53 protein-coding genes, 1 pseudogene and 1 riboswitch (2 of these 55 cut by a window edge) are annotated in these 57,671 nt (G+C 52.1%); of the genes and pseudogenes, 34 read left to right on the top strand and 20 right to left on the bottom strand.

The features are described from left to right. The 4 genes from polB to araB form a co-directional block, all read right to left on the bottom strand. Positions 1-2,347, bottom strand: partial view of a DNA polymerase II gene (polB, locus tag ACJHX4_RS11160; protein ID WP_000035602.1) — the 5' portion only. Its footprint begins 5 nt before the window's first position; only the first 2,347 of its 2,352 coding nucleotides appear in the window; its start codon is at positions 2,345-2,347; its stop codon lies beyond the left edge, outside the window. 74 nt (positions 2,348-2,421) lie between these two features. Further along, entirely contained in the window at positions 2,422-3,117 is a 696-nt protein-coding gene (gene araD, locus ACJHX4_RS11155) for an L-ribulose-5-phosphate 4-epimerase (protein ID WP_000888692.1), read from the bottom strand. Between the two features lie 114 nt (positions 3,118-3,231). Continuing rightward, positions 3,232-4,734 (bottom strand): L-arabinose isomerase, encoded by a 1,503-nt coding sequence (gene araA / locus ACJHX4_RS11150; protein WP_000151734.1) that lies wholly within the window; start codon positions 4,732-4,734, stop codon positions 3,232-3,234. A gap of 10 nt (positions 4,735-4,744) precedes the next feature. Further along, positions 4,745-6,445 (bottom strand): ribulokinase, encoded by a 1,701-nt coding sequence (gene araB / locus ACJHX4_RS11145; RefSeq protein ID WP_000951881.1) that lies wholly within the window; start codon positions 6,443-6,445, stop codon positions 4,745-4,747. 338 nt (positions 6,446-6,783) lie between these two features. Here araB and araC point away from each other — a divergent pair, with 338 nt between their 5' ends. From araC to ACJHX4_RS11110, 7 genes are all read left to right on the top strand, one after another. Then, positions 6,784-7,629: an arabinose operon transcriptional regulator AraC gene (gene araC, locus ACJHX4_RS11140; RefSeq protein WP_001295762.1), complete on the top strand. Its 846-nt coding sequence runs from the start codon at positions 6,784-6,786 to the stop codon at positions 7,627-7,629. A gap of 223 nt (positions 7,630-7,852) precedes the next feature. After that, on the top strand, positions 7,853-9,085 hold the full coding sequence (locus ACJHX4_RS11135; protein WP_001531372.1) for a PfkB family carbohydrate kinase: 1,233 nt from the start codon (positions 7,853-7,855) through the stop codon (positions 9,083-9,085). A 25-nt stretch (positions 9,086-9,110) separates the two neighbouring features. After that, on the top strand, positions 9,111-10,034 hold the full coding sequence (locus tag ACJHX4_RS11130; RefSeq protein ID WP_000848327.1) for a dihydrodipicolinate synthase family protein: 924 nt from the start codon (positions 9,111-9,113) through the stop codon (positions 10,032-10,034). Between the two features lie 54 nt (positions 10,035-10,088). Further along, a complete protein-coding gene (locus ACJHX4_RS11125; protein WP_000831650.1) occupies positions 10,089-11,042 on the top strand; it encodes a tripartite tricarboxylate transporter substrate binding protein in 954 nt (317 codons plus the stop codon). Positions 11,043-11,090: 48 nt separating this feature from the next. Continuing rightward, the gene (locus ACJHX4_RS11120) at positions 11,091-11,528 is read left to right on the top strand and encodes a tripartite tricarboxylate transporter TctB family protein (protein WP_001220296.1); all 438 of its coding nucleotides are present in this window, start codon (positions 11,091-11,093) and stop codon (positions 11,526-11,528) included. A 9-nt stretch (positions 11,529-11,537) separates the two neighbouring features. Further along, positions 11,538-13,025 carry a tripartite tricarboxylate transporter permease gene (locus ACJHX4_RS11115; protein ID WP_000353207.1) on the top strand — a complete coding sequence of 496 codons (1,488 nt, stop codon included), beginning with the start codon at positions 11,538-11,540 and terminating at the stop codon, positions 13,023-13,025. A gap of 183 nt (positions 13,026-13,208) precedes the next feature. Beyond that, positions 13,209-13,973: a DedA family protein gene (locus ACJHX4_RS11110; protein ID WP_001148411.1), complete on the top strand. Its 765-nt coding sequence runs from the start codon at positions 13,209-13,211 to the stop codon at positions 13,971-13,973. Positions 13,974-14,086: 113 nt separating this feature from the next. Here the strand turns inward: ACJHX4_RS11110 and thiQ are convergent, their stop codons facing one another. The 4 genes from thiQ to sgrR form a co-directional block, all read right to left on the bottom strand. After that, a complete protein-coding gene (gene thiQ, locus ACJHX4_RS11105) occupies positions 14,087-14,785 on the bottom strand; it encodes a thiamine ABC transporter ATP-binding protein ThiQ (RefSeq protein WP_000916271.1) in 699 nt (232 codons plus the stop codon). Further along, positions 14,769-16,379, bottom strand: a complete 1,611-nt coding sequence (gene thiP / locus ACJHX4_RS11100; protein WP_000235625.1) for a thiamine/thiamine pyrophosphate ABC transporter permease ThiP — start codon at positions 16,377-16,379, stop codon at positions 14,769-14,771. Before thiP ends, thiQ begins: the two co-directional genes overlap by 17 nt. After that, a complete protein-coding gene (gene thiB, locus ACJHX4_RS11095) occupies positions 16,355-17,338 on the bottom strand; it encodes a thiamine ABC transporter substrate binding subunit (RefSeq protein WP_001295765.1) in 984 nt (327 codons plus the stop codon). The genes thiP and thiB overlap by 25 nt, the downstream gene beginning before the upstream one ends. A gap of 30 nt (positions 17,339-17,368) precedes the next feature. Next, positions 17,369-17,468: riboswitch (TPP riboswitch) on the bottom strand. A gap of 33 nt (positions 17,469-17,501) precedes the next feature. Next, complete coding sequence (gene sgrR / locus ACJHX4_RS11090; protein WP_001295766.1) at positions 17,502-19,157, bottom strand: DNA-binding transcriptional regulator SgrR; 1,656 nt, start codon at positions 19,155-19,157, stop codon at positions 17,502-17,504. An 88-nt stretch (positions 19,158-19,245) separates the two neighbouring features. Here sgrR and sgrT point away from each other — a divergent pair, with 88 nt between their 5' ends. Then, positions 19,246-19,377: a glucose uptake inhibitor SgrT gene (gene sgrT / locus ACJHX4_RS11085; protein ID WP_001248768.1), complete on the top strand. Its 132-nt coding sequence runs from the start codon at positions 19,246-19,248 to the stop codon at positions 19,375-19,377. Between the two features lie 106 nt (positions 19,378-19,483). Here the strand turns inward: sgrT and leuD are convergent, their stop codons facing one another. The 5 genes from leuD to leuL all read right to left on the bottom strand — a co-directional run bounded on the left by leuD (position 19,484) and on the right by leuL (position 24,343). Beyond that, positions 19,484-20,089, bottom strand: coding sequence for a 3-isopropylmalate dehydratase small subunit (gene leuD, locus ACJHX4_RS11080; protein WP_000818231.1), 606 nt, complete (start codon positions 20,087-20,089; stop codon positions 19,484-19,486). A gap of 10 nt (positions 20,090-20,099) precedes the next feature. Continuing rightward, complete coding sequence (gene leuC, locus ACJHX4_RS11075) at positions 20,100-21,500, bottom strand: 3-isopropylmalate dehydratase large subunit (RefSeq protein ID WP_001140652.1); 1,401 nt, start codon at positions 21,498-21,500, stop codon at positions 20,100-20,102. A 2-nt stretch (positions 21,501-21,502) separates the two neighbouring features. Beyond that, positions 21,503-22,594, bottom strand: coding sequence for a 3-isopropylmalate dehydrogenase (leuB, locus tag ACJHX4_RS11070; RefSeq protein ID WP_000042356.1), 1,092 nt, complete (start codon positions 22,592-22,594; stop codon positions 21,503-21,505). After that, positions 22,594-24,165, bottom strand: a complete 1,572-nt coding sequence (gene leuA, locus ACJHX4_RS11065) for a 2-isopropylmalate synthase (protein ID WP_000082839.1) — start codon at positions 24,163-24,165, stop codon at positions 22,594-22,596. Before leuA ends, leuB begins: the two co-directional genes overlap by 1 nt. Before the next feature lie 91 nt (positions 24,166-24,256). Beyond that, complete coding sequence (gene leuL / locus ACJHX4_RS11060; protein ID WP_001300467.1) at positions 24,257-24,343, bottom strand: leu operon leader peptide; 87 nt, start codon at positions 24,341-24,343, stop codon at positions 24,257-24,259. Between the two features lie 657 nt (positions 24,344-25,000). Between leuL and leuO the strand changes: the two genes are divergently transcribed. Then, the gene (leuO, locus tag ACJHX4_RS11055; RefSeq protein WP_001295767.1) at positions 25,001-25,945 is read left to right on the top strand and encodes a transcriptional regulator LeuO; all 945 of its coding nucleotides are present in this window, start codon (positions 25,001-25,003) and stop codon (positions 25,943-25,945) included. Positions 25,946-26,105: 160 nt separating this feature from the next. On the opposite strand, the pseudogene ACJHX4_RS11050 reads toward leuO, so the two are convergent. After that, positions 26,106-26,144, bottom strand: a pseudogene (locus ACJHX4_RS11050) (hypothetical protein). 118 nt (positions 26,145-26,262) lie between these two features. On the opposite strand from ACJHX4_RS11050, the gene ilvI reads away from it, so the two are divergent. The 23 genes from ilvI to mutT all read left to right on the top strand — a co-directional run bounded on the left by ilvI (position 26,263) and on the right by mutT (position 52,074). Continuing rightward, positions 26,263-27,987, top strand: a complete 1,725-nt coding sequence (ilvI, locus tag ACJHX4_RS11045; RefSeq protein ID WP_000425639.1) for an acetolactate synthase 3 large subunit — start codon at positions 26,263-26,265, stop codon at positions 27,985-27,987. A 2-nt stretch (positions 27,988-27,989) separates the two neighbouring features. Further along, entirely contained in the window at positions 27,990-28,481 is a 492-nt protein-coding gene (ilvN, locus tag ACJHX4_RS11040; RefSeq protein ID WP_001252744.1) for an acetolactate synthase small subunit, read from the top strand. Positions 28,482-28,492: 11 nt separating this feature from the next. Next, entirely contained in the window at positions 28,493-28,579 is an 87-nt protein-coding gene (locus ACJHX4_RS11035) for a fruR/shl operon leader peptide (RefSeq protein WP_001303787.1), read from the top strand. A gap of 81 nt (positions 28,580-28,660) precedes the next feature. Then, positions 28,661-29,665 carry a catabolite repressor/activator gene (gene cra / locus ACJHX4_RS11030; protein ID WP_000762401.1) on the top strand — a complete coding sequence of 335 codons (1,005 nt, stop codon included), beginning with the start codon at positions 28,661-28,663 and terminating at the stop codon, positions 29,663-29,665. 601 nt (positions 29,666-30,266) lie between these two features. Next, a complete protein-coding gene (gene mraZ / locus ACJHX4_RS11025) occupies positions 30,267-30,725 on the top strand; it encodes a division/cell wall cluster transcriptional repressor MraZ (protein ID WP_001295770.1) in 459 nt (152 codons plus the stop codon). 1 nt (position 30,726) lies between these two features. Continuing rightward, the gene (gene rsmH, locus ACJHX4_RS11020) at positions 30,727-31,668 is read left to right on the top strand and encodes a 16S rRNA (cytosine(1402)-N(4))-methyltransferase RsmH (protein WP_000970479.1); all 942 of its coding nucleotides are present in this window, start codon (positions 30,727-30,729) and stop codon (positions 31,666-31,668) included. Continuing rightward, on the top strand, positions 31,665-32,030 hold the full coding sequence (ftsL, locus tag ACJHX4_RS11015; protein ID WP_000625658.1) for a cell division protein FtsL: 366 nt from the start codon (positions 31,665-31,667) through the stop codon (positions 32,028-32,030). Before rsmH ends, ftsL begins: the two co-directional genes overlap by 4 nt. Before the next feature lie 15 nt (positions 32,031-32,045). Then, positions 32,046-33,812, top strand: a complete 1,767-nt coding sequence (gene ftsI / locus ACJHX4_RS11010; RefSeq protein ID WP_000642208.1) for a peptidoglycan glycosyltransferase FtsI — start codon at positions 32,046-32,048, stop codon at positions 33,810-33,812. Then, complete coding sequence (gene murE / locus ACJHX4_RS11005; protein WP_000775098.1) at positions 33,799-35,286, top strand: UDP-N-acetylmuramoyl-L-alanyl-D-glutamate--2,6-diaminopimelate ligase; 1,488 nt, start codon at positions 33,799-33,801, stop codon at positions 35,284-35,286. Before ftsI ends, murE begins: the two co-directional genes overlap by 14 nt. Then, a complete protein-coding gene (gene murF, locus ACJHX4_RS11000) occupies positions 35,283-36,641 on the top strand; it encodes a UDP-N-acetylmuramoyl-tripeptide--D-alanyl-D-alanine ligase (protein WP_000626694.1) in 1,359 nt (452 codons plus the stop codon). The genes murE and murF overlap by 4 nt, the downstream gene beginning before the upstream one ends. Beyond that, positions 36,635-37,717, top strand: coding sequence for a phospho-N-acetylmuramoyl-pentapeptide-transferase (mraY, locus tag ACJHX4_RS10995; RefSeq protein ID WP_000964131.1), 1,083 nt, complete (start codon positions 36,635-36,637; stop codon positions 37,715-37,717). The genes murF and mraY overlap by 7 nt, the downstream gene beginning before the upstream one ends. A gap of 2 nt (positions 37,718-37,719) precedes the next feature. Next, entirely contained in the window at positions 37,720-39,036 is a 1,317-nt protein-coding gene (murD, locus tag ACJHX4_RS10990) for a UDP-N-acetylmuramoyl-L-alanine--D-glutamate ligase (RefSeq protein WP_000796460.1), read from the top strand. Further along, a complete protein-coding gene (gene ftsW / locus ACJHX4_RS10985; protein ID WP_001295532.1) occupies positions 39,036-40,280 on the top strand; it encodes a cell division protein FtsW in 1,245 nt (414 codons plus the stop codon). Before murD ends, ftsW begins: the two co-directional genes overlap by 1 nt. After that, positions 40,277-41,344 (top strand): undecaprenyldiphospho-muramoylpentapeptide beta-N-acetylglucosaminyltransferase, encoded by a 1,068-nt coding sequence (murG, locus tag ACJHX4_RS10980; protein WP_000016567.1) that lies wholly within the window; start codon positions 40,277-40,279, stop codon positions 41,342-41,344. Before ftsW ends, murG begins: the two co-directional genes overlap by 4 nt. A gap of 53 nt (positions 41,345-41,397) precedes the next feature. Further along, on the top strand, positions 41,398-42,873 hold the full coding sequence (gene murC / locus ACJHX4_RS10975; protein ID WP_001096048.1) for a UDP-N-acetylmuramate--L-alanine ligase: 1,476 nt from the start codon (positions 41,398-41,400) through the stop codon (positions 42,871-42,873). Next, positions 42,866-43,786, top strand: coding sequence for a D-alanine--D-alanine ligase (gene ddlB / locus ACJHX4_RS10970; protein ID WP_000130072.1), 921 nt, complete (start codon positions 42,866-42,868; stop codon positions 43,784-43,786). The genes murC and ddlB overlap by 8 nt, the downstream gene beginning before the upstream one ends. Position 43,787: 1 nt before the next feature. Then, the gene (ftsQ, locus tag ACJHX4_RS10965; protein WP_000075744.1) at positions 43,788-44,618 is read left to right on the top strand and encodes a cell division protein FtsQ; all 831 of its coding nucleotides are present in this window, start codon (positions 43,788-43,790) and stop codon (positions 44,616-44,618) included. Further along, a complete protein-coding gene (gene ftsA / locus ACJHX4_RS10960; RefSeq protein WP_000588474.1) occupies positions 44,615-45,877 on the top strand; it encodes a cell division protein FtsA in 1,263 nt (420 codons plus the stop codon). Before ftsQ ends, ftsA begins: the two co-directional genes overlap by 4 nt. 60 nt (positions 45,878-45,937) lie before the next feature. Beyond that, entirely contained in the window at positions 45,938-47,089 is a 1,152-nt protein-coding gene (gene ftsZ, locus ACJHX4_RS10955) for a cell division protein FtsZ (RefSeq protein ID WP_000462776.1), read from the top strand. 100 nt (positions 47,090-47,189) lie between these two features. Then, complete coding sequence (lpxC, locus tag ACJHX4_RS10950; protein WP_000595482.1) at positions 47,190-48,107, top strand: UDP-3-O-acyl-N-acetylglucosamine deacetylase; 918 nt, start codon at positions 47,190-47,192, stop codon at positions 48,105-48,107. A gap of 229 nt (positions 48,108-48,336) precedes the next feature. Beyond that, entirely contained in the window at positions 48,337-48,849 is a 513-nt protein-coding gene (gene secM, locus ACJHX4_RS10945; protein WP_000014326.1) for a secA translation cis-regulator SecM, read from the top strand. A gap of 61 nt (positions 48,850-48,910) precedes the next feature. Beyond that, on the top strand, positions 48,911-51,616 hold the full coding sequence (gene secA, locus ACJHX4_RS10940; RefSeq protein ID WP_000905766.1) for a preprotein translocase subunit SecA: 2,706 nt from the start codon (positions 48,911-48,913) through the stop codon (positions 51,614-51,616). 59 nt (positions 51,617-51,675) lie between these two features. Continuing rightward, positions 51,676-52,074 carry an 8-oxo-dGTP diphosphatase MutT gene (mutT, locus tag ACJHX4_RS10935; protein WP_000736048.1) on the top strand — a complete coding sequence of 133 codons (399 nt, stop codon included), beginning with the start codon at positions 51,676-51,678 and terminating at the stop codon, positions 52,072-52,074. Positions 52,075-52,161: 87 nt separating this feature from the next. On the opposite strand, the gene yacG is transcribed toward mutT, so the two are convergent. The 3 genes from yacG to coaE are packed head-to-tail and all read right to left on the bottom strand — an operon-like array spanning position 52,162 to position 53,732. Continuing rightward, positions 52,162-52,359 (bottom strand): DNA gyrase inhibitor YacG, encoded by a 198-nt coding sequence (gene yacG / locus ACJHX4_RS10930; protein ID WP_000005042.1) that lies wholly within the window; start codon positions 52,357-52,359, stop codon positions 52,162-52,164. Positions 52,360-52,368: 9 nt separating this feature from the next. Next, a complete protein-coding gene (gene zapD / locus ACJHX4_RS10925) occupies positions 52,369-53,112 on the bottom strand; it encodes a cell division protein ZapD (protein WP_001194731.1) in 744 nt (247 codons plus the stop codon). Further along, positions 53,112-53,732, bottom strand: a complete 621-nt coding sequence (gene coaE / locus ACJHX4_RS10920) for a dephospho-CoA kinase (protein WP_001269520.1) — start codon at positions 53,730-53,732, stop codon at positions 53,112-53,114. The genes zapD and coaE overlap by 1 nt, the downstream gene beginning before the upstream one ends. Before the next feature lie 24 nt (positions 53,733-53,756). Here coaE and ACJHX4_RS10915 point away from each other — a divergent pair, with 24 nt between their 5' ends. Together ACJHX4_RS10915 and guaC are read left to right on the top strand one after the other, a co-directional pair. Continuing rightward, a complete protein-coding gene (locus tag ACJHX4_RS10915) occupies positions 53,757-53,801 on the top strand; it encodes a protein YacM (RefSeq protein WP_120795372.1) in 45 nt (14 codons plus the stop codon). 155 nt (positions 53,802-53,956) lie between these two features. After that, on the top strand, positions 53,957-55,000 hold the full coding sequence (gene guaC, locus ACJHX4_RS10910) for a GMP reductase (RefSeq protein WP_001217320.1): 1,044 nt from the start codon (positions 53,957-53,959) through the stop codon (positions 54,998-55,000). A gap of 34 nt (positions 55,001-55,034) precedes the next feature. Here the strand turns inward: guaC and hofC are convergent, their stop codons facing one another. The 3 genes in view from hofC to ppdD are tightly spaced (at most 9 nt apart) and all read right to left on the bottom strand, a layout consistent with a single transcriptional unit that may run on beyond the window. Then, a complete protein-coding gene (hofC, locus tag ACJHX4_RS10905; RefSeq protein WP_000157289.1) occupies positions 55,035-56,237 on the bottom strand; it encodes a protein transport protein HofC in 1,203 nt (400 codons plus the stop codon). After that, positions 56,227-57,612: a type II secretion system protein GspE gene (gspE, locus tag ACJHX4_RS10900; protein WP_001025180.1), complete on the bottom strand. Its 1,386-nt coding sequence runs from the start codon at positions 57,610-57,612 to the stop codon at positions 56,227-56,229. The genes hofC and gspE overlap by 11 nt, the downstream gene beginning before the upstream one ends. A gap of 9 nt (positions 57,613-57,621) precedes the next feature. Continuing rightward, positions 57,622-57,671 carry the 3' portion of a prepilin peptidase-dependent pilin gene (gene ppdD / locus ACJHX4_RS10895; RefSeq protein ID WP_000360914.1) on the bottom strand. Its footprint extends 391 nt past the window's final position, so 50 of the gene's 441 nt are visible here — the last part of the coding sequence; its start codon lies beyond the right edge, outside the window; it ends in the stop codon at positions 57,622-57,624.

Here is a 57,671-nt window from a genome sequence, read left to right as displayed (position 1 = left end):
ATAGCCCAAGTTGCCCGGTCATAAGTGTAGCAAAATTATCCTCAATAAAAGGGAGTATTCCCTCCGCTACGGGTTGTAGCTGGCGGGTCAGATAGTGTTCGTAATCCAGTGGTGAACGTTGGTAGTCCAGCGGCTCCGGGCCGTTGGTGGTCCATACGTACTTAATGGTGCCGCGGTTCTGATATTGCAAGGGGCGACCGCGCTTATGGTTTTCTTCATCGGCAAGGCGAGCGGCGCGTACATGAGGCGGCACATTACGCTGATATTCGCTCAGCGGACGGCGAAGGCGTTTACGGTAAACCAGCCGCGCATCCAGTTCACCCGCCATCAGTTTGTCGATGGTTTCACGCACGTATTCCTGATATGGCTCGTTGCGGAAGATACGCAGGTAAAGCTCCTGCTGAAACTGCTGGGCCAGTGGCGTCCAGTCGGTGCGCACGGTTTCCAGCCCTTTAAACACCATCCGCTGTTTGTCGCCCTCCTGAATCAGTCCGGCGTAGCGCTTTTTGCTGCCGGTATCGGCCCCGCGAATGGTTGGCATCAGAAAACGGCAGAAATGGGTTTCATACTCCAGTTCCAGTGCGCTGGTCAGCCGTTGTTTTTGCAGCGTTTCCGCCCACCAGGCGTTAACGTGCTGCACCAGTGCACGACCGATTTTCGCTGCTTCTTCTTCCGAATGTGCACCTTTCAGCCAGACAAACGTTGAGTCGGTATCGCCGTAGATAACGTCATAGCCCTGCGCTTCAATCAACGTTTTGGTTTGCCGCATGATCTGATGACCACGCATGGTGATCGACGATGCCAGGCGTGGATCGAAGAAACGGCAGGCGGTGGTGCCGAGCACACCATAAAAGGCATTCATAATGATCTTCAGCGCCTGCGAAAGCGGCTTATTACCCTGACGTTTGGCTTCATCGCGCCCGTGCCAGATGTTAGTCACAATCTCCGGCAGGCAATGTTTCTCCCGTGAGAACCACGCATCGAGAAAACCTTCGGTACTGTGCTCTGGATCAGGCTGCGCCATGCCTTCCACCAGCCCGACGGGATCAATCAGAAAGGTGCGGATGATCGACGGGTACAGGCTTTTGTAGTCCAGCACCAGCACCGAATCATAAAGCCCAGGTCGCGAATCCATCACGTAGCCGCCAGGGCTGGCGTGCGGCGGCACTTCGCCGAGATTAGGCGCGACATAACCAGCGCGATGCATACGGGGAAAATAGAGATGACCAAACGCTGCCACCGAACCGCCGTGTCGATCCACCGGCAGGCCGTTCACCGTCGCCCGTTCGAGCAAAAACGGCATAATTTCAGTTTTGTGGAAGATCTGCGTCACCAGCTCGCAATCTTTCAGGTTATAAGTTGCCAGCGCAGGTTTATCTTCGGCGAAACGGCGGTCAATTTCGTCCATTCGATCCCACGGGTTATCGATAGATTTTCCTTCGCCTAATAACTCCTGAGCGACGGTTTCCAGCGAGAATGAAGAGAAATTCCAGAACGCGGATTTCAGCGCCTCGATACCGTCGATAATTAGCCGACCTTTAACCTGAGCAAAAAACACACCGTTTTTAAAGCCGTGCTCGCGCCACTCCAGCTCACTGTTATCACGCCCCAGCCGCAGCGGAATACGGTAACGCTCGGCATGTTTTTGCAGCATTCGCAGATCGAACTGCACCACGTTCCAACCGATGATCACATCAGGATCGTAGTTGGCAAACCAGGCGTTAAGTTTTTCCAGTAGCAGCGGGCGGCTGGCGACGTATTCCAGTTCAAAATCGAGCGCGGAGGCGTCGCCATTCTCTGGCCCCAGCATATAAACGATACGCTGCCCGCAACCTTCCAGGCCGATGCAGTACAGCTCACCGTGGCGGGTGGTTTCAATATCAATAGAAACCCACTTGAGCGGCGGACGATAGTCGGGATGCGGTTTCAGACGGGCATTAACGATAGCGCCATTGCGCATATCACCCTCGACCCACACCGGTGAGGTGATAAATCGCTCCATCAGATAGCGTTCTGGCGGGCGCACATCGGCCTCGTAGACGGTAACGCCACCTTCACGCAGGCGCTTTTCGTAATTCATCAACTGGCGATGGGCGCGACAGTAAAGGCCATACACCGGCTGGCGGTGAAAATCTTTTAACGCCAGCGGCGTCAGGCGAAAGCCTTGTTCACCCTGCAAAATATGCTGAGCGCGGGGAACCTGATCGGCAGGAATAAACGCCACGGACTCTTGCGGCGCAAGGAAAACCTGCAACGGCCCGTTGTCCGTCGCCAGCCAGAAGGAAACTTCGGTCCCTTGCGGGGTGTCCCGCCAGTGTCGGGTTAAGATAAAACCTGCCTGCGCCACGCTGAAAATCCAATAAAAAACCAGGCTTGATTATAGCCTGGTTTCGTTTGATTGGCTGTGGTTTTATACAGTCATTACTGCCCGTAATATGCCTTCGCGCCATGCTTACGCAGATAGTGTTTATCCAGCAGCGTTTGCTGCATATCCGGTAACTGCGGCGCTAACTGACGGCAGAATATACCCATATAAGCGACCTCTTCCAGCACGATGGCATTATGCACCGCATCTTCGGCATTTTTGCCCCATGCAAATGGGCCGTGAGAATGGACCAGGACGCCGGGCATTTGCGCTGCATCGATACCCTGTTTTTCGAAGGTTTCTACGATGACGTTACCGGTTTCCCACTCATATTCACCGTTGATTTCTGCGTCGGTCATTTTGCGGGTGCAGGGAATGGGACCGTAGAAATAGTCGGCGTGGGTGGTACCGGTTGCCGGAATTGACTGACCCGCCTGCGCCCAGATGGTGGCGTGGCGCGAGTGTGTGTGCACAATGCCGCCAATGGACGGGAATGCCTGATAGAGCAGCCGGTGAGTTGGCGTGTCGGAGGAGGGCTTTTTCGTACCTTCAACCACTTCACCGGTTTCGATGCTGACCACGACCATATCGTCAGCGGTCATGATGCTGTAGTCGACGCCGGAAGGTTTGATCACAAAGACGCCGCGCCCGCGATCAACGGCGCTGACGTTGCCCCAGGTGAGCGTGACCAGGTTGTGTTTTGGCAGCGCCAGGTTGGCTTCTAATACCTGGCGTTTGAGATCTTCTAACATGTTGACTCCTTCGTGCCGGATGCGATTTGCTTATCCGGCCTACAAAATCGCAGCGTGTAGGCCTGATAAGACGCGTCGGCGTCGCATCAGGCGTTACATACCTGATGCGGCTACTTAGCGACGAAATCCGTAATACACTTCGTTCCAGCGCAGCGCGTCTTTAAACGCTGGAAGGCGGGTATCGTTATCAATCACCGTGATTTCAATGTCGTGCATCTCGGCGAACTGGCGCATATCGTTGAGGTTCAGCGCATGGCTGAAGACGGTATGGTGCGCGCCACCGGCAAGGATCCACGCTTCGGAAGCGGTCGGCAGATCCGGTTGCGCTTTCCACAGCGCATTCGCCACCGGCAGTTTCGGCAGGGAGTGCGGTGTTTTCACCGTGTCGATGCAGTTAACCAGCAGACGATAACGATCGCCGAGATCAATCAGGCTGGCGACAATGGCCGGACCAGTTTGAGTATTGAAGATCAGGCGAGCCGGGTCGTCTTTACCGCCAATACCAAGGTGCTGAACGTCGAGGATCGGTTTCTCTTCCACAGCGATCGACGGGCAGACTTCCAGCATATGGGAGCCGAGTACCAGGTCATTACCTTTCTCGAAGTGATAGGTGTAGTCCTCCATAAAGGAGGTGCCGCCCTGCAGACCGGTTGACATCACCTTCATGATGCGAAGCAGGGCGGCAGTTTTCCAGTCGCCTTCGCCCGCAAAGCCGTAGCCCTGCTGCATCAGACGCTGTACGGCCAGACCAGGAAGCTGTTTCAGGCCGTGCAAATCTTCAAAGGTAGTAGTGAAAGCGTGGAAGCCACCCTGTTCCAGGAAACGCTTCATCCCCAGCTCAATACGCGCCGCTTCCAGCACGTTCTGTCGTTTTTCGCCGTGGATTTGTGTGGCAGGTGTCATGGTGTAGCAGCTTTCGTACTCATCGACCAGCGCGTTAACATCGCCGTCGCTGATGGAGTTCACCACCTGCACCAGATCGCCAACCGCCCAGGTATTGACGGAGAAACCAAACTTGATCTGTGCGGCAACTTTATCGCCATCGGTGACCGCTACTTCACGCATGTTATCGCCAAAACGGCAGACTTTCAGATGACGGGTATCCTGTTTAGAGACCGCCTGACGCATCCAGGAGCCGATACGCTCATGTGCTTGTTTATCCTGCCAGTGACCGGTAACAACGGCATGTTGCTGACGCATACGCGCGCCGATGAAGCCGAACTCGCGACCGCCATGCGCGGTCTGGTTCAGGTTCATAAAGTCCATGTCGATGCTGTCCCACGGCAGCGCCGCGTTGAACTGGGTGTGGAATTGCAGCAACGGTTTGTTGAGCATGGTCAGGCCGTTGATCCACATTTTGGCCGGGGAGAAAGTGTGCAGCCACACCACCAGACCAGCGCAACGATCGTCGTAATTCGCGTCGCGGCAAATAGCGGTGATTTCATCCGGCGTGGTGCCCAGCGGTTTCAGCACCAGTTTGCAGGGCAACTTCGCTTCTGTATTCAGTGCATTAACAACGTGTTCCGCATGTTGCGTCACCTGGCGCAGAGTCTCCGGGCCGTAAAGATGCTGGCTGCCAATTACAAACCACACTTCATAATTATCAAAAATCGTCATTGTCGTGTCCTTATAGAGTCGGAACGGCCTGGGCAGCCTGTGCCGGGGCGGAAGTTGGAAGATAGTGTTGTTCGGCGCTCATCGCCCATTGCTGATAGCGGCGATAAAGCTGTTCAAAGCGTTGTGCCTGTTCGCTGCGCGGTTGCAGGGTTTTCTCTACCGCACTGGCCATTTTTTGCTGGGCTGATGGGATGTCTGCGTGCACTTTCGCGGCGACAGCAGCAAAAATCGCCGCACCGAGCGCACAGCACTGGTCAGAGGCAACAATTTGCAGCGGGCGATTCAGCACGTCGCAGCAGGCCTGCATAATGACCTGGTTTTTCCGCGCGATGCCGCCCAGCGCCATCACGTTATTGACGGCGATCCCCTGATCGGTAAAGCACTCCATGATTGCGCGTGCGCCAAAGGCGGTGGCAGCAATCAAACCGCCGAACAGCAGCGGAGCGTCGGTAGCGAGGTTCAGATCGGTAATCACCCCTTTCAGGCGTTGGTTAGCGTTCGGTGTGCGGCGGCCGTTAAACCAGTCGAGCACCACCGGTAGGTGATCCAGAGACGGATTTTGAGCCCATACTTCGGTCAGCGCCGGAAGCAGTTGTTTCTGGCTGGCGTTGATTTGCTCTTTCAGTTCCGGATGCTGGGCGGCAAGCTGTTCCAGCGGCCAGCCGAGTACGCGACCAAACCAGGCGTAGATATCCCCAAACGCCGATTGGCCTGCTTCCAGACCGATAAATCCAGGCACCACGCTGCCATCAACCTGACCGCAAATACCTTTCACTGCCCGCTCGCCAACGCTCTGTTTGTCGGCAATCAGAATGTCACAGGTGGAAGTACCGATAACTTTTACCAGTGCGTTAGGCTGTGCGCCTGCGCCAACTGCGCCCATATGGCAGTCAAACGCGCCGCCGGAAATCACTACGCTTTCAGGCAGGCCGAGACGCTGCGCCCATTCCGGGCATAAGGTGCCCACCGGAATATCGGCAGTCCAGGTATCAGTGAACAGCGGGGAAGGCAAATGGCGATTGAGGATCGGGTCCAGCTCATCAAAGAAACTGGCTGGCGGCAGGCCACCCCAGCTTTCGTGCCACAGAGATTTATGCCCGGCGCTGCAACGTCCGCGACGAATATCCTGCGGGCGGGTGGTACCGGAAAGCAGAGCTGGCACCCAGTCGCACAGCTCAATCCATGATGCGGCAGATTGTGCCACGGCGTTGTCCTGGCGAGTTACATGCAGGATTTTTGCCCAGAACCATTCGCTGGAATAAATACCGCCAATATTGCGGGAGTAGTCAACGTTGCCCGGCGTGTGACATAAGCGGGTAATCTCTTCCGCTTCTTCAACCGCGGTGTGGTCTTTCCACAATACGAACATCGCGTTCGGGTTCTCGGCAAACTCCGGGCGCAGCGCCAACACGTTGCCGTCGGCGTCAATCGGTGCGGGCGTCGAGCCGGTTGTGTCAACGCCAATCCCGACCACAGCTGCGCGCTGTTCGACGCAAAGCTCTGCAAGCACAGTTTTCAGCGCCGCTTCCATTGACTCAATGTAGTCACGCGGATGATGACGGAACTGGTTATTCGGGGCATCACAAAATTGCCCGTTCTGCCAACGGGGATACCACTCTACGCTGGTGGCGATCTCTTCACCAGTGGCGCATTCCACCGCCAAAGCTCGCACAGAATCACTGCCAAAATCGAGGCCAATTGCAATCGCCATCGTTTCACTCCATCCAAAAAAACGGGTATGGAGAAACAGTAGAGAGTTGCGAAAAAAAACGTCAGGCTGGATCCGCTAATCTTATGGATAAAAATGCTATGGCATAGCAAAGTGTGACGCCGTGCAAATAATCAATGTGGACTTTTCTGCCGTGATTATAGACACTTTTATTACGCGTTTTTGTCATGGCTTTGGTCCCGCTTTGTTACAGAATGCTTTTAATAAGCGGGGTTACCGGTTGGGTCAGCGAGAAGAGCCAGTAAAAGACGCAGTGACGGCAATGTCTGATGCAATATGGACAATTGGTTTCTTCTCTGAATGGCGGGAGTATGAAAAGTATGGCTGAAGCGCAAAATGATCCCCTGCTGCCGGGATACTCGTTTAACGCCCATCTGGTGGCGGGTTTAACGCCGATTGAGGCCAACGGTTATCTCGATTTTTTTATCGACCGACCGCTGGGAATGAAAGGTTATATTCTCAATCTCACCATTCGCGGTCAGGGCATAGTGAAAAACCAGGGACGAGAATTTGTCTGCCGACCGGGTGATATTTTGCTGTTCCCGCCAGGAGAGATTCATCACTACGGTCGTCATCCGGAGGCTCACGAATGGTATCACCAGTGGGTTTACTTTCGTCCGCGCGCCTACTGGCATGAATGGGTTAACTGGCCGTCGATATTTGCCAATACCGGTTTCTTTCGCCCGGATGAAGCGCACCAGCCGCATTTCAGCGACCTGTTTGGGCAAATCATTAATGCCGGACAAGGGGAAGGGCGCTATTCGGAATTGCTGGCGATAAATCTGCTTGAGCAATTGTTACTGCGGCGCATGGAAGCGATTAACGAGTCGCTCCATCCGCCGATGGATAATCGGGTACGCGAGGCTTGTCAGTACATCAGCGATCACCTGGCAGACAGTAATTTTGATATCGCCAGCGTCGCACAGCATGTCTGCCTGTCGCCGTCGCGTCTGTCGCATTTGTTCCGCCAGCAGTTAGGGATTAGCGTATTAAGCTGGCGCGAGGACCAGCGCATCAGTCAGGCGAAGCTGCTTTTGAGCACCACCCGGATGCCTATCGCCACAGTCGGTCGCAATGTCGGTTTTGACGATCAACTCTATTTCTCGCGAGTATTTAAAAAATGCACCGGGGCCAGCCCGAGCGAGTTTAGGGCTGGATGTGAATAATAAGAAAGAAGGGGGAGTCTCTTACTTTCGTTACCTGACGTTATTTATATATGTTACGGATAATTAATTTTATTTTATTTGTAAGCTAAATATTAATTATCTTTAGGTGAATCGTTTCGCCTGAATAATATTTTTGTTTGTTTTTGCTTGCCTGTTTTTTTCTTGATAAAAATCCCGATAACAATTTCTTTTTTAGTGATAATAAAATCAAAAAGGAAGACTTATGTATCGGGATACCCGTCGTGAATATATTGTCCGGTTACTTCGCAACAAGGATGAGTGCAGTGTTAGCGATTTAGCTAACTATTTTTCTGTTACCAAAGAGACGATTCGGACAGATTTAGCGTGGTTGCAAAAGCGTGGTGTAGTGAGTCGTCATCATGGAGGCGTCTCATTGAAAAAACATTTAATGCAAAATGCGCTTTCGCAACAAGAGTATGTCGATATGAGTTTGCTTATCAAGCAACAACAGCAGGGTATTGGCTATTTAACCTCGCTTGATGATAAAGGACGCCGAATGGTAGGTAAAGTTTGTGTGTTAGGATCATTTAACGTCGATATTGTGGCGAAAGTGTATCGCTTCCCGAATGAAGGCGAAACGTTAGTGGCCAGGGAAACTACCATGGGGCCGGGGGGTAAAGGCGCGAATCAGGCACTAGCCGCTCATCGGGCAGGTGCGCAAATACACTTCGCCTGTAAGATTGGTCGCGATCAGTTTAATCATTTTGCCCGCAATCATATTGAGTCCATTGGTATTGGTTCATTTACTTTTTATGAGTCTGAACTATCTACCACCGGTTGTGCGGTCATTTATGTAAATGATGAAGGTGAAAACATGATTGCTATGTCTCCAGGGGCAAATCATGAATTAAGTGATAACGATATTATTCAACTTTCTCACTTTATAGCCGAGTCCGATGTATTCATTGTACAGATGGAAAATAATCTTGCCGCTACTCAACTGGCATTAAAATGTGCTCAAAAAATGCAGGTGACAACGATTTTAAATCCTGCACCGTGGTCCAGTGATGTCGCCACATTATTACCTTTTATTGATATTGTGACGCCAAATGAAACCGAAGCATCGGCGATGTCAGGTATGGTAATTGACAATATTTCTGATGCTGTGAAGGCTGCGAAGCATATTTATAATGCCGGGCAATGTTCAGTAATTATTACGATGGGAAAACGAGGTGCATTAATTTATGACGGGCAACAATGTGCGCATATTCCGGCATTTTCGGCAGTCGCTGTAGATACAACAGGTGCGGGTGATGCGTTTAATGGCGCGCTCGCCGCCGCACTGGCGAAGGGAGAATCACTTGTTAAAGCAGCCTGGTATGCCAGCGCTTTCGCTTCGCTGGCAGTAGAAAAAGAAGGGGCAGCCAATATGCCTGATATCTCTCTGGTGGATGCCAGAATTCAGCAGCAGAATGTTGCCATTCAGACTTTCTGATGTTTCACTGAACGAAGGATGAAATATGAAAACAATTGAAGGGATTATTCCGGTAATGCTAACGCCTTTTACGGCGGATAATAAAATTGATTACCTGGGTCTTAAACGGCTAATTGACTGGTATATCGAAAACGGTGCCGACGCGTTATTTGCCGTGTGTCAGTCCAGTGAAATGCAGTATTTAACTTTAGAAGAGCGCGTGGAGCTGGCGAGCTTTGTGGTTGAATATAGCCAACAACGAGTACCGGTTATTGCGTCCGGGCATATTTCTGATGATCTGGAACAGCAAATTCAGGAGCTCAATGCTATGGCGGCAACGGGCATTGATGCGCTGGTGTTAGTGACGAATCATCTTGATCCACATAACGAAGGTACCACGGTATTCCTCCGTACGCTTGATGCGCTATTGATGTCATTACCCGAAAGTATGGCGCTGGGTCTGTATGAATGCCCGGCCCCGTATCGCCGCTTATTAACCGATGAGGAACTGCTTTACTGCGCACAAAGCGGGCGTTTTCAAATCTTAAAAGACGTCAGTTGTGATCTACCTACAGTGACGCGACGGGTGCAATTAACTCAGCACACGCCAATGACGATTGTTAATGCTAATGCTGCCATTGCCTGGGAGGCGATGCTTGCAGGTTCGAAAGGTTTTTGTGGCGTCTTTGCCAACTTTCATCCTGACTTGTATCACTGGCTTTGGCTTGAAGGAAAACAACACCCTGAAGAGGCAAAACAACTCGCCTGGTTTTTATCGCTGAGTGCCGTCAGTGAAAATATTGGCTATCCGAAAAATGCCAAAATATTTCATCAGCAGCGAGGAACATTTGACTGTGTTCATTGCCGGGTAACGGCTGACGATGTGCTGAAAAAATATTGGGGGCTGGAGGTGGTGCTAAAACAAATTGCTGATGCCGCAGATTTCCAGCGTCAACAACTCAAATATTAATATCCGACAGCACTTGCTGTTATTAAAAAATAATTAAGACAGGAGTCTACAAATATGAAACGAACCCTGATGAGTTGTGCCGTTGCTTCACTGCTGGTTTCAGGTTCCGCGCTGGCTGCATGGCCAGAAAAACCAATCCAAATCATTGTCCCCTGGGGCGCGGGAGGAAATACCGATACGGTTGCACGCCTGGTGGCAGAAGGGCTGCAAAAAGAGTTGAAAGTGAATGTCAACGTGGTGAATCGCACGGGAGGTGCTGGGGTGGTTGGCCATGATGCCATTGCGAAAGCTAAAGCGGATGGCTATACCCTGGGAATTGCGACGGTAGAAATCACCATGATGCACCATCAGGGGATGACGGCGTTAACGTATCAGAACTACACGCCAATTACACGGCTGGCAGTGAATCTGGGAGGCGTGCAAGTCGCAGCAAATTCGCAGTTCGAAAATATCGTCCAGATGACCGACTACATCAAGGCGAATCCAGGTAAGTTAAAAGCATCGGGTAGCGGGTTAAATTCCGGCTGGCATCTGAACTTGATAGGTATGCTCGACAGTATGGGGCTTCCGCCTTCTGCCGTGACCTGGGTGCCTTCTGAAGGTTCCAGTTCTGCACTGATGGAACTGGTTTCCGGTGGTATAGATTTTACAACGTCATCACCAGGCGAAGCGAAAAGTATGGTCGATGCCAAAATGGTGCGTAATTTAGCGACCATGGCAGAAAAATCAGCAGGGCTTTATAAAGATCTTCCAGTATTCCAACAAGCAACTGGCTATAAATATCATTTGGCGACATGGAATGCCTTAGTGGTTCCGGCGGGTACTCCTGAAGAGGTCTCACAAAAATTAACTGCCGCTATGCAGGCAGTGTTTGCGCAGGGGAAATTACAAGAATTCGCTACCAAACAGGGTTTCGAAGTTTACCCGCTGTATGGCAAAGAGATGACGACATTTATGGCAGATGAAGATGCCAGATACGGAAAATTAATAGCCAAAATCAAAGGTTAATCAGACAGGGCGGTGAATATATCGCCGCCAAATTACAGGGATAGCATTATGCGCATAATACCGATAACGCCGTTATTTCTGCTGATTTTTGCCATGTTTATTTTTGGCTGGAGCATAACGCAATATGGAGGCATATCGCAGTATGGCGCTGGATTTATGCCTTGCATCATCAGTGGATTGTTGTTGTTTTTAGCGGCTATTGATGTAGCGATAGATATTAAACACCGGCACCGTAACAAAGTTTCTTTAACTTTTGATGAAGTGAAAGCACTTTTACTGGTTATTACAGTGGTACTACTGTTTGTATTACTGTTAGATATTCTCGGCTTTGTGATTTGCTCATTTTTGTTGCTTTTTATTTTAATGAAAATACGAGGTGTCAGACTTTTGCATTCCGTTATCGTTTCGATATCGGCATCTCTTATTATCTGGTTCATTTTTGCCAGAGTGTTGTTGGTCGCCTTTCCTGAAGGAATCTTGTTTTAAGGATGCAATATGGATATTTTGATTCAGGCACTAACGTATATTAATTTGAATGCCATTCTGGCCATTATTGCTGCTACGGCCTTTGGGTTATTTGTGGGGGCCATCCCTGGATTGACCGCAACGATGGCGGTTGCACTAATGGTGCCTTTTACCTTCTTTCTTGATCCTATTCCCGCCCTGGCATTAATGATTGCCGTTGGTGCGTCATCCATTTATGCCGGAGATATCCCCGGCGCACTTTTGCGTATACCAGGGACACCTGCTTCGGCGGCTTATGTTGCTGATTCAAATGAACTGGTCAAGCAAGGGAAGGTGAATCGCGTATTGGGACTTGGGCTGGTGAGTTCGGTCATTGGTGGCGTGATTGGATCACTTATTTTGATGTTGGCTGCGCCTGTACTGGCGAAATTTGCCCTTAATTTTAGTTCTTATGAATACACATGGCTTTCTCTTTTAGGCTTAACTTGCGCGACTCTGGTTGTGGGTAATCAACCACTGAAAGGCATGGTGACCTTATGTTTGGGATTATTACTGGCGTGTATCGGTTATGATCAAATATCCGGAGTTCCACGTTTTACGTTTGGTCAAATCAGCCTGTTACAAGGGGTGAACTTTATCCCGGCGATGATTGGTCTGTTCGCGATATCCGGCGCAATTGAATATTATCGTGACAAAATTAGCCAGGTAAGTGGTGTTGTGCCACAAACGCAAACGGGGATTAATTTATTCAAGGGAATGGGGCAGGTGATTTGGTCACGAAAATTAAATCTTGGCCGAAGTAGTATTATCGGTACGCTTATCGGAGCATTACCCGGCGCTGGAGCGGATATTGCTGCGTGGATAAGTTACGCCATTTCAAAAAAATTCTCTCGCCAGCAGGAGTTATATGGGCATGGATCTGAGGAGGCAATTGTTGATTCCTCGAGCAGTAACAACGCCAGTCTGGCGGGGAGTTGGATCCCTTCATTAGTTTTCGGTATTCCGGGCGATTCTGCCGCTGCAATTATCATCGGCGTGCTCTATATGAAGGATATGAATCCAGGGCCGACATTATTTCTGTTCCAGGCAGATAAACTTTATGCCGTATTTATCTTGTTTCTGATCGCCAATATTGCATTACTACCGTTAGCCACAATTGCGGTCAGTTTCATCAAACGCATCATCTGGATTGATAAAGCGATTCTGTACCCGATTATTCTGATTTTCAGTATTGTCGGTGCATTTGCTATCGATAACTCGGGTGCTTCTGTCGTTGTCATGTTGGTCATGGGGGTTCTTGGATACTGGTTACAACGTAAGGAATACCCGGTTTCGCCCATTATTCTGGGGATGATTCTTGGGCCAATGTTGGAAAAAAACTTATTATCTTCAATGATTAAGTCTAATGGCGAATGGCTGGCGTTTGTTGAGCGCCCGGTATCTATGGCACTGGCTGTCTGTTTCTTTTTGGTTGTCGCGTTGCAAGGACGCAATATCTACCGTTCATTTAGCCGTTAATCCGTTGTTTTCAGACCATCCAAGTTGTGGATGGTCTGCCTTCCCCTAAGTAAAATCCTGCGTGACTGCTAAATTTATACTCTAAATGATTCGCGTTGCAGGAATATATTCATACAAAGAATAGATTGACCTGAATACCACCACTTTGCACAATCCACGACGAATTCATCAACCGGGCACATTATGCAAGCATTGCTGGAACACTTTATTACCCAATCCACCGTGTATTCATTGATGGCGGTGGTGTTGGTGGCCTTTCTGGAGTCGCTGGCGCTGGTCGGTTTGATTCTGCCCGGTACGGTGCTGATGGCGGGGCTGGGAGCGTTGATTGGCAGCGGTGAGTTAAGTTTCTGGCACGCCTGGCTGGCAGGGATCGTCGGTTGCCTGCTGGGCGACTGGATCTCCTTCTGGCTGGGCTGGCGTTTTAAAAAGCCGTTGCATCGCTGGTCATTTCTGAAGAAGAACAAAGCATTACTCGATAAAACCGAACATGCGCTGCATCAGCACAGCATGTTCACCATTCTGGTCGGTCGTTTTGTCGGCCCGACGCGTCCGCTGGTGCCAATGGTGGCAGGGATGCTGGATCTGCCGGTGGCGAAATTTATTACGCCAAATATTATCGGCTGCCTGTTATGGCCACCGTTTTACTTCCTGCCGGGGATTCTGGCGGGTGCGGCGATCGATATTCCTGCCGGGATGCAGAGCGGTGAGTTTAAATGGTTGCTGCTGGTGACGGCGGTATTGTTGTGGGTTGGTGGCTGGCTGTGCTGGCGGTTATGGCGCAGCGGTAAAGCGACTGACCGTTTGAGTCATTATTTGTCCCGCGGTCGTTTGTTGTGGCTGACGCCGTTGATTTCTGCCATCGGCGTGGTGGCGCTGGTGGTGTTAATTCGCCACCCGTTGATGCCGGTGTATATCGATATTTTGCGTAAAGTGGTTGGGGTTTAGAGGATAGCCTTGTGCGGGTTGCCTGATGCGACGCTTGCTGCGTCTTATCAGGCCTACAAAACGCACTACCTGTAGGTCGGATAAGGCGTTCACGCCGCATCCGACAGTGCATATTAACCTTTAATTCCCAACAGCGCCGAAGCACTCGCCTTACCGCTCAACAACTCATCGGTCTTACCCTGCCAGGCGATACGCCCGTCGGCGACCACCACCGAGCGCGTGGCGATCCGCGCCGCATCTTCCACACTGTGCGACACCATCAAGAGCGTCATTTTTTGCTGTTGGCAGCTCGAACTCACCAGCGTCAGCATCTCCTGACGTAGCGCCGGATCGAGTGCGGAAAACGGTTCATCGAGCAATAAAATGGGCTGTTCGCGTACCAGACAACGCGCTAACGCCACGCGCTGTCGCTGACCGCCGGAAAGCTCGCCAGGTAACCGCGCCATTAAATTATCAATCCCCATCTGGTGGGCAATCGCGTGCATTTTCTTCTGCTGCGCCGCATTTAGTTTCAACCCCGGATTTAGCCCCAGCCCGATGTTCTGCGCGACCGTCAGGTGGCTGAACAGGTTGTTCTCCTGAAACAGCATTGACACCGGACGACGTGACGGTGGCGTTGTGGTGTGATCTACGCCGTCGAGAGTCAGCAAACCGCTGGCTGGCGTCAGAAAACCGGCGATCAAATTTAGCAGGGTGCTTTTACCCGCGCCGCTTGGCCCGAGGATCGCCACCTGCTCGCCGCGTTCCACCGTTAAGCTAAAACGCATCGGCAAATGGTGGTAAAGCCAGGTGATATCAGTCAGTTTTAACATTTCGCCCCGGTATTTTTTCAATCACGGTAAACAGCAGAAAACAGAGCAGCAGCAGAATTAACGCGGTGACCGCGCCGTCCTGGCTGCGATAGGAGCCAATTTGCTGATAGAGATAAAACGGCAGGGTACGGAAATCATCGTTACCGAACAATGCCACCACGCCAAAATCACCAATCGACAGCACACAAGCAAAGGCCAGCGCCTGCGCCAGTGGACGTTTCAGAGCGCGCAGCTCCACCACTTTTAAGCGTGACCAGCCTTCAATGCCCAGCGACTGACACAACATGCTGTAGCGGGCGGTGATATCGCGCATCGGGTTTTCCAGTACTTTCAGCGCATAAGGGATTGCCATTAACGCATTGGTGAAAATCACAATGCCGTCAGCAGATTGTGGCAGGCCGATAGTGTTGTTGAGCAGTAAAAAGAAGCCCGTAGCCAGTACAATCCCCGGCATGGCGAGGATCAACATGCCGCTCATCTCCAGCGCCTGACCCGCCAGCATTTTCTGCCGTGCCCGAAGTTCGCGACTGCTCCATAGCAGCATCATGGTCAGCACTACGCACAATACGCCTGCCGCCAGCGCAATACGCAACGAGGTCCACAGCGCCTGCCACAGCACCGGTTGTGCCAGCACTTCCGGCAACTGGCGATTTACCCCATCGACGATCACCGCCAGTAACGGTGGCAGCAACAGCAGCAGCGCCAGCACAATTAACGCCGTGTCGCAAATGCGACTATGCAGACGATCGTCCGGGTCGCGCCAGCCTTGCAGCAGTGTGGTACCGGGCGCAATGGCCTTACTCAATCGCTGACTCAACAGCACCAGCCCGAGGCAGCACACCATCTGGATCAGCGCCAGCATTGCCGCGCGGGCAGGATCGTAGTCGTAACTCAGCGCCTGATAGATTGCCAGCTCGATAGTGGTCGCCTGCGGACCGCCGCCCAGCGATAGCACGGTGGCGAAGCTGGCGAAACAGAGCATAAAGATAAGCGCAGCAACCGGCGGGATTTGTCGCCGTAACCACGGCCATTCGACGAAGCGGAAGAAGTGCCAGCCGCGCATCCCAAGTTGTGCGGCAAGCTGACGTTGTTCGCCGGGAATGTTTTCCAGTGCCTGGAGTAATAAACGGCTAGCCATCGGCAGATTAAAAAACACATGGGCCAGCAAAATGCCTTGCAGGCCGTAGGGCGAAAAGGTCCACTCCAGACCAAGTGATTGCCAGAGCGAGGCCAGCCAGCCCTGGCGACCATAGACGCTAAGAATGCCGAAAACGGCGACCAGCACCGGGAGGATCAAGGTCATTGCGCACAGACGCAACAGCACCTGTCGCCCAGGAAAGCGCCTGCGATAGAGCGCGCGGGCGAGGAATATTGCGGGTACGACAGAGAGCAGCGCCGAGAGAAACGCCTGCCAGAAGGAGAAGCGCACCACATGCCACAGATAGCTGTCCTGCCAGACTGCCACCCAGTCACCCTGCGGCGCGTTCCACCACAGGGCGAGAAACGCCGCCAGCGCAACCGCTACCACCAGTGTGGCGGCGCTTATTCCTGGAATTAACCAGCCGGGAATTAACGGCTGACGGCGCGTTGCCATTCGCTAATCCATGCCTGACGTTGTGCCGCCACTTCGGCGGGCGTGAACTCTAGCGTGGTGGCTGGTTTGGTCAATTGTTCAAATCCTGCAGGCAGAGTGACGTTTGCTACCGGATACATCCAGTTGCCGGTTGGGATCGCATTCTGAAAAGCCGGAGAAACCATAAACTGGAGGAATTTTTGCGCCAGCTCTGGCTGCTTGCTGGCAGCGGTGCGGGCGGCAACTTCCACCTGCAGATAGTGACCTTCGCTGAAGTTCGCGGCGGCGTAGTTATCTTTCTTCTCTTCGAGAATGTGATAAGCCGGAGAGGTGGTGTAACTCAGTACCAGATCGCTTTCGCCTTTTAAAAACAGGCCGTAGGCTTCGCTCCAGCCTTTAGTGACCGTGACAGTTTTCTTCGCCAGTTTCTGCCAGGCTTGCGGGGCGTTATCGCCATAGACTTTTTGCATCCATAGCAACAGACCCAGACCTGGTGTACTGGTACGCGGATCTTCATAAATCACCCGCCAGTTTTGATCGCTCTCAACCAGTTCTTTCAGGCTTTGCGGCGGATTTTTCAGTTTGTTCTTGTCATAGACGAAGGCGAAATAGCCATAGTCAAACGGCACAAAGGTGTCATTTTTCCAGCCGCCGGGAACGTTTACAGCCTCTGTCGCGACGCCGCTTTTGGCAAACAACCCGGTTTTGCTGGCGGCGTCCAGCAGGTTGTTATCCAGCCCCAGCACCACATCGGCTTTGCTGTTTTTGCCTTCCATCCGTAGACGGTTGAGCAGCGAAACGCCATCTTCCAGCGCCACCAGTTTCAGTTCGCAATTACAGTCTGCTTCAAAGGCTTTTTTGACTACCGGACCAGGTCCCCAGTCAGCGGCAAAGGAATCGTAGGTATAAACAGTCAGAACAGGTTTAGCGAAAACAGGCGCTGTGCACAGCAACAGCAGGGGAAGACATTTTTTTAACACTTTGCACCTCACAAAAGAGTGGCAAAGGACTTGAGAAGGAGCCTCAAATCCCTTCGCCGGCGTTATCCGGATCAGGTTCGACGGGTATTTTCTCAGCGCACGCGGCTGCGTGGCACCCCGTTGAGAACGGCGTTAGTGTAGTGATTTTGTTATCAACCAGCAATCATGGATCCGGTGGTGCAAACCACGCTGATTTAAAATCGAACCAGCCGAGGGTGTTCATGCGCAGGCCGCGCATACTGCGTTGCCCCTGAATGATCAGCCAGTGGTGGATAAGTGGCACCATTGCTTTGCTGGCGACCAGTTGCTGGCACCAGTTCGCCAGGTTCATTTCGCCATTGCGCCAGCGGGCGGCGTCGGCTTGCCAGTCGATCGGAATACAGTGTTGGAGTAGCGGCACCTCGCACAAGTGCGCGAACAGCGAAAAATCCAGCGGCAGCGTAAAGTTGGCGCTGTTAAGCCAGATATCGCTCTCGATCTCTCCTTCATGCCACTGATCGTAGCTGATCTCTTTGATTTCCAGCGTGACCTGGTGACTCGCCAGAATCTGCTGCATGATCCCGGCAATCACTCGATGTTCAATATGATCCTGATAAAAGGTCAGGGTGAGATGTTCCAGCCCGGCGGGTTTTTCGCAATGTGTCGGGCGGGCATGGTGCCAGCGGGGGAGCAGTCCATAAGCCGGGAACCAGAGTTGCTGGTATTGTTCCTCGGCGAAATAGACCAGATTCGTCGGAGAAAGCACATAGCTTACCCAGTCCCTGACTTGCTGATTCGCCCCGCGGTGGGTGCGGTTGTCGAACAGTAAATAATAGCAACCTTCCTCCAGGCGGCTTTCAATCTCTTGTTCCTCGCCCTGCGGCCCTTTCAGCATCAGCCCTCCGGCTGGCTCGTCGGCAATTTCCGTTAGAACCCAGACGTTAACTTCGTCGATTAATGCCCGGTAACCGAAGAAGTCATCGAATGCCTGAATTTTCAGTTGATTGGTGCTGTTGCGGATCACCGCATACGGACCGGTGCCGATGGGATGGCTGGCAAAGTTACTGAGGGTTTCCCATTCGCGCGGCAGGATCATTGCCGGAACTTGCCCCAGCAGTAACGGCAACCAGCGGTCCGGTTGCGTGAGATGGATATCCAGCGTCCAGGGCGTCGGCGACACAATGTCAGCAATATGCGAATAGAGCGGAAGCGTATTGATTCGTTTTAAAGAGGCGATCACATCGTCCATTTCCAGTTCACGACCATGGTGAAAATGGACTCCTGGACGCAAAAAGAAACGCCAGTGAAGCGGTGATATTTGCTGCCAGTGGTGTGCGATGTCTGCTTCCAGTTCCCCATTTTCCTCATTTATGCGCGTTAGCGAACTGAAGATTTGCCGGGCGATATGGGTTTCAGAACGGCGCAATGCGCTGCCAGGTAGCAGATTACGCAACGGACGATAGTAGAGCACGCGCAGGATGTGCCGCCCCTGGCGGAAGCTGCGGCCCAGATGAGAAACCAGCATTTGCCGCACAGTCGCTTTGTCGCCAACCAACTGCACTAGTTGGTCGATACGATCCTGCTCCAGCAGGTCTTCCGCTCGCTGTTGCTGAAGCGCCAGCCCGGTATAGAGGAATGTCAGACGCGAGCGTTTACCGCGCCCGACTTCCGCTTCCCACGTCAGCCAGCCGCGATCCTGCATGGTGTTGAGCAGGGTGCGCATATGACGACGCGAGCAACTCAGTAACGCTGCCAGTTCGTTGAGCGTGGTCTCCTGAGATTTACCCTCGCAGCATTGCCACAGGCGGATGAACTGTTGTTGCAGACGAGCAGATGGCATAAAAGGGGAACTCCTGCGCAAAAGACAGCAATTTTATTTTCCCTATATTAAGTCAATAATTCCTAACGATGAAGCAAGGAGGTGCCCCATGCGTCAGTTTTATCAGCACTATTTTACCGCGACAGCGAAGTTGTGCTGGTTGCGTTGGTTAAGCGTCCCACAACGATTAACCATGCTTGAAGAACTGATGCAATGGGAGGGGAGTCATTCTGACTACTGATTTGCGGACATCATGTGTGACTGAGTATTGGTGTTAATCGCCACGCCAGCAGTGATTATCTGCTGGCTTTTTTCTTTTGGCGATTGAGTGCCGGACGGTGTACAAACTAACGCATAAACGCCGGTTGCTTCTCTTCATAAGACGCAATAGCATCGTCGTGCTGCAGAGTCAGGCCGATGCTGTCCAGACCGTTCATCATGCAGTGGCGGCGGAAGGCATCGATGGTAAAGCGATAAGTTTTCTCTCCCGCTTTCACCTCTTGCGCTTCCAGGTCTACATCAAAATGAATCCCCGGATTGGCTTTCACCAGCGCAAACAGCTCATCCACTTCTGCATCGCTTAATTTCACCGGCAGCAGCTGGTTGTTAAAGCTATTGCCGTAGAAGATGTCAGCAAAACTCGGCGCAATCACCACCTTAAAACCGTAATCGGTCAATGCCCACGGCGCGTGCTCACGCGAGGAACCGCAGCCGAAGTTTTCTCGTGCCAGCAAAATGGAAGCGCCCTGATACTGCGGGAAGTTCAGCACGAAGTCCGGGTTTGGCTGTTGGCCTTTTTCATCCAGAAAACGCCAGTCGTTAAACAGATGCGCGCCAAAACCCGTACGGGTCACTTTCTGCAAAAACTGTTTCGGGATGATTGCATCGGTATCGACATTGGCGGCATCCAACGGAACCACCAGGCCTGTGTGTTTGATAAATTTCTCTGCCATGGTGTGCTCCTTATTTAATGTTACGAATGTCGGCGAAATGTCCGGTCACAGCCGCGGCGGCAGCCATTGCCGGGCTGACCAGATGCGTGCGCCCGCCGCGCCCCTGGCGGCCTTCAAAGTTACGGTTGCTGGTGGAGGCGCAACGTTCGCCCGGATTCAGACGGTCGTTATTCATCGCCAGACACATTGAGCAACCTGGCAAGCGCCATTCAAAACCAGCTTCGATAAAAATTTTGTCCAGACCTTCCGCTTCCGCCTGGGCTTTAACCGGACCGGAGCCGGGAACCACCAGCGCTTGTACGCCTGGCGCGACTTTCCGGCCTTTGGCGATTTCCGCTGCCGCGCGTAAATCTTCAATACGCGAGTTAGTACAGGAACCAATAAACACTTTGTCGATAGCCACTTCTGTCAGCGGAATACCCGGTTTCAGCCCCATATAGGCCAGCGCTTTTTCTGCCGACGCGCGTTCAACCGGATCGGCAAACGAAGCCGGATCGGGAATATTGTCGTTCACAGAAATCACCTGGCCTGGATTGGTGCCCCAGGTGACCTGCGGCGAAATCTCTTCTGCTTGCAGAGTGACAACGGTATCGAAAGTTGCTCCTTCGTCGGTTTGCAGGGTTTTCCAGTAGGCAACGGCGTCGTCGAAATCTTTACCTTTCGGCGCATGCAGACGGCCTTTAACATAGTTAAAGGTGGTTTCGTCCGGCGCAACCAGACCGGCTTTTGCGCCCATTTCGATTGCCATATTGCACAGGGTCATACGACCTTCCATGCTTAAATCACGGATTGCTTCGCCGCAAAATTCCACCACATGCCCGGTACCGCCTGCGCTGCCGGTTTTACCAATAATTGCCAGCACGATATCTTTTGCGGTAATGCCCGGCGCGGCTTTGCCCTGGACTTCAATTTTCATGGTCTTCGCCCGGCCCTGTTTCAGGGTTTGCGTTGCCAGTACGTGTTCAACTTCGGAAGTGCCGATACCAAAGGCCAGTGCGCCAAACGCGCCGTGGGTGGCGGTATGTGAGTCGCCGCAGACAATGGTCATCCCCGGCAAGGTCACACCCTGTTCCGGCCCCATTACGTGGACGATCCCCTGATACGGGTGATTCAGGTCATACAGCTCGACGCCAAATTCTTTGCAGTTTTTGATCAGCTCCTGCATCTGGATGCGCGCCATTTCACCGCAGGCATTAATGTCTTTCGTCTGGGTAGAGACGTTGTGATCCATGGTGGCGAAGGTTTTGCCCGGCTGACGTACCGGGCGACCGTGGGCGCGCAGACCATCGAACGCCTGCGGTGAGGTCACTTCATGCACCAGGTGGCGGTCGATATATAACAGCGGGGTTTCGTTTTCGGCTTCGTACACTACGTGAGCGTCGAATAATTTTTCGTATAACGTCTTAGCCATGATTACACCCCTTCTGCCACATAGCGGGCAATGATATCGCCCATTTCATCGGTACTAACGGCGGCAGCGCCACGGGCTAAATCCCCGGTGCGAATGCCTTCTTCTAATGCGCGGTTAATGGCGCGTTCAATGGCGGAAGCCGCATCATCGGCATCCAGGCTGTAACGCAGCAGCAGCGCCAGCGACAGAATTTGTGCAATCGGGTTGGCGATATTTTTACCTGCGATATCGGGTGCCGAGCCGCCCGCCGGTTCATACAGACCAAAACCTTGCTCGTTCAGGCTGGCGGAAGGCAACATCCCCATTGAGCCAGTGATCATTGCGCACTCATCAGACAGAATGTCGCCAAACAGGTTGGAGCACAGCAAGACGTCAAACTGTGATGGATCTTTAATCAGCTGCATGGTGGCGTTGTCGATGTACATATGCGCCAGTTCGACGTCCGGGTATTCCGTGGCGATCTCGTTAACGATCTCCCGCCATAAAATAGAGGATTGCAGCACGTTGGCTTTGTCGATTGAGGTGACTTTGTGGCGACGCTTGCGGGCAGATTCAAATGCGATGCGGGCAATACGCTCGATCTCAAAACGGTGGTACACCTCGGTATCAAACGCTTTTTCATATTGTCCGCTACCTTCGCGGCCTTTTGGCTGACCGAAATAGATGCCGCCGGTCAGTTCGCGCACACACAGGATGTCAAAGCCGTTTGCGGCAATGTCAGCACGCAGCGGACAGAATGCTTCCAGCCCCTGATACAGTTTTGCCGGACGCAGATTGCTGAATAATTTGAAGTGCTTACGCAAAGGCAGCAGTGCGCCGCGTTCTGGTTGCTGGTCTGGCGGCAAATGTTCCCACTTCGGACCACCTACCGAGCCAAACAGCACGGCATCGGCTTGCTCACAACCTTCAACCGTCGCAGGCGGCAGCGGCTGCCCGTGATTATCAATGGCTGCGCCGCCTACATCGTAATGGCTGGTGGTGATACGCATCGCAAATCGGTTGCGCACGGCATCCAGCACTTTCAGCGCCTGGGTCATCACTTCCGGACCAATACCGTCCCCCGGCAATACGGCAATATGGTAATTCTTCGACATCACACGGTTTCCTTGTTGTTTTCGTTGTGTTGAGCTTTGCGTTGCAACTCTTTTTCGACTTCTGCGGCACGCCAGATATTGTTCAGTACGTGCACCATGGCTTTGGCGGAGGACTCGACAATATCGGTGGCCAGGCCGACGCCGTGGAAGCGGCGACCGTTGTAGTTGGCGACAATATCCACCTGACCCAGCGCATCTTTACCGTGACCTTTGGCGGTCAGGCTGTATTTCACCAGTTCGACGTTATAGTCAGTGATGCGGTTTATCGCCTGGTAGACGGCATCAACCGGGCCGTTGCCGTTAGCGGCTTCTGCTTTAACTTCTTCGCCACAGGCCAGTTTGACGGCGGCAGTGGCAATATCGTTAGAACCTGACTGCACGCTGAAGTAATCCAGACGGAAATGCTCCGGCTCTTCTTGCTGCTTATCGATGAAGGCCAGCGCCTCCAGATCGTAATCAAACACCTGGCCTTTTTTGTCCGCCAGCTTCAGGAAAGCGTCGTACAGGTTGTCTAAATTATATTCACTTTCTTTATATCCCATCTCATCCATGCGATGTTTCACCGCCGCACGCCCCGAACGAGAGGTCAGATTCAGCTGGATTTGGTTCAGACCAATAGATTCTGGTGTCATGATTTCGTAGTTTTCGCGGTTTTTCAGTACACCATCCTGGTGGATACCGGAGGAGTGTGCGAATGCGCCGCTGCCAACAATGGCTTTGTTTGCCGGGATCGGCATATTACAAATCTGGCTAACTAACTGGCTGGTGCGCCATATCTCCTGGTGATTGATGGCGGTGTGGACGTTGAGAATATCCTTACGAACTTTGATCGCCATGATGACTTCTTCAAGGGAACAGTTACCGGCACGCTCGCCGATCCCGTTCATTGCGCCTTCTACCTGCCGTGCTCCGGCATGTACCGCCGCCAGTGAGTTGCCGACCGCCAGGCCCAAATCGTCGTGGGTATGTACGGAAATAATGGCTTTGTCGATGTTGGGTACGCGTTCATACAGGCCGCTGATGATTCCGGCGAACTCAAATGGCATGGTGTAGCCCACGGTGTCCGGAATGTTGATGGTGGTGGCACCGGCATTAATCGCCGCTTCGACCACTCGCGCCAGATCGGCAATTGGGGTGCGTCCGGCATCTTCGCAAGAAAATTCAACATCATCGGTGTAATTACGGGCGCGTTTCACCATATAGATAGCGCGTTCGATCACTTCGTCCAGCGTGCTGCGCAGCTTGGTGGCGATGTGCATTGGCGAAGTGGCAATAAAGGTATGAATACGGAAGGCTTCGGCGACTTTCAGGGATTCGGCTGCCACGTCGATATCTTTCTCCACGCAGCGAGCTAACGCGCATACACGGCTGTTTTTAACCTGGCGAGCGATGGTCTGCACTGATTCAAAATCACCCGGCGAAGAGACGGGGAAACCGACTTCCATCACGTCAACACCCATACGCTCAAGGGCCAGCGCAATTTGCAGTTTTTCTTTCACACTCAAGCTTGCCTGTAACGCCTGTTCACCGTCGCGCAATGTGGTATCGAAAATAATGACTTGCTGGCTCATGGTTTGGGTCCTTGTCTCTTTTTGAGCGCCTCGCTTCGGGCATAAAAAAACCCGCGCAATGGCGCGGGTTTTTGTTTGACTGCGTGCTGGCTTAATGCTGGATGCCGCTCACTCGTCTACCGCGCAAAGAAGATGCGTTTAGTAGTAGTAGACCGATAAAGCGAACGATGTGAGTCATTAAATCAGCTCCAGATGAATGCGATATGCTTTTAGAGTTACTGGATACAAAAACGGATGTCAACCCTGAAGCAATAAAAACGTCACGCCATTGTGAGTTCGGCATCCGTAAAATTAGCTAATTGTGCTGCGGTGGTTAAAACAAGCGATATTAATTTCTGCTTAACCGCCGATGCTTTTCATCGGTTGACATATTTCAGAATAATTTTTTGCATCTAATCAACGAGGGAAAGGGGGATAAAATGCACGCGTTACAAAACCTATCCTGATGATTTGTATTGAATTATATGTTTTGCGAATTTTTTGATATTCATTTGGTGAATATTATTGATCAATTAATGTTAAGAATTAATGCATTAAACATATAAATTAATTATTAAAAAGCACATTTAATCCATTTTGTGGATGATTGAGTATTCGTGGTAGTTATGATTAGATTGTTTTCGCAACAAAAAAATTATGGATTATTATGCTGTAGTAAACGACTCTTTGCTCGGCAGTGGATTCTGTTTTTATCAGAACCCGTATCTTTATGTTTTCCTAATTTTACTCATTTTGCTTTTTCTTATTTTATATGCATGATAAATCATATTCTCGAGGATTATTTCTCTGCATTCCAATAAGGGAAAGGGAGTTAAGTGTGACAGTGGAGTTAAGTATGCCAGAGGTACAAACAGATCATCCAGAGACGGCGGAGTTAAGCAAGCCACAGCTACGCATGGTCGATCTCAACTTATTAACCGTTTTCGATGCCGTGATGCAGGAGCAAAACATCACCCGTGCCGCTCATGCTCTGGGAATGTCGCAACCTGCGGTCAGTAACGCTGTTGCACGCCTGAAGGTGATGTTTAATGACGAGCTTTTTGTTCGTTATGGTCGTGGTATTCAACCGACTGCTCGCGCATTTCAACTTTTTGGCTCAGTTCGTCAGGCATTGCAATTAGTACAAAATGAATTACCAGGTTCAGGCTTTGAGCCTGCCAGTAGTGAACGTGTATTTCATCTTTGTGTCTGCAGCCCGTTAGACAGCATTCTGACCTCGCAGATTTATAATCACATTGAGCAGATTGCGCCAAATATACATGTTATGTTCAAGTCTTCATTAAATCAGAACACTGAACATCAGCTGCGTTATCAGGAAACGGAGTTTGTGATTAGTTATGAAGACTTCCATCGTCCTGAATTTACCAGCGTGCCATTATTTAAAGATGAAATGGTGTTGGTAGCCAGCAAAAATCATCCAACAATTAAAGGCCCGTTACTGAAACATGATGTTTATAACGAACAACATGCGGCGGTTTCGCTCGATCGTTTCGCGTCATTTAGTCAAACCTGGTATGACACGGTAGATAAGCAAGCCAGTATCGCGTATCAGGGCATGGCAATGATGAGCGTACTTAGCGTGGTGTCGCAAACGCATCTGGTTGCTATTGCGCCGCGTTGGTTGGCTGAAGAGTTCGCTGAATCCTTAGAGTTACAGGTATTACCGCTGCCGTTAAAACAAAACAGCAGAACCTGTTATCTCTCCTGGCATGAAGCTGCCGGGCGCGATAAAGGCCATCAGTGGATGGAAGAGCAATTAGTCTCAATTTGCAAACGCTAACTGAATGCAGAATAGGTCAGACATCAATGTCTGGTTTATTCTGCATTTTTTATTGAATGTAGAATTTTATTCTGAATATTTGTGCTCTCTATTTTAGGATTAATTAAAAAAATAGAGAAATTGCTGTAAGTTGTAGGATTCAGCCGATTTATTATCAATTTCATCCTCTGTAATGGAGGATTTTATCGTTTCTTTTCACCTTTCCTCCTGTTTATTCTTATTACCCCGTGTTTATGTCTCTGTCTGCCAATTGCTTAAGCAAGATCGGACGGTTAATGTGTTTTACACATTTTTTCCGTCAAACAGTGAGGCAGGCCATGGAGATGTTGTCTGGAGCCGAGATGGTCGTCCGATCGCTTATCGATCAGGGCGTTAAACAAGTATTCGGTTATCCTGGAGGCGCGGTCCTTGATATTTACGATGCATTGCATACCGTGGGTGGTATCGATCATGTTTTAGTTCGCCATGAGCAGGCGGCGGTGCATATGGCCGATGGTCTGGCGCGCGCGACCGGGGAAGTCGGCGTCGTGCTGGTAACGTCGGGTCCAGGGGCGACCAATGCGATTACTGGCATTGCCACCGCTTATATGGATTCCATTCCATTAGTTGTCCTTTCCGGGCAGGTAGCGACTTCGTTGATAGGTTATGATGCCTTTCAGGAGTGCGACATGGTGGGGATTTCTCGCCCGGTGGTTAAACACAGTTTTCTGGTTAAGCAAACGGAAGACATTCCGCAGGTGCTGAAAAAGGCTTTCTGGCTAGCGGCAAGTGGTCGTCCTGGACCCGTGGTCGTTGATTTACCGAAAGATATTCTAAATCCGGCGAACAAATTACCCTATGTCTGGCCGGAGTCGGTCAGTATGCGTTCTTACAATCCCACGACCTCCGGGCATAAAGGGCAAATTAAGCGCGCTCTGCAAACGCTGGTGGCGGCAAAAAAACCGGTTGTCTACGTAGGCGGTGGGGCAATCACGGCGGGCTGCCATCTGCAGTTGAAAGAAGCGGTGGAGGCGTTGAATCTGCCCGTTGTTTCCTCTTTGATGGGGCTGGGGGCGTTTCCGGCAACGCATCGTCAGGCACTGGGCATGTTGGGAATGCACGGTACCTACGAAGCCAATATGACGATGCATAACGCGGATGTGATTTTCGCCGTCGGGGCACGTTTTGATGACCGAACGACGAACAATCTGGCAAAATACTGCCCAAATGCCACTGTTCTGCATATCGATATTGATCCAACCTCAATTTCTAAAACCGTGACTGCTGATATCCCGATTGTGGGGGATGCTCGCCAGGTCCTAGAACAAATGCTTGAACTCCTGTCGCAAGAATCCGCCCATCAACCGCTGGATGAGATCCGCGACTGGTGGCAGCAGATTGAACAGTGGCGCGCTCGTCAGTGCCTGAAATATGACACTCACAGTGAAAAGATTAAACCGCAGGCGGTGATCGAGACTCTTTGGCGGTTGACTAATGGGGACGCTTACGTGACGTCCGATGTCGGGCAGCACCAGATGTTTGCTGCGCTTTATTATCCATTCGACAAACCGCGTCGCTGGATCAACTCTGGCGGCCTCGGCACGATGGGTTTTGGTTTACCTGCGGCACTGGGCGTCAAAATGGCGTTGCCAGAAGAAACCGTGGTTTGCGTCACTGGTGACGGCAGTATTCAGATGAACATCCAGGAACTGTCTACCGCCTTGCAATACGAGTTGCCCGTACTGGTGGTGAATCTCAATAATCGCTATCTGGGGATGGTGAAGCAGTGGCAGGACATGATCTATTCCGGCCGTCATTCACAATCTTATATGCAGTCCTTACCAGACTTCGTCCGTCTGGCGGAAGCCTATGGTCACGTCGGGATCCAGATCTCTCATCCGCAAGAACTGGAAAGCAAACTTAGCGAGGCGCTGGAACAGGTGCGCAATAATCGCCTGGTGTTTGTTGATGTTACCGTCGATGGCAGTGAGCACGTCTACCCGATGCAGATTCGCGGGGGCGGAATGGATGAAATGTGGTTAAGCAAAACGGAGAGAACCTGATTATGCGCCGGATATTATCAGTCTTACTCGAAAATGAATCAGGCGCGTTATCCCGCGTGATTGGCCTTTTTTCCCAGCGTGGCTACAACATTGAAAGCCTGACCGTTGCGCCAACCGACGATCCGACATTATCGCGTATGACCATCCAGACCGTGGGCGATGAAAAAGTGCTTGAGCAAATCGAAAAGCAATTACACAAGCTGGTCGATGTCTTGCGCGTGAGCGAGTTGGGGCAGGGCGCGCACGTTGAGCGGGAAATCATGCTGGTGAAAATTCAGGCCAGCGGTTACGGGCGTGACGAAGTGAAACGTAATACGGAAATATTCCGTGGGCAAATTATCGATGTCACACCCTCGCTTTATACCGTTCAATTAGCAGGCACCAGCGATAAGCTTGATGCATTTTTAGCATCGATTCGCGATGTGGCGAAAATTGTGGAAGTTGCTCGCTCTGGTGTGGTCGGACTTTCGCGCGGCGATAAAATAATGCGTTGAGAATGATCTCAATGCGCAATTTGCAGCCCAACATGTCACGTTGGGCTTTTTTTGCGAAATCAGTGGGAACCTGGAATAAAAGCAGTTGCCGCAGTTAATTTTCTGCGCTTAGATGTTAATGAATTTAACCCATACCAGTACAATGGCTATGGTTTTTACATTTTACGCAAGGGGCAATTGTGAAACTGGATGAAATCGCTCGGCTGGCGGGAGTGTCGCGGACCACTGCAAGCTATGTTATTAACGGCAAAGCGAAGCAATACCGTGTGAGCGACAAAACCGTTGAAAAAGTCATGGCTGTGGTGCGTGAGCACAATTACCACCCGAACGCCGTGGCAGCTGGGCTTCGTGCTGGACGCACACGTTCTATTGGTCTTGTGATCCCCGATCTGGAGAACACCAGCTATACCCGCATCGCTAACTATCTTGAACGCCAGGCGCGGCAACGGGGTTATCAACTGCTGATTGCCTGCTCGGAAGATCAGCCCGACAACGAAATGCGCTGTATTGAGCACCTTTTACAGCGTCAGGTTGATGCCATTATTGTTTCGACGTCGTTGCCACCTGAGCATCCTTTTTATCAACGCTGGGCTAACGACCCGTTCCCGATTGTCGCGCTGGACCGCGCCCTCGATCGTGAACACTTCACCAGCGTGGTTGGTGCCGATCAGGATGATGCCGAAATGCTGGCGGAAGAGTTACGTAAGTTTCCCGCCGAGACGGTGCTTTATCTTGGCGCGCTGCCGGAGCTTTCTGTCAGCTTCCTGCGTGAACAAGGCTTCCGTACTGCCTGGAAAGATGATCCGCGCGAAGTGCATTTCCTTTATGCCAACAGCTATGAGCGGGAGGCAGCTGCCCAGTTATTCGAAAAATGGCTGGAAACGCATCCGATGCCGCAGGCGCTGTTCACAACGTCGTTTGCGTTGTTGCAAGGGGTGATGGATGTCACGCTACGTCGCGACGGCAAACTGCCTTCTGACCTGGCAATTGCCACCTTTGGCGATAACGAACTGCTCGACTTCTTACAGTGCCCGGTGCTGGCAGTGGCTCAACGTCACCGCGATGTCGCAGAACGTGTGCTGGAGATTGTCCTGGCGAGCCTGGACGAACCGCGTAAGCCAAAACCTGGTTTAACGCGCATTAAACGTAATCTCTATCGCCGCGGCGTGCTCAGCCGTAGCTAAACCGCGAACAAAAGTACGCGCCAGGTGAATTTCTCTCTGGCGCGTTGAGTACGGGAATGGACATCAATATCCTTAAAGTAAATAAGACTATTCCTGGCTATTATTGATAAATGCTTTTAAACCCGCCCGTTAATTAACTCACCTGCTGAAATGCACAATAATTAAATGATATTGACAGCGCGTTTTTGCATTATTTTGTTACATGCAGAGATGAATTGCCGATTTAACAAACACTTTTCTTTGTTTTTGCGCAAACCTGCTGGCATCAAGCGCCACACAGACGCAACAGGGACTGTTAACCAGAGAAGATATGTCCTAAAATGCCGCTCGCGTCGCAAACTGACACTTTATATTTGCTGTGGAAAATAGTGAGTCATTTTAAAACGGTGATGACGATGAGGGATTTTTTCTTACAGCTATTCATAACGTTAATTTGCTTCGCACGTTGGACGTAAAATAAACAACGCTGATATTAGCCGTAAACATCGGGTTTTTTACCTCGGTATGCCTTGTGACTGGCTTGACAAGCTTTTCCTCCGCTCCGTAAACTCCTTTTAGTGGGAAATTGTGGGGCAAAGTGGGAATAAGGGGTGAGGCTGGCATGTTCCGGGGAGCAACGTTAGTCAATCTCGACAGCAAAGGGCGCTTATCAGTGCCTACCCGTTATCGGGAACAGCTGCTTGAGAACGCTGCCGGTCAAATGGTTTGCACCATTGACATTCATCACCCGTGCCTGCTGCTTTACCCCCTGCCTGAATGGGAAATTATCGAGCAAAAATTATCGCGTCTGTCGAGCATGAACCCGGTTGAGCGCCGTGTGCAGCGCCTACTGTTAGGTCATGCCAGCGAATGTCAGATGGATGGCGCAGGTCGATTGTTAATCGCGCCAGTACTGCGGCAACATGCCGGGCTGACAAAAGAAGTGATGCTGGTTGGACAGTTCAACAAGTTTGAGCTGTGGGATGAAACAACCTGGCATCAACAGGTCAAGGAAGATATCGACGCAGAGCAGTTGGCTACCGGAGACTTATCGGAGCGACTGCAGGACTTGTCTCTATAAAATGATGGAAAACTATAAACATACTACGGTGCTGCTGGATGAAGCCGTTAATGGCCTCAATATCCGTCCTGATGGCATCTACATTGATGGGACTTTTGGTCGCGGTGGTCACTCACGTCTGATCCTCTCGCAGCTTGGCGAAGAGGGGCGTTTGCTGGCGATCGATCGCGACCCGCAGGCTATCGCCGTTGCGAAGACTATTGATGATCCGCGCTTCTCCATCATCCACGGACCTTTCTCTGCGCTGGGCGAATATGTTGCCGAGCGCGATCTTATCGGCAAGATCGACGGCATTCTCCTCGATCTTGGCGTCTCTTCACCGCAACTTGATGATGCTGAACGCGGCTTTTCCTTTATGCGCGATGGTCCGCTGGACATGCGTATGGACCCAACCCGTGGGCAGTCAGCCGCTGAATGGCTACAAACCGCAGAAGAAGCCGATATCGCCTGGGTATTGAAAACCTATGGTGAAGAGCGTTTTGCCAAACGCATTGCTCGCGCCATTGTCGAGCGTAACCGCGAACAGCCGATGACCCGCACCAAAGAACTGGCGGAAGTCGTGGCTGCCGCAACGCCGGTGAAAGATAAGTTTAAACATCCCGCGACCCGTACCTTCCAGGCGGTGCGCATTTGGGTAAACAGTGAACTGGAGGAGATAGAGCAGGCGCTAAAAAGCTCGCTCAATGTGCTGGCCCCGGGGGGGCGGCTTTCGATCATCAGCTTCCACTCACTTGAAGACCGCATTGTGAAACGTTTTATGCGTGAAAACAGCCGCGGTCCGCAAGTTCCGGCAGGGTTACCGATGACAGAAGAGCAGCTCAAAAAACTGGGGGGGCGTCAGTTGCGAGCACTAGGTAAGTTGATGCCGGGCGAAGAAGAGGTGGCTGAGAACCCTCGTGCCCGTAGTTCAGTTCTGCGTATTGCAGAGAGGACGAACGCATGATCAGCAGAGTGACAGAAGCTCTAAGCAAAGTTAAAGGATCGATGGGAAGCCACGAGCGCCATGCCTTGCCTGGCGTTATCGGTGACGATCTTTTGCGATTTGGGAAGCTGCCACTCTGCCTGTTCATTTGCATTATTTTGACGGCGGTGACCGTGGTAACCACGGCGCACCATACCCGTTTACTGACCGCTCAGCGCGAACAACTGGTGCTGGAGCGAGATGCTTTAGACATTGAATGGCGCAACCTGATCCTTGAAGAGAATGCGCTCGGCGACCATAGCCGGGTGGAAAGGATAGCCACGGAAAAGCTGCAAATGCAGCATGTTGATCCGTCACAAGAAAATATCGTAGTGCAAAAATAAGGATAAACGCGACGCATGAAAGCAGCGGCGAAAACGCAGAAACCAAAACGTCAGGAAGAACATGCCAACTTTATCAGTTGGCGTTTTGCGTTGTTATGCGGCTGTATTCTCCTGGCGCTGGCTTTTCTGCTCGGACGCGTAGCGTGGTTACAAGTTATCTCCCCGGATATGCTGGTGAAAGAGGGCGACATGCGTTCTCTTCGCGTTCAGCAAGTTTCCACCTCCCGCGGCATGATTACTGACCGTTCTGGTCGCCCGTTAGCGGTGAGTGTGCCAGTAAAAGCGATTTGGGCTGACCCGAAAGAAGTGCATGACGCTGGCGGTATCAGCGTCGGTGACCGCTGGAAGGCGCTGGCTAACGCGCTCAATATTCCGCTGGATCAGCTCTCAGCCCGCATTAACGCCAACCCGAAAGGGCGCTTTATTTATCTGGCGCGTCAGGTAAACCCTGACATGGCGGACTACATCAAAAAACTGAAACTGCCGGGAATTCATCTGCGTGAAGAATCTCGCCGTTATTATCCATCCGGCGAAGTGACTGCTCACCTCATCGGCTTTACTAACGTCGATAGCCAAGGGATTGAGGGGGTCGAGAAGAGTTTCGATAAATGGCTTACCGGGCAGCCGGGTGAGCGCATTGTGCGTAAAGACCGCTATGGTCGCGTAATTGAAGATATTTCTTCTACTGACAGCCAGGCAGCGCACAACCTGACGCTGAGTATTGATGAACGCCTGCAGGCGCTGGTTTATCGCGAACTGAACAACGCAGTGGCCTTTAACAAGGCTGAATCTGGTAGCGCCGTGCTGGTGGATGTCAACACCGGTGAAGTGCTGGCGATGGCTAACAGCCCGTCATACAACCCAAATAATCTGAGCGGCACGCCGAAAGAAGCGATGCGTAACCGTACCATCACCGACGTGTTTGAACCGGGCTCAACGGTTAAACCGATGGTGGTGATGACCGCGTTGCAACGTGGCGTGGTGCGGGAAAACTCGGTACTCAATACCGTTCCTTATCGAATTAACGGCCACGAAATCAAAGACGTGGCACGCTACAGCGAATTAACCCTGACCGGGGTATTACAGAAGTCGAGTAACGTCGGTGTTTCCAAACTGGCGTTAGCGATGCCGTCCTCAGCGTTAGTAGATACTTACTCACGTTTTGGGCTGGGAAAAGCGACCAATTTGGGGTTGGTCGGAGAACGCAGTGGCTTATATCCTCAAAAACAACGGTGGTCTGACATAGAGAGGGCCACCTTCTCTTTCGGCTACGGGCTAATGGTAACACCGTTACAGTTAGCGCGAGTCTACGCAACTATCGGCAGCTACGGCATTTATCGCCCACTGTCGATTACCAAAGTTGACCCCCCGGTTCCCGGTGAACGTGTCTTCCCGGAATCCATTGTTCGCACCGTGGTGCATATGATGGAAAGCGTGGCGCTACCGGGCGGCGGCGGCGTGAAGGCGGCGATTAAAGGCTATCGTATCGCCATTAAAACCGGTACCGCGAAAAAGGTCGGGCCGGATGGTCGCTACATCAATAAATATATTGCTTATACCGCAGGCGTTGCGCCTGCGAGTCAGCCGCGCTTCGCGCTGGTTGTTGTTATCAACGATCCGCAGGCGGGTAAATACTACGGCGGCGCCGTTTCCGCGCCGGTCTTTGGTGCCATCATGGGCGGCGTATTGCGTACCATGAACATCGAGCCGGATGCGCTGACAACAGGCGATAAAAATGAATTTGTGATTAATCAAGGCGAGGGTACAGGTGGCAGATCGTAATTTGCGCGACCTTCTTGCTCCGTGGGTGCCAGACGCACCTTCGCGAGCACTGCGAGAGATGACACTCGACAGCCGTGTGGCTGCGGCGGGCGATCTCTTTGTAGCTGTAGTAGGTCATCAGGCGGACGGGCGTCGATATATCCCGCAGGCGATAGCGCAAGGTGTGGCTGCCATTATTGCAGAGGCGAAAGATGAGGCGACCGACGGTGAAATCCGTGAAATGCACGGCGTACCGGTCATCTATCTCAGCCAGCTCAACGAGCGTTTATCTGCACTGGCGGGCCGCTTTTACCATGAACCCTCTGACAATTTACGTCTCGTGGGCGTAACGGGCACCAACGGCAAAACCACGACTACCCAGCTGTTGGCGCAGTGGAGTCAACTGCTTGGCGAAACCAGCGCGGTAATGGGCACCGTTGGTAACGGCCTGCTGGGGAAAGTGATCCCGACAGAAAATACAACCGGTTCGGCAGTCGATGTTCAGCATGAGCTGGCGGGGCTGGTGGATCAGGGCGCGACTTTTTGCGCAATGGAAGTTTCATCCCACGGGCTGGTTCAACACCGTGTGGCGGCATTGAAATTTGCGGCGTCGGTCTTTACCAACTTAAGCCGCGATCACCTTGATTATCATGGTGATATGGAACACTACGAAGCCGCGAAATGGCTGCTTTATTCTGCACATCATTGCGGTCAGGCGATTATTAACGCCGACGATGAAGTGGGCCGCCGCTGGCTGGCAAAACTGCCGGACGCGGTTGCGGTATCAATGGAAGATCATATCAATCCGAACTGTCACGGACGCTGGTTGAAAGCGACCGACGTGAACTATCACGACAGCGGTGCGACCATTTGCTTTAGCTCGAGTTGGGGCGATGGGGAAATTGAAAGTCGCCTGATGGGCGCATTCAACGTCAGCAACCTGCTGCTGGCGCTGGCGACACTGCTGGCACTCGGCTATCCGCTGGCTGATTTGCTGAAAACCGCCGCGCGTCTGCAACCGGTTTGCGGACGTATGGAAGTGTTCACTGCACCAGGCAAACCGACGGTGGTGGTGGATTACGCGCATACGCCGGATGCACTGGAAAAAGCCTTACAGGCGGCGCGCCTGCACTGTGCGGGCAAGCTGTGGTGCGTCTTTGGCTGCGGTGGCGATCGTGATAAAGGCAAACGTCCACTGATGGGCGCAATTGCTGAAGAGTTTGCTGACGTGGTGGTGGTGACGGACGATAACCCGCGTACCGAAGAGCCTCGTGCCATCATCAACGATATTCTGGCGGGAATGTTAGATGCCGGATATGCCAAAGTGATGGAAGGCCGTGCTGAAGCGGTGACTTGCGCCGTTATGCAGGCTAAAGAGAATGATGTGGTACTGGTCGCGGGCAAAGGCCATGAGGACTACCAGATTGTTGGCAATCAGCGTCTGGACTACTCCGATCGCGTCACGGTGGCGCGTCTGCTGGGGGTGATTGCATGATTAGCGTAACCCTTAGCCAACTTACCGATATTCTCAACGGTGAACTGCAAGGTGCAGATATTACCCTTGATGCTGTAACCACTGACACGCGAAAACTGACGCCGGGCTGCCTGTTTGTTGCCCTGAAAGGCGAACGTTTCGATGCTCATGATTTTGCCGACCAGGCGAAAGCTGGCGGCGCAGGCGCACTACTGGTTAGCCGTCCGCTGGATATTGATCTGCCGCAGTTAATCGTCAAGGATACGCGTCTGGCGTTTGGTGAACTGGCTGCATGGGTTCGCCAGCAAGTTCCGGCGCGCGTGGTTGCTCTGACAGGTTCCTCCGGCAAAACCTCCGTTAAAGAGATGACGGCGGCAATTTTAAGCCAGTGCGGCAACACACTTTATACGGCAGGCAATCTCAATAACGACATCGGTGTACCGATGACGCTGTTGCGCTTAACGCCGGAATACGATTACGCAGTTATTGAACTTGGCGCGAACCATCAGGGTGAAATTGCCTGGACTGTGAGTCTGACTCGCCCGGAAGCGGCGCTGGTCAACAACCTGGCAGCGGCGCATCTGGAAGGTTTTGGCTCGCTTGCGGGTGTCGCGAAAGCGAAAGGTGAAATCTTTAGCGGCCTGCCGGAAAACGGTATCGCCATTATGAACGCCGACAACAACGACTGGTTGAACTGGCAGAGCGTAATTGGCTCACGCAAAGTGTGGCGTTTCTCACCTAATGCCGCCAACAGCGATTTCACCGCCACCAATATCCATGTAACCTCGCACGGTACGGAATTTACCCTGCAAACCCCTACAGGTAGCGTCGATGTTCTGCTGCCGTTGCCGGGGCGTCACAATATTGCGAATGCGCTGGCAGCCGCTGCGCTCTCCATGTCTGTGGGCGCAACGCTTGATGCTATCAAAGCGGGGCTGGTAAATCTGAAAGCTGTTCCAGGCCGTCTGTTCCCCATAAAACTGGCAGAAAACCAGTTGCTGCTCGACGACTCCTACAACGCCAATGTCGGTTCAATGACCGCCGCTGTTCAGGTTCTGGCTGAAATGCCGGGCTACCGCGTGCTGGTGGTGGGCGATATGGCGGAACTGGGCGCTGAAAGCGAAGCCTGCCATGTACAGGTGGGCGAAGCGGCAAAAGCTGCTGGTATTGACTGCGTGTTAAGTGTGGGTAAACAAAGCCATGCTATCAGCACCGCCAGCGGCGTTGGCGAACATTTTTCCGATAAAACTGCGCTTATCGCGCGTCTTAAATCACTGATTGCTGAGCAACAGGTAATTACGATTTTAGTTAAGGGTTCACGTAGTGCTGCCATGGAAGAGGTAGTACGCGCTTTACAGGAGAATGGGACATGTTAGTTTGGCTGGCCGAACATTTGGTCAAATATTATTCCGGCTTTAACGTCTTTTCCTATCTGACGTTTCGCGCCATCGTCAGCCTGCTGACCGCGCTGTTCATCTCATTGTGGATGGGCCCGCGTATGATTGCTCATTTGCAAAAACTTTCCTTTGGTCAGGTGGTGCGTAACGACGGTCCTGAATCACACTTCAGCAAGCGCGGTACACCGACCATGGGCGGGATAATGATCCTGACGGCGATTGTGATCTCCGTGCTGCTGTGGGCTTACCCGTCCAATCCGTACGTCTGGTGCGTACTGGTGGTGCTGGTAGGTTACGGTGTTATTGGCTTTGTTGATGATTATCGCAAAGTGGTGCGTAAAGACACCAAGGGCCTGATTGCCCGTTGGAAGTATTTCTGGATGTCGGTCATTGCACTGGGTGTTGCCTTCGCGCTGTACCTTGCCGGCAAAGACACGCCCGCAACGCAGTTGGTGGTTCCGTTCTTTAAAGATGTGATGCCGCAACTGGGGCTGTTCTACATTCTGCTGGCTTACTTTGTCATTGTGGGTACTGGCAACGCGGTAAACCTGACCGATGGTCTCGACGGTCTGGCAATTATGCCGACCGTATTTGTCGCCGGTGGTTTTGCGCTGGTGGCGTGGGCGACCGGCAACATGAACTTTGCCAGCTATTTACACATACCGTATCTACGACACGCCGGGGAACTGGTCATTGTCTGTACCGCGATAGTCGGGGCAGGGCTGGGCTTCCTGTGGTTTAACACCTATCCGGCGCAGGTCTTTATGGGCGATGTAGGTTCGCTGGCGTTAGGTGGTGCGTTAGGTATTATCGCCGTACTGCTGCGTCAGGAATTCCTGCTGGTGATTATGGGGGGCGTGTTCGTGGTAGAAACGCTTTCCGTCATCCTGCAGGTCGGCTCCTTTAAACTGCGCGGACAACGTATTTTCCGCATGGCACCGATTCATCACCACTATGAACTGAAAGGCTGGCCGGAACCGCGCGTCATTGTGCGTTTCTGGATTATTTCGCTGATGCTGGTCCTGATTGGTCTGGCAACGCTGAAGGTACGTTAATCATGGCTGATTACCAGGGTAAAAATGTCGTCATTATCGGCCTGGGCCTCACCGGGCTTTCCTGCGTGGACTTTTTCCTCGCTCGCGGTGTGACGCCGCGCGTTATGGATACGCGTATGACACCGCCTGGCCTGGATAAATTACCCGAAGCCGTAGAACGCCACACGGGCGGTCTGAATGATGAATGGCTGATGGCGGCAGATCTGATTGTCGCCAGTCCCGGTATTGCACTGGCGCATCCATCCTTAAGCGCTGCCGCTGATGCCGGAATCGAAATCGTTGGCGATATCGAGCTGTTCTGTCGTGAAGCACAAGCACCGATTGTGGCGATCACCGGTTCTAACGGCAAAAGCACGGTCACCACGCTAGTGGGTGAAATGGCGAAAGCGGCGGGGGTTAACGTTGGTGTGGGTGGTAATATTGGCCTGCCTGCGTTGATGCTGTTGGATGATGAGTGCGAACTGTACGTGCTGGAACTGTCGAGTTTCCAGCTGGAAACCACTTCCAGCTTACAAGCGGTGGCGGCGACCATTCTGAACGTGACTGAAGATCATATGGATCGCTATCCGTTTGGTTTACAACAGTATCGTGCAGCAAAACTGCGCATTTACGAAAACGCAAAAGTTTGCGTGGTTAATGCTGATGATGCCTTAACAATGCCGATTCGCGGTGCGGATGAACGCTGCGTCAGCTTTGGCGTCAACATGGGCGACTATCACCTGAATCATCAGCAGGGCGAAACCTGGCTGCGGGTGAAAGGCGAGAAAGTGCTGAACGTGAAAGAAATGAAACTTTCCGGGCAGCATAACTACACCAATGCGCTGGCGGCGCTGGCGCTGGCAGATGCCGCAGGGTTACCGCGTGCCAGCAGCCTGAAAGCGTTAACCACATTCACTGGTCTGCCGCATCGCTTTGAAGTTGTGCTGGAGCATAACGGTGTGCGCTGGGTTAACGATTCAAAAGCGACCAACGTCGGCAGTACGGAAGCGGCGCTGAATGGCCTGCATGTAGACGGCACGCTGCATTTGTTGCTGGGTGGCGATGGTAAATCGGCGGACTTTAGCCCACTGGCGCGTTACCTGAATGGCGATAATGTACGTCTGTATTGTTTCGGTCGGGACGGCGCGCAGCTGGCGGCGCTACGCCCGGAAGTGGCAGAACAAACCGAAACCATGGAACAGGCGATGCGCTTGCTTGCTCCGCGTGTTCAGCCGGGCGATATGGTTCTGCTCTCCCCGGCCTGTGCCAGCCTTGATCAATTCAAGAACTTTGAACAACGAGGCAATGAGTTTGCCCGTCTGGCGAAGGAGTTAGGTTGATGCGTTTATCTCTCCCTCGCCTGAAAATGCCGCGCCTGCCAGGATTCAGTATTCTGGTCTGGATCTCCACGGCGCTAAAGGGCTGGGTGATGGGCTCGCGGGAAAAAGATACCGACAGCCTGATCATGTACGATCGCACCTTACTGTGGCTGACCTTCGGCCTCGCGGCGATTGGCTTTATCATGGTGACCTCGGCGTCAATGCCCATAGGGCAACGCTTAACCAACGATCCGTTCTTCTTCGCGAAGCGTGATGGCGTCTATCTGATCCTGGCATTCATTCTGGCGATCATTACGCTGCGTCTGCCGATGGAGTTCTGGCAACGCTACAGTGCCACGATGCTGCTTGGATCTATCATCCTGCTGATGATCGTTCTGGTAGTGGGTAGCTCGGTTAAAGGGGCATCGCGTTGGATCGATCTCGGTTTGCTGCGTATCCAGCCTGCGGAGCTGACAAAACTGTCGCTGTTTTGCTATATCGCCAACTATCTGGTGCGTAAAGGCGACGAAGTACGTAATAACCTGCGCGGCTTTCTGAAACCGATGGGCGTAATTCTGGTGTTGGCTGTGTTACTGCTGGCACAGCCAGACCTTGGTACGGTGGTGGTGTTGTTTGTGACTACGCTGGCGATGTTGTTCCTGGCGGGAGCGAAATTGTGGCAGTTCATTGCCATTATCGGTATGGGCATTTCAGCGGTTGTGTTGCTGATCCTCGCCGAACCGTACCGTATCCGCCGTGTTACCGCATTCTGGAATCCGTGGGAAGATCCCTTTGGCAGCGGCTATCAGTTAACGCAATCGTTGATGGCGTTTGGTCGCGGTGAACTGTGGGGACAAGGTTTAGGTAACTCGGTACAAAAACTGGAGTATCTGCCGGAAGCGCACACTGACTTTATTTTCGCCATTATCGGCGAAGAACTGGGATATGTCGGTGTGGTGCTGGCACTTTTAATGGTATTCTTCGTCGCTTTTCGCGCGATGTCGATTGGCCGCAAAGCATTAGAAATTGACCACCGTTTTTCCGGTTTTCTCGCCTGTTCTATTGGTATCTGGTTTAGTTTTCAGGCGCTGGTTAACGTAGGCGCGGCGGCGGGGATGTTACCGACCAAAGGTCTGACATTGCCGCTGATCAGTTACGGTGGTTCGAGCTTACTGATTATGTCGACAGCCATCATGATGCTGTTGCGTATTGATTATGAAACGCGTCTGGAGAAAGCGCAGGCGTTTGTACGAGGTTCACGATGAGTGGTCAAGGAAAGCGATTAATGGTGATGGCAGGCGGAACCGGTGGACATGTATTCCCGGGGCTGGCGGTTGCGCACCATCTAATGGCTCAGGGTTGGCAAGTTCGCTGGCTGGGGACTGCCGACCGTATGGAAGCGGACTTAGTGCCAAAACATGGCATCGAAATTGATTTCATTCGTATCTCTGGTCTGCGTGGAAAAGGTATAAAAGCACTGATAGCTGCGCCGCTGCGTATCTTCAACGCCTGGCGTCAGGCGCGGGCGATTATGAAAGCGTACAAACCTGACGTGGTGCTCGGTATGGGCGGCTATGTATCAGGTCCAGGTGGTCTGGCCGCGTGGTCGTTAGGCATTCCGGTTGTACTTCATGAACAAAACGGTATTGCGGGCTTAACCAATAAATGGCTGGCGAAGATTGCTACCAAAGTGATGCAGGCGTTTCCAGGTGCTTTCCCTAATGCGGAAGTGGTGGGTAACCCGGTGCGTACCGATGTGCTGGCGCTGCCGTTGCCGCAGCAACGTTTGGCTGGACGTGAAGGTCCGGTTCGTGTGTTGGTAGTGGGTGGTTCCCAGGGCGCACGCATTCTTAATCAGACAATGCCGCAGGTTGCTGCGAAACTGGGTGATTCAGTCACTATCTGGCATCAGAGCGGCAAAGGTTCGCAACAATCCGTTGAACAGGCGTATGCCGAAGTGGGGCAACCGCAGCATAAAGTGACGGAATTTATTGATGATATGGCGGCGGCGTATGCGTGGGCGGATGTCGTCGTTTGCCGCTCCGGTGCGTTAACGGTGAGTGAAATCGCCGCGGCAGGACTACCGGCGTTGTTTGTGCCGTTTCAACATAAAGACCGTCAGCAATACTGGAATGCGCTACCGCTGGAAAAAGCGGGCGCAGCCAAAATTATCGAGCAGTCACAGCTTAGCGTGGATGCTGTCGCGAACACCCTGGCCGGGTGGTCGCGAGAAACCTTATTAACCATGGCAGAACGCGCCCGCGCTGCATCCATTCCGGATGCCACCGAGCGAGTGGCAAATGAAGTGAGCCGGGCTGCCCGGGCGTAATTGTAGCGATGCCTTTTGCATCGTATGAATTTAAGAAGTTAATGGCGTAAAGAATGAATACACAACAATTGGCAAAACTGCGTTCCATCGTGCCCGAAATGCGTCGCGTTCGGCACATACATTTTGTCGGCATCGGTGGTGCCGGTATGGGCGGTATTGCCGAAGTTCTGGCCAATGAAGGTTATCAGATCAGTGGTTCCGATTTAGCGCCAAATCCGGTCACGCAGCAGTTAATGAATCTGGGAGCGACGATTTATTTCAACCATCGCCCGGAAAACGTACGTGATGCCAGCGTAGTCGTTGTTTCCAGCGCGATTTCTGCCGATAACCCGGAAATTGTCGCAGCTCATGAAGCGCGTATTCCGGTGATCCGTCGTGCCGAAATGCTGGCTGAGTTAATGCGTTTTCGTCATGGCATCGCCATTGCCGGAACGCACGGCAAAACGACAACCACCGCGATGGTTTCCAGCATCTACGCAGAAGCGGGGCTCGACCCAACCTTCGTTAACGGCGGGCTGGTAAAAGCGGCGGGGGTTCATGCGCGTTTGGGGCATGGTCGGTACCTGATTGCCGAAGCAGATGAGAGTGATGCATCGTTCCTGCATCTGCAACCGATGGTGGCGATTGTCACCAATATCGAAGCCGACCACATGGATACCTACCAGGGCGACTTTGAGAATTTAAAACAGACTTTTATTAATTTTCTGCACAACCTGCCGTTTTACGGTCGCGCGGTGATGTGTGTTGATGATCCGGTGATCCGCGAATTGTTACCGCGTGTGGGGCGTCAGACCACGACTTACGGCTTCAGCGAAGATGCCGACGTGCGTGTAGAAGATTATCAGCAGATTGGCCCGCAGGGGCACTTTACGCTGCTGCGCCAGGACAAAGAGCCGATGCGCGTCACCCTGAATGCGCCAGGTCGTCATAACGCGCTGAACGCCGCAGCTGCGGTTGCGGTTGCTACGGAAGAGGGAATTGACGACGAGGCTATTTTGCGTGCGCTGGAGAGCTTCCAGGGGACGGGGCGCCGTTTCGATTTCCTCGGTGAATTCCCGCTGGAGCCAGTGAATGGTAAAAGCGGTACGGCAATGCTGGTCGATGACTACGGCCACCACCCGACGGAAGTGGACGCCACTATTAAAGCGGCGCGTGCAGGCTGGCCGGATAAAAACCTGGTAATGCTGTTTCAGCCGCACCGTTTTACCCGTACGCGCGACCTGTATGATGATTTCGCCAATGTGCTGACGCAGGTTGATACCCTGTTGATGCTGGAAGTGTATCCGGCTGGCGAAGCGCCAATTCCGGGAGCGGACAGCCGTTCGCTGTGTCGCACAATTCGTGGACGTGGGAAAATTGATCCCATTCTGGTGCCGGACCCGGCGCAGGTAGCCGAGATGCTGGCACCGGTATTAACCGGTAACGACCTGATTCTCGTTCAGGGGGCTGGTAATATCGGAAAAATTGCTCGTTCTTTAGCTGAAATCAAACTGAAGCCGCAAACTCCGGAGGAAGAACAACATGACTGATAAAATCGCGGTCCTGTTGGGCGGGACCTCCGCTGAGCGGGAAGTTTCTCTGAATTCTGGCGCAGCGGTGTTAGCCGGGCTGCGTGAAGGCGGTATTGACGCGTATCCTGTCGACCCGAAAGAAGTCGACGTGACGCAACTGAAGTCGATGGGTTTTCAGAAAGTGTTTATCGCGCTACACGGTCGCGGCGGTGAAGATGGTACGCTGCAGGGCATGCTCGAGCTGATGGGCTTGCCTTATACCGGCAGCGGAGTGATGGCATCTGCGCTTTCAATGGATAAACTACGCAGCAAACTTCTGTGGCAGAGTGCCGGTTTACCGGTCGCGCCGTGGGTAGCATTAACCCGCGCAGAGTTTGAAAAAGGCCTTAACGATAAGCAGTTAGCAGAAATTTCTTCTCTGGGTTTGCCGGTAATCGTTAAGCCGAGCCGCGAAGGTTCCAGTGTGGGAATGTCAAAAGTAGTAGCAGAAAATGCTCTACAAGATGCATTAAGATTGGCATTTCAGCACGATGAAGAAGTATTGATTGAAAAATGGCTAAGTGGGCCGGAGTTCACGGTTGCGATACTCGGTGAAGAAATTTTACCGTCAATACGTATTCAACCGGCCGGAACCTTCTATGATTATGAGGCGAAGTATCTCTCTGATGAGACACAGTATTTCTGCCCCGCAGGTCTGGAAGCGTCACAAGAGGCCAATTTGCAGGCATTAGTGCTAAAAGCATGGACGACGTTAGGTTGCAAAGGATGGGGACGTATTGACGTTATGCTGGACAGCGATGGACAGTTTTATCTGCTGGAAGCCAATACCTCACCGGGTATGACCAGCCACAGTCTGGTGCCGATGGCGGCACGTCAGGCAGGTATGAGCTTCTCGCAGTTGGTAGTACGAATTCTGGAACTGGCGGACTAATATGTCGCAGGCTGCTCTGAACACGCGAAATAGCGAAGAAGAGGTTTCTTCTCGCCGCAATAATGGAACGCGTCTGGCGGGGATCCTTTTCCTGCTGACCGTTTTAACGACAGTGTTGGTGAGCGGCTGGGTCGTGTTGGGCTGGATGGAAGATGCGCAACGCCTGCCGCTCTCAAAGCTGGTGTTGACCGGTGAACGCCATTACACGCGTAATGACGATATCCGGCAGTCGATCCTGGCATTGGGTGAGCCAGGCACCTTTATGACCCAGGATGTCAACATCATCCAGACGCAAATAGAACAACGCCTGCCGTGGATTAAGCAGGTGAGCGTCAGAAAGCAGTGGCCTGATGAATTGAAGATTCATCTGGTTGAATATGTGCCGATTGCGCGGTGGAATGATCAACATATGGTAGACGCGGAAGGAAACACCTTCAGCGTGCCGCCAGATCGCACCAGCAAGCAGGTGCTTCCAATGCTGTATGGCCCGGAAGGCAGCGCCAATGAAGTGTTGCAGGGCTATCGCGAAATGGGGCAGATGCTGGCAAAGGACAGATTTACTCTGAAGGAAGCGGCGATGACCGCGCGACGTTCCTGGCAGTTGACGCTGAATAACGATATTAAGCTCAATCTTGGCCGGGGCGATACGATGAAACGTTTGGCTCGCTTTGTAGAACTTTATCCGGTTTTACAGCAGCAGGCGCAAACCGATGGCAAACGGATTAGCTACGTTGATTTGCGTTATGACTCTGGAGCGGCAGTAGGCTGGGCGCCCTTGCCGCCAGAGGAATCTACTCAGCAACAAAATCAGGCACAGGCAGAACAACAATGATCAAGGCGACGGACAGAAAACTGGTAGTAGGACTGGAGATTGGTACCGCGAAGGTTGCCGCTTTAGTAGGGGAAGTTCTGCCCGACGGTATGGTCAATATCATTGGCGTGGGTAGTTGCCCGTCGCGTGGTATGGATAAAGGCGGGGTGAACGACCTCGAATCCGTGGTCAAGTGCGTACAACGCGCCATTGACCAGGCAGAATTGATGGCAGATTGTCAGATATCTTCGGTATATCTGGCGCTTTCTGGTAAGCACATCAGCTGCCAGAATGAAATTGGTATGGTGCCTATTTCTGAAGAAGAAGTGACGCAAGAAGATGTGGAAAACGTCGTCCATACCGCGAAATCGGTGCGTGTGCGCGATGAGCATCGTGTGCTGCATGTGATCCCGCAAGAGTATGCGATTGACTATCAGGAAGGGATCAAGAATCCGGTAGGACTTTCGGGCGTGCGGATGCAGGCAAAAGTGCACCTGATCACATGTCACAATGATATGGCGAAAAACATCGTCAAAGCGGTTGAACGTTGTGGGCTGAAAGTTGACCAACTGATATTTGCCGGTCTGGCATCAAGTTATTCGGTATTGACGGAAGATGAACGTGAACTGGGTGTCTGCGTCGTCGATATCGGTGGTGGTACAATGGATATCGCCGTTTATACCGGTGGGGCATTGCGCCACACGAAGGTAATTCCTTATGCTGGCAATGTCGTGACCAGTGATATCGCTTACGCCTTTGGCACACCGCCAAGTGACGCCGAAGCGATTAAAGTTCGCCACGGTTGTGCGCTGGGCTCCATCGTTGGAAAAGATGAGAGCGTGGAAGTGCCGAGCGTAGGCGGTCGTCCGCCGCGGAGTCTGCAACGTCAGACCCTGGCAGAGGTGATCGAGCCACGCTATACCGAGCTGCTCAATCTGGTCAACGAAGAGATATTGCAGTTGCAGGAAAAGCTTCGCCAACAAGGGGTTAAACATCACCTGGCGGCAGGCATTGTATTAACCGGTGGCGCAGCGCAGATCGAAGGTCTTGCAGCCTGTGCTCAGCGCGTGTTTCATACGCAAGTGCGTATCGGCGCGCCGCTGAACATTACCGGTTTAACGGATTATGCTCAGGAGCCGTATTATTCGACGGCGGTGGGATTGCTTCACTATGGGAAAGAGTCACATCTTAACGGTGAAGCTGAAGTAGAAAAACGTGTTACAGCATCAGTTGGCTCGTGGATCAAGCGACTCAATAGTTGGCTGCGAAAAGAGTTTTAATTTTTATGAGGCCGACGATGATTACGGCCTCAGGCGACAGGCACAAATCGGAGAGAAACTATGTTTGAACCAATGGAACTTACCAATGACGCGGTGATTAAAGTCATCGGCGTCGGCGGCGGCGGCGGTAATGCTGTTGAACACATGGTGCGTGAGCGCATTGAAGGTGTTGAATTCTTCGCGGTAAATACCGATGCACAAGCGCTGCGTAAAACAGCGGTTGGACAGACGATTCAAATCGGTAGCGGTATCACCAAAGGACTGGGCGCTGGCGCTAATCCAGAAGTTGGCCGCAATGCGGCTGATGAGGATCGCGATGCACTGCGTGCGGCGCTGGAAGGTGCAGACATGGTCTTTATTGCTGCGGGTATGGGTGGTGGCACCGGTACAGGTGCAGCACCAGTCGTCGCTGAAGTGGCAAAAGATTTGGGTATCCTGACCGTTGCTGTCGTCACTAAGCCTTTCAACTTTGAAGGCAAGAAGCGTATGGCATTCGCGGAGCAGGGGATCACTGAACTGTCCAAGCATGTGGACTCTCTGATCACTATCCCGAACGACAAACTGCTGAAAGTTCTGGGCCGTGGTATCTCCCTGCTGGATGCGTTTGGCGCAGCGAACGATGTACTGAAAGGCGCTGTGCAAGGTATCGCCGAACTGATTACTCGTCCGGGTTTGATGAACGTGGACTTTGCAGACGTACGCACCGTAATGTCTGAAATGGGCTACGCAATGATGGGTTCTGGTGTGGCGAGCGGTGAAGACCGTGCGGAAGAAGCTGCTGAAATGGCTATCTCTTCTCCGCTGCTGGAAGATATCGACCTGTCTGGCGCACGCGGCGTGCTGGTAAACATCACAGCGGGCTTCGACCTGCGTCTGGATGAGTTCGAAACGGTAGGTAACACCATCCGTGCATTTGCTTCCGACAACGCGACCGTGGTTATCGGTACTTCTCTTGACCCGGATATGAATGACGAGCTGCGCGTAACTGTTGTTGCGACAGGTATCGGCATGGACAAACGTCCTGAAATCACTCTGGTGACCAATAAGCAGGTTCAGCAGCCAGTGATGGATCGCTACCAGCAGCACGGTATGGCTCCGCTGACCCAGGAGCAGAAGCCGGTTGCTAAAGTCGTGAATGACAATGCGCCGCAAACTGCGAAAGAGCCGGATTATCTGGATATCCCAGCATTCCTGCGTAAGCAAGCTGATTAAGAATTGACTGGAATTTGGGTTTCGAGGCTCTTTGTGCTAAACTGGCCCGCCGAATGTATAGTACACTTCGGTTGGATAGGTAATTTGGCGAGATAATACGATGATCAAACAAAGGACACTTAAACGTATCGTTCAGGCGACGGGTGTCGGTTTACATACCGGCAAGAAAGTCACCCTGACGTTACGCCCTGCGCCGGCCAACACCGGGGTCATCTATCGTCGCACCGACTTGAATCCACCGGTAGATTTCCCGGCCGATGCCAAATCTGTGCGTGATACCATGCTCTGTACGTGTCTGGTCAACGAGCATGATGTACGGATTTCAACCGTAGAGCACCTCAATGCTGCTCTCGCGGGCTTGGGCATCGATAACATTGTTATCGAAGTTAACGCGCCGGAAATCCCGATCATGGACGGCAGCGCCGCTCCGTTTGTATACCTGCTGCTTGACGCCGGTATCGACGAGTTGAACTGCGCCAAGAAATTTGTTCGCATTAAAGAGACTGTTCGTGTCGAAGATGGCGATAAGTGGGCTGAATTTAAACCGTACAATGGTTTTTCGCTGGATTTCACCATCGATTTTAACCATCCGGCTATTGATTCCAGCAACCAGCGCTATGCGATGAACTTCTCCGCTGATGCGTTTATGCGCCAGATCAGCCGTGCGCGTACGTTCGGTTTCATGCGTGATATCGAATATCTGCAGTCCCGTGGTTTGTGCCTGGGCGGCAGCTTCGATTGTGCCATCGTTGTTGACGATTATCGCGTACTGAACGAAGACGGCCTGCGTTTTGAAGACGAATTTGTGCGTCACAAAATGCTCGATGCGATCGGTGACTTGTTCATGTGTGGTCACAATATTATTGGTGCATTTACCGCTTATAAATCCGGTCATGCACTGAATAACAAACTGCTGCAGGCTGTCCTGGCGAAACAGGAAGCCTGGGAATATGTGACCTTCCAGGACGACGCAGAACTGCCGTTGGCCTTCAAAGCGCCTTCAGCCGTACTGGCATAACGACATTTATACTGTCGTATAAAATTCGACTGGCAAATCTGGCACTCTCTCCGGCCAGGTGAACCAGTCGTTTTTTTTGAATTTTATAAGAGCTATAAAAAACGGTGCGAACGCTGTTTTCTTAAGCACTTTTACGCACAACTTATCTTCATTCGTGCTGTGGACTTCAGGCTTTAATGATAAGATTTGTGCGCTAAATACGTTTGAATACGATCGGGATGGCAATAACGTGAGTGGAATACTGACGCGCTGGCGACAGTTTGGTAAACGCTACTTCTGGCCGCATCTCTTATTAGGGATGGTCGCGGCGAGTTTAGGTTTGCCTGCACTCAGCAATGCCGCCGAACCAAACGCGCCCGCAAAAGCGACAACCCGCAACCACGAGCCTTCAGCCAAAGTTAACTTTGGTCAATTGGCCTTGCTGGAAACGAACACGCGCCGCCCGAATTCGAACTATTCCGTTGATTACTGGCATCAACATGCCATTCGCACGGTAATCCGCCATCTTTCCTTTGCAATGGCACCGCAAACGCTGCCCGTTGCTGAAGAATCTTTGCCTCTTCAGGCGCAACATCTTGCATTACTGGATACGCTCAGCGCGCTGCTGACCCAGGAAGGCACGCCGTCTGAAAAGGGTTATCGCATTGATTATGCGCATTTTACCCCACAAGCAAAATTCAGCACGCCCGTCTGGATAAGCCAGGCGCAAGGCATCCGTGCTGGCCCTCAACGCCTCAGCTAACAACAATAAACCTTTACTTCATTTTATTAACTCCGCAACGCGGGGCGTTTGAGATTTTATTATGCTAATCAAATTATTAACTAAAGTTTTCGGTAGTCGTAACGATCGCACCCTGCGCCGGATGCGCAAAGTGGTCAACATCATCAATGCCATGGAACCGGAGATTGAAAAACTCTCCGACGAAGAACTGAAAGGAAAAACGGCAGAGTTCCGCGCGCGTCTGGAAAAAGGCGAAGTGCTGGAAAACTTGATCCCGGAAGCCTTCGCCGTGGTGCGTGAAGCCAGTAAGCGTGTTTTTGGCATGCGCCACTTCGACGTACAGCTGCTCGGCGGTATGGTTCTTAATGAACGCTGCATCGCGGAAATGCGTACCGGTGAAGGTAAAACCCTGACCGCAACGCTGCCTGCTTACCTGAACGCACTAACCGGTAAAGGCGTGCACGTCGTTACCGTCAACGACTACCTGGCGCAACGTGACGCCGAAAACAACCGTCCGCTGTTTGAATTCCTTGGCCTGACTGTCGGTATCAACCTGCCGGGCATGCCAGCACCGGCAAAGCGTGAAGCCTACGCTGCTGACATCACTTACGGTACGAACAACGAATACGGCTTTGACTACCTGCGTGACAACATGGCGTTCAGTCCTGAAGAACGTGTACAGCGTAAACTGCACTATGCGCTGGTGGACGAAGTGGACTCCATCCTGATCGATGAAGCGCGTACACCGCTGATCATTTCTGGCCCGGCAGAAGACAGCTCGGAAATGTATAAACGCGTGAATAAAATTATTCCGCACCTGATCCGTCAGGAAAAAGAAGACTCCGAAACCTTCCAGGGCGAAGGCCACTTCTCGGTGGACGAAAAATCTCGCCAGGTGAACCTGACCGAACGTGGTCTGGTGCTGATTGAAGAACTGCTGGTGAAAGAAGGCATCATGGATGAAGGGGAGTCTCTGTACTCTCCGGCCAACATCATGCTGATGCACCACGTAACGGCGGCGCTGCGCGCTCATGCGCTGTTTACCCGTGACGTCGACTACATCGTTAAAGATGGTGAAGTTATCATCGTTGACGAACACACTGGTCGTACCATGCAGGGGCGTCGCTGGTCTGATGGTCTGCACCAGGCTGTGGAAGCGAAAGAAGGTGTGCAGATCCAGAACGAAAACCAAACGCTGGCTTCGATCACCTTCCAGAACTACTTCCGTCTGTATGAAAAACTGGCGGGGATGACTGGTACTGCTGATACCGAAGCTTTCGAATTCAGCTCCATCTATAAGCTGGATACTGTCGTTGTTCCGACCAACCGTCCAATGATTCGTAAAGATCTGCCGGACCTGGTCTACATGACTGAAGCGGAAAAAATTCAGGCGATCATTGAAGATATCAAAGAACGTACTGCGAAAGGCCAGCCGGTGCTGGTGGGTACAATCTCCATCGAAAAATCGGAGCTGGTGTCAAATGAACTGACCAAAGCCGGTATTAAGCACAACGTCCTGAACGCCAAATTCCATGCCAACGAAGCGGCGATTGTTGCTCAGGCAGGTTATCCGGCTGCGGTGACTATCGCGACCAACATGGCGGGTCGTGGTACCGATATTGTGCTCGGTGGTAGCTGGCAGGCAGAAGTTGCCGCGCTGGAAAATCCGACTGCAGAGCAAATTGAAAAAATTAAAGCCGACTGGCAGGTACGTCACGATGCGGTACTGGCAGCAGGTGGCCTGCATATCATCGGTACTGAACGTCACGAATCCCGTCGTATCGATAACCAGCTGCGCGGTCGTTCTGGTCGTCAGGGGGATGCTGGTTCTTCCCGTTTCTATCTGTCGATGGAAGATGCGCTGATGCGTATTTTTGCCTCCGACCGAGTATCCGGCATGATGCGTAAACTAGGTATGAAGCCAGGCGAAGCCATTGAGCACCCGTGGGTGACCAAAGCGATTGCCAACGCCCAGCGTAAAGTTGAAAGCCGTAACTTCGACATTCGTAAGCAACTGCTGGAATATGATGACGTGGCTAACGATCAGCGTCGCGCCATTTACTCCCAGCGTAACGAACTGCTGGATGTCAGCGATGTGAGCGAAACCATCAACAGCATTCGTGAAGATGTGTTCAAAGCGACCATTGATGCCTACATTCCGCCACAGTCGCTGGAAGAAATGTGGGATATTCCGGGGCTGCAGGAACGTCTGAAGAACGATTTCGACCTCGATTTGCCAATTGCCGAGTGGCTGGATAAAGAACCAGAACTGCATGAAGAGACGCTGCGTGAGCGCATTCTGGCGCAGTCCATCGAAGTGTATCAGCGTAAAGAAGAAGTGGTTGGTGCTGAGATGATGCGTCACTTCGAGAAAGGCGTCATGCTGCAAACGCTTGACTCTCTGTGGAAAGAGCACCTGGCTGCGATGGACTATCTGCGTCAGGGTATCCACCTGCGTGGCTATGCACAGAAAGATCCGAAGCAGGAATACAAACGTGAATCGTTCTCCATGTTTGCAGCGATGCTGGAGTCGTTAAAATATGAAGTTATCAGCACGCTGAGCAAAGTTCAGGTGCGTATGCCTGAAGAGGTTGAGGAGCTGGAACAACAGCGTCGTATGGAAGCCGAGCGTTTAGCGCAAATGCAGCAGCTTAGCCATCAGGATGACGACTCTGCAGCCGCAGCTGCACTGGCGGCGCAAACCGGTGAACGAAAAGTAGGACGTAACGATCCTTGCCCGTGTGGTTCTGGTAAAAAATACAAGCAGTGCCATGGCCGCCTGCAATAAAAGCTAACTGTTGAAGTAAAAGGCGCAGGATTCTGCGCCTTTTTTATAGGTTTAAGACAATGAAAAAGCTGCAAATTGCGGTAGGTATTATTCGCAACGAGAACAATGAAATCTTTATAACGCGTCGCGCAGCAGATGCGCACATGGCGAATAAACTGGAGTTTTCCGGCGGTAAAATTGAAATGGGCGAAACGCCGGAACAGGCAGTGGTACGTGAACTTCAGGAAGAAGTCGGGATTACCCCACAACATTTTTCGCTATTTGAAAAACTGGAATATGAATTCCCGGACAGGCATATAACTCTGTGGTTCTGGCTGGTCGAAAGCTGGGAAGGGGAGCCGTGGGGTAAAGAAGGGCAACCCGGTGAGTGGATGTCGCTGGTCGGTCTTAATGCCGATGATTTTCCGCCAGCCAATGAACCGGTAATTGCGAAACTTAAGCGTGTGTATGTCGAATAAGGCGTCACGCTGCATCCGACATTTGCATATGATGCCTGATGCGACGCTGGCGCGTTTTATCAGGCCAGCATCGCATCAGATAGAATGTCACTGCTTTGGCTCTTCGCTCCAGTCATCGCTTTCGGAAAGATCGCCACTGCTGGGGATTCGTTTTTCTTCAGCAGCCCATTCTCCGAGGTCGATCAGCTGACAACGTTTGGAGCAAAATGGCCGAAACGGGCTGATTTCACCCCACACCACCGTTTTCCCGCAGGTTGGGCAATTCACCGTAATAGTTTCTGACATTTTTACTCCTTAGCAACAGGCCAGTTCGAAATCCAGACGTTCTGGTACTTGTCCGTTTTCACTGTCCAGCGGCATAAAACGAATGGCAAAACGGCTCTTATGACCGGAAATTTGCGGATAAAGCTGTGAATCGAGCGACAGATTCAGGCGCAGCAAGTCGGCATCGCCACCGTTATCCTGATAAAAACCATTCAGGCTGGTTTGTTTACGGAAGGGGGCCGACTGGCGAATTAAATCCAGCACCATGGTAAGTGCCTGGGTAAGTGGGTTCAGGCTGGCAATCCAGGTTTCTACCTGGCTGTCGCGCTGCGCCTGGGGTAGATGCAGCCAAATGTGCAATGTAGGTAAATCAAAGCTGCAACAGCCGCCCGGGATGCTCAGTCGCTGACGCACCAGAGCAATCAAACGATCTTCACGTAGAAATTGCCCGATACGCGGCGCGGAAATTAATACGCTCCCCGCCGCTTTTAACTGCTGAATTAATGCTTCAATACGGCTCTGGTCCACGCCGGGCACGCCAATCCAGGTCTGGAGTTTACGTTGCTGCCGGTCAAGTTCTTTCAACAGCTCAGTGCGGACTTCGCCGCGCTCGAAAACATCCAGTAATTCGCTGACATTACGGAAGAAATGCAGCGCGCCAGCGTGGTCAACGATGGGTAAATTAACGGTGAGTTGCTGAATCAAAAACTCAATGCGCAGCCATGTACGCATTTTTTCATTTAGTGGATGTTCAAAAAGGACCTGGGTCTGCATTACGGTTTTTCCTGTGAGACAAACTGCGACGCAAGCTGCAAATAGTGTGCGTGCAGGCGGGCAACATCCGATGCGATAGCATCCGGTGCGCCGTTATTATCAATGACGTCATCTGCCACGGCAAGGCGAGCTTCGCGCGTTGCCTGAGCAGCAAGGATTTGTTCGACATGCTCGCGAGTTACATCGTCGCGCTGCATGGTGCGCTTAAGTTGCGTTTCTGGGCTGACATCCACCACCAGCACTCGATTCGCTTTTTTATACAGTGAGTTTTCTACCAGCAATGGCACAACCCATAGTACATAGGGGGAAGTAGCTTGCTGGATCTGGTGTTGCGTCTCTTGCTGAATCAGCGGATGCAGCAGGGCGTTAAGCCAGTTTTTCTCTTCCGGGTTGGCGAAGATCCGCTCGCGCAAGGCCCGGCGCTGCAATGTTCCATCAGCAGCAATCATGTTAGCGCCAAAGTGATCAGCAATGGCATGTAGCGCAGGTGCACCTGGTTCAACCACCTGACGCGCAATAATATCGGCATCAATGACGTTAATTCCGAGATCAGCAAACGCATTGGCAACGGTACTCTTGCCACTGCCAATGCCTCCCGTTAAGGCAACTATATACCTCATAATTTATATTCCCGGGAATTCATCATGATTATCAAAACGTTAAAAATGAGCGCACGAAAGCGAAATTGATGAAACGTTCGCTCACTATTTACCAGGTAAATTTATGGGATTGTAGCGTAAAAAAAGACAATTTCGCAGTCTTGCGCCGCATTGATTAGTGCGTATGATAACGTCACTGGAGTTGCGCTCTTACCCTTATAGCCATTAACCCCAGGAATCCGCACATGCGTATTGAAGAAGATCTGAAGTTAGGTTTTAAAGACGTTCTCATCCGCCCTAAACGCTCCACTCTTAAAAGCCGTTCCGATGTTGAACTGGAACGTCAATTCACCTTCAAACATTCAGGTCAGCGCTGGTCCGGCGTGCCAATTATCGCCGCCAATATGGACACCGTAGGCACATTTTCTATGGCCTCTGCGCTGGCTTCTTTTGATATTTTGACTGCTGTGCATAAACACTATTCTGTCGAAGAGTGGCAAGCGTTTATCAACAATTCTTCCGCTGATGTGCTGAAACATGTGATGGTTTCTACCGGCACGTCTGATGCGGATTTCGAAAAAACTAAACAGATTCTCGACCTGAACCCGGCATTAAACTTCGTTTGTATTGACGTGGCGAATGGTTATTCCGAACACTTCGTGCAGTTCGTTGCGAAAGCGCGTGAAGCGTGGCCGACCAAAACCATTTGTGCTGGCAACGTAGTGACTGGTGAAATGTGTGAGGAGCTTATCCTCTCCGGTGCTGATATCGTTAAAGTTGGCATTGGCCCAGGTTCTGTTTGTACAACTCGCGTCAAAACAGGCGTCGGTTATCCGCAACTTTCTGCGGTGATCGAATGTGCCGATGCTGCGCATGGTCTGGGCGGAATGATCGTCAGCGACGGTGGCTGCACCACGCCGGGCGATGTCGCGAAAGCCTTTGGCGGCGGTGCCGATTTCGTCATGCTTGGCGGCATGCTGGCGGGCCACGAAGAGAGCGGCGGTCGCATCGTTGAGGAGAACGGCGAGAAATTTATGCTGTTCTACGGCATGAGCTCAGAGTCTGCGATGAAACGTCACGTTGGCGGTGTTGCGGAATATCGCGCAGCAGAAGGTAAAACCGTTAAGCTGCCGCTGCGAGGCCCGGTTGAAAATACCGCGCGTGATATTTTGGGCGGCCTGCGTTCAGCTTGTACATACGTTGGGGCTTCACGCCTGAAAGAACTGACCAAGCGCACCACATTTATCCGTGTGCAGGAACAAGAAAACCGCATCTTCAACAACCTGTAATATACCAACGCTGGCGTGGAGCAACACGCCAGCGTTATCCCATTCCACTCATCGCATCGCCTAAATGGAAAATTGGCAGATACATTGCCACCACCAGCGTACCGATAATTCCTCCCGTTATGATCAGCAACGCCGGTTCCAGTAAGGCTGCGAGGTTATCCGCCAGCGCCATTGTGTTATCCCGATGATGATGGGCGAGGTTGTCTAACATGAGATCCAGCGAGCCGGATGCCTCTCCTGTTCTCACTAATTGCAAACAGAGCGGGCTAAACTCACCGGCATTTTTTAGCGCCAGCCAGATGGGGTGACCGTTACTGATATCGTGCTGGATTTGTGTCAGAAGTTGCACCCAGTACGGACAGCGCATTGTTTCTCTGACGCTCTCAACGCCCTGTAAAAAAGAAATGCCTGCACTTTGTGTCAGCGTCAGAATCGTAAAGATCTGCGTGAGTTTTTGTCCCCGCATCAGTGAACCCATAATCGGGATGCGTAACAGTAATTTCTGCCGTGCGATAAGCCTGGTTGGGTGGCGCATCAGCAGCTTATTGGCTATCGCCAGCAGAAAGCCGAATAGCACCAGCAACCAACCCCATTCGCCACTAAAACTTGCCAGCGTCATGATCCCCTGCGTTAGCGCCGGTAGCGGAGTGTTAAAGGTCTTATAGATAGCGGCAAACTCCGGCAGAACAAAATGCAGCATTGCCACAACCACCATGATTGCCATCGCTAAAATGATAATGGGATAACGTAACGCTGATTTCACTTTGTCGGTCAACTGACGCTGGGCTTTTTGCTGACGCGCCAGTTCAAAGCAGCATTCATCCAGCTTACCAGTCAGTTCACCTGTGCGGATCATCGCCTGATAGAGCGGCGGAAATACCTCTGACCAGGGTAATAAGGCATTGGAAAAGGCAACGCCCTGTTCAAGATCGTGCGCCAGTGATTGCAGCAACGCTTGCCACTGCTTACTGGGATGCTGTTCCGCCAGCAGAGCCAGCCCTTCAGAAAGCGTTAACCCGGCTTTGAGTAGCGTCGCCAGTTGATGAATGACTTCCGCGCTTTTATCTCCTCGCCACTGCGCAGAATTGATGGCGATTCGCTTCAGGCTTAGTGGGGTAACCATCTGTTGCTGTAGTGCCATGAGCAGCAAAGCACGGCTCTCTGCCCATAGCATCCCATCTTGCGCATTGCCGTCGCCGGTTATGCCACGCCAGCGCCAGAGTTGCTTACTCGCCATGCGGCATCCCCAATACGCGGATTAACTCTTCAAAGGTGGTTAAGCCTTGCTCCACAGCCAGGCAGCCGTTTTCAAAAAGCGTTCGCATACCCGCCTGTCGGGCGTGCGTTTCCAGCGATTCAACGTCGGTATTAGCGGAAATAAGCTGACGTATGACCGGTGTTATGGGCAGAACTTCAAATAAGGCCGTGCGACCATAAAAACCGTGGTAGCAATGTACACAACCGGGTGCCTGCCAGTGGGGCAGCGGCGACGGCCATACATTGTCTGGAATATGGATGGGCTCCCCTTGCTGCCGGCGACAATGCGGGCAAAGTTTGCGTACCAGACGCTGGGCTATTACCAGCGTAAGCGCCGATGATAGCATCCAGCGGGCGACTCCCATTTGCTGTAAACGTACCAGCGTTTCGCAGGTGGAATTAGTGTGTAGGGTAGACAACACCAGGTGACCGGTTTGCGCGGCTTTTATGGCAATTTCTGCCGTTTCGCCATCGCGGATCTCTCCGATCATGATGACGTCAGGATCCTGGCGCAATAACGCACGCAAAACGCCCTGAAAGGTGAGTCCGGCACGCGAATGGATTTGCGTCTGGTTTAATCCGGCTATGGGGATCTCAACCGGATCTTCGACGCTACAAATATTAATGTCAGCGGTATTCAGCGTTTGCAGGGCACTATAAAGCGTGACCGTTTTGCCGCTGCCTGTAGGGCCAGTTACCAGCACCAGTCCCTGTGGTTGTTGCAAGGCATGAGCAAAGTCCACCAGTTGTGACGGCTGCATTCCAAGCGTGTTAACATCCAGTGCCTGGTTCACCTGCTGTAACAACCTTAATACCACCTTTTCACCACCCCGACATGCTAAGGTCGCAATACGAAATGAGACGGCGTTTCCTGCCAGTTCGACAGTGAATTGCCCGTCCTGCGGCAGGCGATGTTCCGCAATATCCAGGTTTCCCAGCACTTTTAATCTGGCGGTTAATGCGACTCCGGCATCCGGTGAAACGTCCGGTAAAGGATGCAATACGCCGTCGATACGCAAGCGGATGCGGTAGGCATTGTCCGCTGGTTCGATATGAATATCAGACGCGCGTTGTTCTAGCGCAGATTGTAACGTTCGAGTCAGCAACTCTGCTTTGGGCTGATGCTTCTCCTGAACAGCTACGGGCAATGTCTGTTGTGTGCGACTGGCGTGACCTTCCATTTGTTGGCGCGTCCAGCAGGTGATCTCAATACGTTTGGTGGTAGCGAAATGCAATGCGTCCAGTAGCTCATGCGAAGGTGCATCGACTACCGCAACATGAACCACCTCTTCGCTGGCATCCAGCAAGACTCCCTGATAACGCAGACACAGGGCAGTGAGCTGTGGAATATTCATTGCCGCTCCTTAGTTGGCGTCATCAAAGCGGAAGACATCTTCGCAGGCTTGCTGCAATG

The organism is Escherichia sp. WS2035, assembly GCF_046487065.1.
GTDB lineage: Bacteria > Pseudomonadota > Gammaproteobacteria > Enterobacterales > Enterobacteriaceae > Escherichia > Escherichia coli.
This window is presented reverse-complemented; position numbering and strand designations above follow the sequence as displayed.

Coding starts and splice junctions, on each gene's coding strand:
- mraY (WP_000964131.1), top strand. CDS start 36,635: ATGTTAGTTTGGCTGGCCGAACATTTGGTCAAATATTATTCCGGCTTT.
- leuC (WP_001140652.1), bottom strand. CDS start 21,500: ATGGCTAAGACGTTATACGAAAAATTATTCGACGCTCACGTAGTGTAC.
- ddlB (WP_000130072.1), top strand. CDS start 42,866: ATGACTGATAAAATCGCGGTCCTGTTGGGCGGGACCTCCGCTGAGCGG.
- araC (WP_001295762.1), top strand. CDS start 6,784: ATGGCTGAAGCGCAAAATGATCCCCTGCTGCCGGGATACTCGTTTAAC.
- mraZ (WP_001295770.1), top strand. CDS start 30,267: ATGTTCCGGGGAGCAACGTTAGTCAATCTCGACAGCAAAGGGCGCTTA.
- ACJHX4_RS11110 (WP_001148411.1), top strand. CDS start 13,209: ATGCAAGCATTGCTGGAACACTTTATTACCCAATCCACCGTGTATTCA.
- leuL (WP_001300467.1), bottom strand. CDS start 24,343: ATGACTCACATCGTTCGCTTTATCGGTCTACTACTACTAAACGCATCT.
- araD (WP_000888692.1), bottom strand. CDS start 3,117: ATGTTAGAAGATCTCAAACGCCAGGTATTAGAAGCCAACCTGGCGCTG.
- murF (WP_000626694.1), top strand. CDS start 35,283: ATGATTAGCGTAACCCTTAGCCAACTTACCGATATTCTCAACGGTGAA.
- ACJHX4_RS11115 (WP_000353207.1), top strand. CDS start 11,538: ATGGATATTTTGATTCAGGCACTAACGTATATTAATTTGAATGCCATT.
- sgrT (WP_001248768.1), top strand. CDS start 19,246: ATGCGTCAGTTTTATCAGCACTATTTTACCGCGACAGCGAAGTTGTGC.
- araB (WP_000951881.1), bottom strand. CDS start 6,445: ATGGCGATTGCAATTGGCCTCGATTTTGGCAGTGATTCTGTGCGAGCT.
- murD (WP_000796460.1), top strand. CDS start 37,720: ATGGCTGATTACCAGGGTAAAAATGTCGTCATTATCGGCCTGGGCCTC.
- lpxC (WP_000595482.1), top strand. CDS start 47,190: ATGATCAAACAAAGGACACTTAAACGTATCGTTCAGGCGACGGGTGTC.
- murG (WP_000016567.1), top strand. CDS start 40,277: ATGAGTGGTCAAGGAAAGCGATTAATGGTGATGGCAGGCGGAACCGGT.
- guaC (WP_001217320.1), top strand. CDS start 53,957: ATGCGTATTGAAGAAGATCTGAAGTTAGGTTTTAAAGACGTTCTCATC.
- thiQ (WP_000916271.1), bottom strand. CDS start 14,785: ATGTTAAAACTGACTGATATCACCTGGCTTTACCACCATTTGCCGATG.
- leuA (WP_000082839.1), bottom strand. CDS start 24,165: ATGAGCCAGCAAGTCATTATTTTCGATACCACATTGCGCGACGGTGAA.
- coaE (WP_001269520.1), bottom strand. CDS start 53,732: ATGAGGTATATAGTTGCCTTAACGGGAGGCATTGGCAGTGGCAAGAGT.
- mutT (WP_000736048.1), top strand. CDS start 51,676: ATGAAAAAGCTGCAAATTGCGGTAGGTATTATTCGCAACGAGAACAAT.
- ftsZ (WP_000462776.1), top strand. CDS start 45,938: ATGTTTGAACCAATGGAACTTACCAATGACGCGGTGATTAAAGTCATC.
- yacG (WP_000005042.1), bottom strand. CDS start 52,359: ATGTCAGAAACTATTACGGTGAATTGCCCAACCTGCGGGAAAACGGTG.
- ACJHX4_RS11125 (WP_000831650.1), top strand. CDS start 10,089: ATGAAACGAACCCTGATGAGTTGTGCCGTTGCTTCACTGCTGGTTTCA.
- araA (WP_000151734.1), bottom strand. CDS start 4,734: ATGACGATTTTTGATAATTATGAAGTGTGGTTTGTAATTGGCAGCCAG.
- ilvN (WP_001252744.1), top strand. CDS start 27,990: ATGCGCCGGATATTATCAGTCTTACTCGAAAATGAATCAGGCGCGTTA.
- ACJHX4_RS11035 (WP_001303787.1), top strand. CDS start 28,493: ATGCGCAATTTGCAGCCCAACATGTCACGTTGGGCTTTTTTTGCGAAA.
- murC (WP_001096048.1), top strand. CDS start 41,398: ATGAATACACAACAATTGGCAAAACTGCGTTCCATCGTGCCCGAAATG.
- sgrR (WP_001295766.1), bottom strand. CDS start 19,157: ATGCCATCTGCTCGTCTGCAACAACAGTTCATCCGCCTGTGGCAATGC.
- ilvI (WP_000425639.1), top strand. CDS start 26,263: ATGGAGATGTTGTCTGGAGCCGAGATGGTCGTCCGATCGCTTATCGAT.
- hofC (WP_000157289.1), bottom strand. CDS start 56,237: ATGGCGAGTAAGCAACTCTGGCGCTGGCGTGGCATAACCGGCGACGGC.
- gspE (WP_001025180.1), bottom strand. CDS start 57,612: ATGAATATTCCACAGCTCACTGCCCTGTGTCTGCGTTATCAGGGAGTC.
- leuB (WP_000042356.1), bottom strand. CDS start 22,594: ATGTCGAAGAATTACCATATTGCCGTATTGCCGGGGGACGGTATTGGT.
- thiP (WP_000235625.1), bottom strand. CDS start 16,379: ATGGCAACGCGCCGTCAGCCGTTAATTCCCGGCTGGTTAATTCCAGGA.
- ftsI (WP_000642208.1), top strand. CDS start 32,046: ATGAAAGCAGCGGCGAAAACGCAGAAACCAAAACGTCAGGAAGAACAT.
- ACJHX4_RS11120 (WP_001220296.1), top strand. CDS start 11,091: ATGCGCATAATACCGATAACGCCGTTATTTCTGCTGATTTTTGCCATG.
- rsmH (WP_000970479.1), top strand. CDS start 30,727: ATGATGGAAAACTATAAACATACTACGGTGCTGCTGGATGAAGCCGTT.
- leuD (WP_000818231.1), bottom strand. CDS start 20,089: ATGGCAGAGAAATTTATCAAACACACAGGCCTGGTGGTTCCGTTGGAT.
- ACJHX4_RS11135 (WP_001531372.1), top strand. CDS start 7,853: ATGTATCGGGATACCCGTCGTGAATATATTGTCCGGTTACTTCGCAAC.
- ftsA (WP_000588474.1), top strand. CDS start 44,615: ATGATCAAGGCGACGGACAGAAAACTGGTAGTAGGACTGGAGATTGGT.
- ftsL (WP_000625658.1), top strand. CDS start 31,665: ATGATCAGCAGAGTGACAGAAGCTCTAAGCAAAGTTAAAGGATCGATG.
- ftsW (WP_001295532.1), top strand. CDS start 39,036: ATGCGTTTATCTCTCCCTCGCCTGAAAATGCCGCGCCTGCCAGGATTC.
- ftsQ (WP_000075744.1), top strand. CDS start 43,788: ATGTCGCAGGCTGCTCTGAACACGCGAAATAGCGAAGAAGAGGTTTCT.
- zapD (WP_001194731.1), bottom strand. CDS start 53,112: ATGCAGACCCAGGTCCTTTTTGAACATCCACTAAATGAAAAAATGCGT.
- secA (WP_000905766.1), top strand. CDS start 48,911: ATGCTAATCAAATTATTAACTAAAGTTTTCGGTAGTCGTAACGATCGC.
- ACJHX4_RS11130 (WP_000848327.1), top strand. CDS start 9,111: ATGAAAACAATTGAAGGGATTATTCCGGTAATGCTAACGCCTTTTACG.
- leuO (WP_001295767.1), top strand. CDS start 25,001: ATGCCAGAGGTACAAACAGATCATCCAGAGACGGCGGAGTTAAGCAAG.